This is a genomic window from Citrobacter sp. GW821-FHT02E08, assembly GCF_059421685.1.
In genome coordinates this window covers 57,672-115,342 of record NZ_JBWKVL010000015.1, presented here as the reverse complement: position 1 = coordinate 115,342, position 57,671 = coordinate 57,672, and the positions used below count along the sequence as shown (strand labels likewise).

Here is a 57,671-nt window from a genome sequence, read left to right as displayed (position 1 = left end):
CTGCTGCAATACCTTCCCTACCTGAGCCTGCGTGACACCCGGTTTCAGGCGGCAGGTAATGGTTTCCAGAATGCCCCGTGGGAAGTTACCCAGATGCGGCGTGAAGATCACGTCTGCCCCCAGATGCGTTGCGATTTCCGGCTGATGGCGGTGAGTAAACACGCCGTACGGTTGCAGGCTCACTTCGCAGAAGCTATTCGAGATTGCAGCCTTGCGCCCGGCTCCGCTCACGCCACTGGTGGCGTTGATCACCGGCCACTGGGAGAGTTCCAGCAGATCGGCATCAATCAGTGGTTTCAGCGAAAGCTGCGCTGCCGTGGGATAACACCCCGGTACGGCAATCAGGTTTGCCTCTTTCAGTTTATCGGCGTTCCACTCAGCCAGACCGTACACCGCCTGCTCCAGCAGTTCAGGGTGCTGATGCGTAAAACCATAATATGTCTCGTAGAAGGCGCCATCATTAACGCGGAACGCACCGGAGAGGTCGAACACCACACAGCCTGCCGCCAGAAATTGCGGCGCGAGATCGTGGCTCACCTCATGGGCAGTGGCGAGGAACACCACATCCACCCCTGCGCTAAACTCGCTAATATCAGACATCGGCTGCAACGCCAAATCGACAATGCCCTTTAACTGCGGATGTAAATCAGAGATTAATTTTCCTGCATCATTGCTTTGCGCTGAGACGGTCAAAGCGGTTATGGTCATATCAGGATGGCGATTTACATAGGTCACAAGCTCTGCGCCAGCGTAACCACTGGCACCCACAATCAGCGTATTCAACATCGGGGCTGTTCACCTTCTTACGTCTATGTGATCGGGAAGACGGGAATCTTCCTCACCGGGTTAAGGTTTTTCACCTCACCTTACACTTGGTGGGTTTTATTACGCTTAACGTTATTGTATTTTTATTCACAAATACTGCATGAATATTGATACTATCATGACCTAAGGTGTGTCAACAATGAAAAACGATTTACCGCCATTTATCGAGATTTACCGCGCTCTGATTGCCACACCATCGATTAGCGCAACCGAAGAAGCACTGGATCAAAGCAATGCGTCTTTAATCACTCTGCTGGCTGAATGGTTTAAGGATTTGGGCTTTCAGGTTGACGTTCAGCCCGTCCCCGGAACCCGTCATAAATTCAATATGCTCGCAAGTATTGGACAAGGTGCGGGTGGTCTGTTGCTGGCCGGGCATACCGACACAGTACCGTTTGATGATGGACGCTGGACGCGCGACCCTTTCACGCTGACCGAACACGACAATAAGCTCTACGGTCTGGGCACGGCTGACATGAAAGGTTTCTTCGCGTTTATTCTCGATGCCCTGCGCGACGTGGATGTGACAAAGCTGAAGAAACCGCTCTACATTCTGGCGACCGCCGATGAAGAAACCAGCATGGCGGGCGCGCGCTATTTTGCGGAGACCTCCTCTCTGCGCCCGGACTGCGCGATTATTGGCGAACCGACATCGCTGCAACCGATACGCGCCCACAAAGGCCATATTTCAAACGCGATACGTATTCTGGGTCAGTCGGGACACTCCAGCGATCCGGCGCGTGGCGTTAATGCGATTGAACTGATGCATGACGCTATTGGCCACATCATGCAACTGCGCGACGACCTGAAAGAACGTTATCACTACGAAGCGTTTACCGTCCCGTACCCGACGTTAAATCTGGGTCATATTCATGGCGGTGATGCGGCGAACCGCATTTGCGCCTGTTGCGAACTGCATATGGATATCCGCCCGCTGCCAGGCATGACGCTGAATGATCTTAACGGCCTGCTCAATGATGCTCTGGCGCCAGTGAGCGAACGCTGGCCGGGTCGCCTGACGGTGTCAGAATTGCACCCGCCCATCCCAGGCTATGAGTGTCCGCCCAACCATCAACTGGTTGAAGTGGTCGAAAAGCTGCTGGGGACGAAAACAGACGTGGTGAACTACTGCACCGAAGCGCCGTTTATCCAGACGCTATGCCCAACGCTGGTGCTTGGACCGGGTTCCATTAACCAGGCCCATCAGCCGGATGAATATCTGGAAACACGCTTCATTAAGCCAACTCGTGAATTAATCACTCAAGTGATACATCACTTCTGCTGGCACTAACGATCCCTCGCCTCGCCCATCCGAAGGGAATACGCGAGGCGATATTTTTACATTTTCATAAGCAATACTTATCTGATTCTTGCTGAATTAAATAACGTAAATTGCCGCCATTTATTCGTTTGCTGAACCGATTTCGCAGCAATTGACGTCACGTCTTTTACGTGGCTTTATAAAAGACGACAAAGAACAATGTCCGAAAGATTCCATATTGCAGCAAGGCCGCGCACCAGCACATCTCAGGGAACTGACATAAGCCAGTGACCCCGATGGGCGAGCGCAGCCAACACCGCTGCGGCGTGAAAGATACAGGGCAATCAAATTAAAGATGGGGTGTCTGGGGTCATATGAACGAACAATATTCCGCGTTGCGTAGTAATGTCAGTATGCTCGGCAAAGTGCTGGGAGAAACCATCAAAGATGCGTTGGGAGAGAGCATTCTTGATCGCGTAGAAACAATCCGTAAGCTGTCGAAATCTTCTCGCGCTGGCAATGAAGCCGACCGCCAGGAATTGCTCACTACGTTACAGAATCTGTCTAACGACGAGCTTTTGCCGGTTGCCCGTGCGTTCAGTCAATTTCTGAATCTGGCCAATACCGCTGAGCAATACCACAGTATTTCGCCGCATGGCGAAGCTGCCAGCAACCCGGAAGTGATCGCCCGCACCCTGCGTAAACTAAAAAACCAACCCGATCTCGACGATGCCACCATCAGAAAGGCCGTGGAGTCCTTGTCCCTGGAACTGGTGCTCACCGCCCACCCGACAGAGATCACTCGCCGCACGCTGATCCATAAAATGGGTGAAGTTAACACCTGCCTGAAGCAGCTTGATAACAAAGACATCGTCGATTACGAACGTCATCAACTGATGCGCCGTTTGCGTCAGTTGATCGCCCAGTCCTGGCATACCGATGAGATCCGCAAGCTACGCCCAAGCCCGGTGGATGAAGCCAAATGGGGCTTTGCCGTTGTAGAAAACAGTCTGTGGCAGGGGGTACCTAACTACCTGCGTGAGCTGAACGAACAGCTCGAAGAGAATCTGGGTTACACGCTGCCCGTTGATTTCGTTCCCGTCCGTTTTACCTCCTGGATGGGCGGTGACCGTGACGGCAACCCGAACGTAACGGCAGATATTACCCGCCATGTGATGCTGCTAAGCCGCTGGAAAGCCACCGACCTCTTCCTGAAAGACATTCAATTTTTAATTTCCGAACTGTCCATGGTCGATGCCACGCCGGAACTGTTAGCGATGGTCGGCGAAGAAGGTGCATCGGAGCCTTACCGCTATCTGATGAAAAACCTGCGCGCGCGCCTGATGGCAACTCAGGCCTGGCTGGAAGCACGTCTGAAAGGTGAGAAGCTGCCGAAACCGGCAGGTCTACTGACCCAAAACGAACAGCTATGGGAGCCTCTGTACGCCTGTTATCAGTCACTTCAGGCATGTGGCATGGGCATCATCGCCAACGGCGAACTGCTCGACACCCTTCGCCGCGTAAAATGCTTTGGCGTACCGCTGGTCCGCATTGATATCCGTCAGGAGAGCACCCGTCATACTGAAGCGCTGGGCGAACTGACCCGTTACCTCGGTCTTGGCGATTATGAAAACTGGTCAGAAGCCGACAAGCAGGCCTTCCTGATCCGCGAACTGAATTCCAAACGTCCGCTGCTGCCACGTAACTGGGAACCCAGCAATGAAACCCGCGAAGTGCTTGATACCTGTCAGGTCATCGCCGAAGCGCCTCTCGGTTCTATTGCCGCTTACGTCATATCGATGGCAAAAACACCGTCTGACGTACTGGCCGTTCATCTGCTGTTGAAAGAAGCCGGTATTGGCTTTGCCATGCCTGTCGCGCCACTGTTCGAAACGCTGGATGACCTGAACAATGCCGATAGCGTGATGACGCAGCTGTTGAATATCGACTGGTATCGCGGGCTTATCCAGGGCAAGCAGATGGTCATGATCGGCTACTCTGACTCCGCGAAAGATGCCGGTGTGATGGCCGCATCCTGGGCGCAGTATCAGGCGCAGGACGCTCTGATCAAAACCTGTGAAAAAGCAGGCATTGAACTGACACTGTTCCACGGGCGCGGTGGCTCCATTGGTCGCGGCGGTGCCCCGGCTCATGCCGCACTCCTCTCCCAACCGCCAGGCAGTCTGAAAGGCGGACTGCGCGTCACCGAACAAGGCGAGATGATCCGCTTCAAATACGGTCTGCCGGAAGTGACCATTAGCAGCCTGTCGTTGTACACCAGCGCGATTCTGGAGGCTAACCTGTTGCCGCCGCCAGAGCCGAAAGAAGACTGGCGTCATATTATGGATGAGCTGTCTGTCATCTCTTGCGATATGTATCGCGGCTACGTACGTGAAAACAAAGACTTTGTGCCGTATTTCCGCTCGGCAACGCCAGAACAGGAACTGGCTAAGTTGCCGCTTGGCTCGCGTCCGGCAAAACGTCGACCCACCGGGGGCGTTGAATCACTGCGCGCCATCCCGTGGATCTTTGCCTGGACGCAAAACCGCCTGATGCTCCCGGCCTGGTTAGGTGCTGGTACCGCACTGCAAAAAGTGGTCGAAGATGGCAAGCAGAGCGAACTGGAAACCATGTGTCGTGACTGGCCGTTCTTCTCCACACGTCTTGCGATGCTGGAAATGGTGTTCTCAAAAGCGGACCTGTGGCTGGCAGAATACTACGACCAGCGTCTGGTCAAAAAAGAGCTGTGGCCGCTGGGTGCAGAGTTGCGCCATCTGCAGGAGGAAGACATCAAGGTGGTGCTGGCGATCGCCAACGACGCCCATTTAATGGCTGATCTGCCGTGGATTGCCGAGTCTATCCAGTTAAGAAACGTCTACACTGACCCGCTGAACGTCCTGCAGGCAGAGTTGTTACACCGTTCGCGCCTGGCGGAAGAACAAGGCAAAGAACCTGATCCACGCGTTGAACAAGCGCTGATGGTCACCATCGCTGGCGTGGCTGCCGGCATGCGTAATACCGGTTAATTCCCCCCAGTAAACCGCCCTGTGACATAGTCCAGGGCGGGCATTTCAAACTGATGTTATAGTCTCCATAGATTCATTCTATTCTGTCTGCATTTCATTCACTGAGTGGATATTTATTATTCATCTTGATGGTTCAGATTTTCTTAAGGTTTGGGTGCTACGTTTGGCGCCACTATTAAAGACAGGCTTACTCTATGCAATCCTTAAATTTCCAGCCTAAGCCAGCATTCAGCTGGAAAGCTCTGGGCTGGGCACTTCTCTATTTCTGTTTTTTCTCAACGTTACTGCAAGCGATTATCTGCATTACCGGGTTCAGCGGCACAAACGGGCTACGTGACTCGTTGCTGTACAGTTCGCTCTGGCTGATCCCGATTTTGCTGTTTCCCAGCCGGACGCGTGTTATTGCCGCCGTGGTAGGTATCGTACTGTGGGCAGCATCACTGGCAACGCTCTGTTATTACGTCATTTACGGTCAGGAGTTTTCACAAAGCGTCCTGTTCGTGATGTTTGAAACCAATGCCAACGAAGCCAGCGAGTTTCTGGGTCAGTATTTCAGTCTGAAAATCATTGTCATTGCGATAGCCTATACCGCTGTAGCGGTGCTGCTGTGGACACGTCTTCGCCCCATTTATATTCCGGGACGCTGGCGTTGGTTCGTCTCCTTTGCTCTGCTGTACGGCCTTTTTCTGAACCCGTTCGTGGTCAAGTCAGCAGTTAACGGCGCACCGTATGAAAAGACGCTAAATGTCCTGTACTCGCGCATGGAACCTGCGGCCCCGTGGCAATTTGTTATTGGCTATTCTGAGTATCAGCGCCAGCTGACCGCGCTAAACAATCTGTTGAGCCAGAACCACGCGCTGCCGCCGCTGGAGAACTTTAAAGACAATTCCGGTGATGCTCCGCGCACACTTGTCCTGGTGATTGGCGAGTCCACCCAACGTGGTCGCATGAGTTTGTACGGCTACCCGCGTAAAACCACGCCGGAACTGGACGCCCTGCGCAACTCAGACCCTAAGTTGAGCGTCTTCACTAACGTAGTGACCTCACGGCCATACACGATTGAGATCCTGCAACAGGCACTGACTTTCGCCAATGAACAGGAGCCCGATCTGTATCTGTCGAAGCCGTCACTGATGAACATGATGAAACAGGCAGGTTATAAGACCTTCTGGATCACCAACCAACAGACAATGACCGCCCGTAACACCATGCTGACCGTGTTCTCAAAACAGACCGACAAGCAGTTCTATATGAACCAGCAACGCACTCAAAGTGCACGCGAATATGACACCAACGTGCTGACACCGTTTAAAGAAGTGTTAGCCGACCCGGCACCGAAGAAATTCATTATCGTTCACCTGCTGGGTACGCACATTAGGTACAAATTTCGTTACCCGGAAAACCAGGGCACGTTTGATGGTAAGACCGACCACGTCCCTGCCGGGCTGAGCGACGATGAGCTGGAGTCGTATAACGATTACGACAATGCCAATCTGTACAACGATCACGTGATTGCCAGTCTGATTAATGACTACAAAGCAACCGATCCGAACGGCTTCCTGCTCTACTTCTCTGATCACGGCGAAGAGGTGTACGACACGCCGCCGCATAAAACACAGGGGCGTAACGAAGAAAATCCAACGCGCCATATGTATACCGTCCCCTTCCTGTTGTGGACGTCGGAAAAATGGCAGGCTGCGCATCCGCGTGATCTCTCACAGGATGTCGACCGTAAGTACAGCAGCTCCGAGTTTATTCACACCTGGTCTGACTTAGCAGGATTAACCTACGATGGTTATGACCCAACGCGTTCCATCACCAGCCCGCAATTTAAAGAAGTGACGCGCTGGATTGGTAATCCCTACAAGAAAAACGCGCTGATAGATTACGACACCCTCCCGTATGGGGATCAGGTCGCAAATCAGTAACAGACGTCATCGTTCGATTGAAGGTCACTCTTTTTAGAGTGGCCTTTTTTTATGATGCCAGTTAATGTTGCCCTGTCAGCGCCAGGTAAGGGAACATCATGTATCACGACGTCAGCCACCTTCTTTCTCGTCTCATTAATGGTCCCACGGCGCTACGTCAGATTTATTTCGCTACGGCCAACGGTCCGATCCCTGAGCTTGCTTATCGGGTTGATTTTCCGCGCCTGGAGATTGTGCTGGACGGTGAGTTCGCCGATGCAGGGATCTCTGGAACTCCTGCTGCACTGACGCCAGGAGACGTTTTGTACGTCCCGGCTGGCGGCTGGAACTTTCCGCAATGGAGAGCGCCCGTCACCACGCTCAGTATTCTGTTTGGCAAGCAGCAGTTAGGTTTTAGCGTGGTTCACTGGGACGGAAAACACTACCAAAATCTGGCCACACAGAATGTGGCGCGCCGTGGCCCCCGCATTGGCTCTTTCTTGCTGCAAACGCTGAATGAAATGCAAATGCAGCCGCAGGAACAGCAGACCGCCAGACTGATCGTGGCCAGTCTGCTGAGCCATTGCCGCGACCTGCTCGGCAGTCAGATCCAAACCGCATCACGAAGCCACGCGCTGTTCGAAGCTATTCGCGATTATATTGATGAACACTACGCCACACCGCTCACCCGGGAATCAGTCGCCCAGGCCTTCTACATCTCGCCAAACTACCTCTCGCACCTGTTTCAAAAAACCGGCGCTATTGGCTTTAACGAATACCTGAACCACACACGGCTGGAGCATGCGAAGACACTGCTCAAAGGTTACGATCTTAAAGTCAAAGAAGTGGCCCACACCTGCGGGTTTGTCGACAGCAACTATTTCTGTCGTCTGTTTCGTAAAAATACGGAGCGTTCACCGTCAGAGTATCGTCGGCAATACCACAGCCAACTCACCGAGAAGGACGTTAATCCAGAATGATGTGGGTATGCTGCGGCTAATGCCTGGCTGATATCCACTTCCACTAAACGATTAACGAGTCTTTCTCAGGATCTGCACCAACTCCCCCCATGCCCATCATGTTGTTGTAGCAAACAACAGGTAATCCAACGTGACGAAGACAGTGGATAAAAATGTTATTTACTGGATTTTTGTAATATCAAAACAAGAATGACATCTGCAATATGGCGACTTGTGAAGCATATCGCATTTTGATACTTACATTACATTTGTCCAGTTTTTGGCAGATTTGTCACATAGCGTAGCCTGATACAACTCTTTTATCCTGTAACCAGAAAACGGTTATGGGGAGAGGCAATACCCAATCATTCCGCCACCCGCTGGTTAACGCAGCCTCTGCCGAGACGATTGCCAGCCCGCAGCAACACGAACTGGAACTGTAAAAGGACAAATGATGGAACTGTATCTGGATACCGCCAACGTGGCGGAAGTTAAACGTCTGGCGCGTCTCTTTCCGATCGCTGGGGTGACGACGAACCCCAGCATCGTGGCAGCCAGCAAAGAGTCTATCTGGGATGTGCTGCCCCGGCTGCAAAAAGCCATTGGTGAAGAAGGAACGCTGTTTGCCCAGACAATGAGCCGCGACGCGCAAGGCATGGTGGAAGAGGCCAAACGCCTGAGCGATGCGGTTCCAGGGATCGTGGTGAAAATCCCGGTCACGTCCGAAGGGTTAGCCGCTATAAAACAGCTGAAAAAAGAAGGCATCACGACGCTGGGTACCGCCGTGTACAGCGCAGCGCAAGGGCTACTTGCCGCGCTGGCTGGCGCGAAATATATCGCACCCTATGTGAACCGCATTGATGCTCAAGGTGGCGATGGTATTCGTACGGTACAGGAACTGCAAACCTTGCTGGAACTTCACGCGCCAGAAAGCATGGTGCTCGCCGCCAGCTTCAAAACCCCGCGCCAGGCGCTGGATTGCATGCTGGTAGGATGCGAAGCAATCACCCTGCCATTAGATGTAGCGCAACAAATGCTGAATACCCCTGCGGTAGAGTCGGCTATAGAGAAGTTTGAGCAGGACTGGAAAAACGCATTTGGTCATATCAACCTGTGAGGGAAATAGAGTATGGATCGCATTATTCAATCACCTGGTAAATACATCCAGGGTGCTGATGTCATCACCCGTCTTGGCGACTACCTCAAACCGATGGCGGAACGCTGGCTGGTTGTCGGCGACAAATTTGTCTTAGGTTTTGCCCAGGCAGCCCTGGAAAAAAGCTTTAAAGATGCCGGACTGGTACTGGAAATTGCGTCATTTGGCGGCGAATGTTCGCAAAATGAAATTGATCGCCTGCGTGGCGTGGCGGAAAAAGCGCAGTGCGGCGCGGTGCTGGGTATCGGCGGCGGTAAAACGCTGGACACCGCAAAAGCGCTGGCCCACTTTATGGGAATTCCGGTAGCCATTGCGCCAACCATTGCCTCAACCGACGCACCGTGCAGCGCGCTCTCCGTTATCTACACTGACGCGGGTGAGTTCGACCGTTACCTGTTGTTGCCGCAAAACCCGCATATGGTCATTGTTGATACCAAAATCGTTGCCGGCGCGCCTGCGCGACTGTTAGCTGCAGGTATCGGTGATGCGCTGGCGACCTGGTTTGAAGCCCGTGCCTGTTCACGTAGCGGCGCAACCACCATGGCAGGCGGTAAATGCACGCAGGCGGCGCTAGCGCTGGCCGAACTGTGCTACAACACACTGATCGAAGAAGGTGAAAAAGCCATGCTGGCCGCTGAGCAGCATGTGGTGACACCGGCTCTGGAACGCGTCATTGAAGCCAACACCTACCTGAGCGGCGTGGGCTTTGAAAGCGGCGGTCTGGCGGCAGCACATGCCATACACAACGGCCTGACGGCGATTCCGGACGCGCATCACTACTATCACGGTGAAAAAGTCGCTTTCGGGACGCTGACACAACTGGTTCTGGAAAATGCGCCGGTCGAAGAGATCGAAACCGTTGCCGCGCTGTGCCATTCCGTCGGTTTGCCTATCACCCTGGCGCAACTGGATATTAAACAGGATATTCCGGCAAAAATGCGCACGGTTGCAGAAGCCTCTTGCGCAGAAGGCGAAACGATTCACAACATGCCTGGCGGCGCGACACCGGATGAAGTCTATGCCGCCCTGCTGGTTGCCGACCAGTATGGTCAGCGTTTCCTGCAAGAATGGGAATAAAATCCGACTGAGGTTCCCGGCATTGTCCTGACACCGTTAGTTTAAGACCGAGATATCCGGGGCGACCACCGGGTTTGGCGTCCCTCCGGGAACCAAATCCCGGTGTTTCCCCTCATTCATTGGCTTAAGTGAACGGTGTCAGGCATTGTCCGGGCATTTTTTTAGGTTCTTTTTACTGCAAATTACCAGGAAGAGATGGCCGTCACGACGATGACGTAACCTTTTGTACCTGCGCCTCACGCTTTTTATAGCTGACGATAGCCAGCGCCAGAACGATCAGCACAATGCCGCCGCCTTCCACGACGCCGGGATTCTCACCGAGCAGCCACCAGGAAAACAGAACGCCGCAAACCGGAACCGCCAGGGTACTTAAGCTGGCAATACTGGCAGGCAGATTCCTCAGAACAAACAGCCACAAACTCCAGGCCAGCGCCGTCGCCAGAATCGCGCTATAGCCCAGCGCCCAGAATACGATGGACTGCCAGTCAACTTCAGGCTGCGGAACCCACCAGGCCACCAAGCTCATGATCAGCGCCGCATACAGCATCTGCCATGCGGTCAACGCGAGTAAATCGATACGAGGATGGCGGGCATACATCCGCTTGGCGACAATAGCGCTCGCTCCCCAGCTTATCCCGGAAAGGATCGCCAGCAACGCGCTCTTCAGCGAAGAATAATCCAGTTGCCACGGCTGCATCACCAGCAGTAAACCAATTGCCGCAATCATAATCGCCGCGTATTGCAAACGCCGTAATCGTTCGCCCAGAAACAGCGCCGCCAGAATCACCACCCAAAACGGCATGGTATACGTCAGAATAGCCACCTTCCCCGCACCGCCGCTCATCAGCGCCCATTGCGCCAGTCCTATCATGCCGCAGGTCTGTAATAGCGCAATCGCCAGCGTGTATTTGAATGGCGTCGGGCGCAGCCCACGGCCGCGTAAGAGCAGTACGATAAATAAGATTAAGGCTCCGAAGATACAGCGCAGTGAAGTGAAGTCGAACGCGCCAATATAGCTCGTGACTTGCTTCATAAAGATCCAGCTATAGCTCCAGATAAGGGTGAGGGTAATAAGACCACTGATTGCCAGTGAGTGACTCTTTCCTGAGGCTGACATGATAAATCCAGTAAATTGGTGTTCCCGGCAAATACTATACGCTGACAAATACACTTCAGCGACGACAATCACGCCGCCGCTGAAGTGTTATCCGGTTACTTCACTACCAGTGATTACAGCAGATCGAAACGGTCCAGGTTCATCACTTTCACCCATGCCGCGACAAAGTCTTTCACAAACTTCTCGTGGGCATCACTGCACGCGTAAACCTCCGCCAACGCACGCAGCACGGCATTTGAACCAAACACCAGGTCAGCGCGAGTCGCCGTGTATTTCACTTCACCGTTTTGACGATCGCGGCCTTCAAACAGCTCCGCAGACTCATCGGTCGCTTTCCATTCGTTGCGCATATCCAGCAAATTAACAAAGAAATCATTGCTGAGTACGCCTGGACGCTCGGTGAAAACGCCATGCTGGCTACCATCAAAGTTGGCACCCAGAACACGCATCCCCCCCACCAGCACCGTCAGCTCCGGCGCAGTGAGCGTCAGCTGCTGCGCTTTATCAATCAGCAGAGATTCCGTTGTCGCCTCGCCTGGCTCGCCGCGATAGTTGCGGAAACCATCTGCAACAGGCTTAAGCAGTTCAAACATTTCAACGTCGGTTTGATCCTGGCGCGCATCGACACGGCCCGGTGTAAACGGCACGCTAATGCTCACGCCCGCCGCGCTTGCCGCCTGCTCTACACCCACCACGCCAGCCAGAACGATAATATCGGCCAGTGAGGCTTTACCGGAAGATTTCTGAATGCCTTCCAGTACGGGCAGGACGCGGGCGGCAGTCGCGTTAACATCCCAGTATCTCTGTGGATCCAATGCCAGCCGCGCACCGTTGGCGCCACCGCGTTTATCACCACCACGGAAGGTCGATGCCGATGCCCATGCCACCGACACCAGCTCGCTGACGGAAAGCCCGGAACCTGCAATCGCAGACTTCAGGTTAATAATGTCTTCCTGAGTCGGATTGAATACCGGCTGTGGCAGCGGATCTTGCCAGATCAAATCCTCTTTCGGCACTTCCGGTCCAATGTAACGCGCTTTTGGCCCCATATCTCTGTGGGTCAGTTTGTACCAGGCACGTGCGAAAGCTTCGTTAAACGCCTGAGGATCGTTCAGGAAACGACGGGAAATTTTCTCGAATTCCGGATCGAAACGCAGCGTCAGGTCCGTCACCAGCATGGTAGGTTTGCGTTTCTTCGACGGATCAAACGGATCCGGAATAATTTCAGGCGCGTCGACCGCTTCAAACTGGATCGCGCCCGCCGGGCTGCGCGTCTGCACCCATTCGTATTTGAACAGGTTTTCAAAGAAATAATTGCTCCACTGGGTTGGCGTCTGTGACCAGACCACTTCCAGACCGGAGGTAATGGAATCCGCCCCGACACCCGTGCCATGGCTGCTCTTCCAGCCTAAACCTTGTTGCTCAATAGGTGCTGCTTCCGGGTCCGCGCCCACATGCGATGCTGAGGCTGCGCCGTGAGTTTTACCCAGCGTATGTCCGCCCGCAATGAGCGCCACGGTTTCTTCGTCGTCCATCCCCATGTTGCCGAAGGTGGCGCGAATAGCGGATGCCGCAGAGAGAGGTTCCCCGCTGGCGTTAGGCCCTTCCGGGTTAACGTAGATCAGCCCCATTTCGGTGGCGGCTAACGGACGTTTTGCCAACGCTTCCGGGTCGCGATGGGTCAGCCAGGCTTTCTCATCACCCCAGTTGACGTCGAGATCCGGTTCCCACACATCTTCACGACCGGCACCAAAGCCAAAGGTACGGAAGCCTGAGTTTTCCAGCGCGACGTTACCCGCCAAAATAAACAGGTCGGCCCATGAGATTTTCTGGCCATATTTCTGTTTGATAGGCCACAGCAGGCGGCGTGCTTTGTCCAGGCTGACGTTATCCGGCCAGGAGTTTAAAGGCGCAAAACGCTGCTGTCCGCGCCCGGCACCGCCGCGACCATCCACAGAACGGTAAGTCCCGGCACCGTGCCATGCCATACGGATAAAGAGACCGGCATAAGTGCCCCAATCCGCAGGCCACCACGGTTGAGAGTCGGACAGGAGCGCTTTGAGATCCCCTTTCAGGGCGGAGTAGTCGAGTTTGCTAAATTCTTTACGGTAGTCGAAGTCTTCACCCAGCGGGTTCGAACGGTTGGAGTGTTGATTAAGGAGGTCAACGCGAAGTTGCTTTGGCCACCAATCGCGGTTATTCATACCAGCGCCTGCGCTCTGGTCCGGGTTTGCTTGATGGAAAGGACACTTCCCGGCGGACACGTTATTCTGGCTATCGTCGGACATGCTCATCTATATGCTCCCTTTACAGTGTTCTAACTACGATATACACCACCAGAGATAAGATATAGTTGAAATAATCCACAGATTCGATAGCTGATACCTTTTATATTTTTAGTTACAGGGATGTAGATCAATGTGATCAAAAAAAAGCCCTCCGAAGAGGGCGAGGCATTTTATAAACCAGGCCTTACACCCAGCGTGTGGCAAATGGCATAACTCATCTCTGCACGGTTCAGCGTGTAGAAGTGAAAATCTTTTACCCCTTCGCGACTTAGAATCTTCACCATGTCCATCGCGATATTAGCGCCGACCAGTTTGCGGGTTTCCGCGTCATCGTCCAGGCCTTCAAACATTTGTGACATCCAGGCCGGAATACGCACGTTGGTCATGTCAGCAAATTTCTTCGCTTGCTTAAAGTTGGAAACCGGCAGGATGCCCGGAATGATTTCAACATCGATGCCCGCGGAGACACTGCGATCGCGAAAACGCAGATAACTTTCCACATCAAAGAAAAACTGAGTGATAGCACGGCTGGCGCCGGCATCCACTTTACGCTTCAGATTAAGCAGATCGGCCTGGGCGCTTTTTGCTTCAGGATGCACTTCCGGGTAGGCGGCAACGGAGATATCAAAGTCCGCGACCTCTTTTAGCAATCCCACCAAATCAGCCGCATACATCTCCGGCTTACCGCTGCCCGGCGGCAGATCGCCACGCAGCGCAACGATATGGCGAATACCGTTATTCCAGTAATCCTGCGCAATCGTGCGCAGTTCATCGCGTGTCGCATCGATACAGGTCAGGTGCGGCGCCGCTTCCAGACCGGTACGATCCTTAATCCCTTTAATAATGCTGTGTGTACGGTCGCGCTCACCCGAGTTGGCACCGTAAGTCACAGAGACAAATTTTGGCTTCAGGCTACTCAGGCGATCGATGGAGTTCCACAAGGTCTGCTCCATTTCACTGGTGCGCGGCGGGAAGAATTCGAACGAAACGTTAATCTGACCCTGGACTTCTGCCAGGCTCTGATTCAGGGCTTCCCGCTGGTTGGCGTGAAAAAAGCTCATACCTTACCTCATCAATCTTTTGTCATTATATGTTGTGTTGTGAACATCTATCCATTTAGACGTCTAGATGTAAAAATGACGGAAAAGCGGCGTGGCGTCAACTGAAAAATCACCATTAACGGTGAGGAATCCTCAGTGAAGATGAAAATAATTCAAGTTAGTCCGAACAGACAAGGGATTGCAACATCTCTGTTTTAAGCCACTCCAGTCGTGCAGCGTTTTCAGGCAACATTACCAACCCGGCCGTGATACGCAATTCGTTGTCGTTCAACGCGCAGAAAACGACTCCCTGACGCTGAATAGCCGCAAACGAGGCCGGGAGCAGACTCAGACCGTCGCCATGAGCAATGCGCGCGAGCAGTACGTCATGCTCCAGTGGCTCTTCAAGGCAGGAAGGAACGTAATCGACGCGATGAAAAACATCCCGGGTATAGTCGAAGAATGCGGGGTTACGTTCACGTTTAAACCAGAAAAGTGGTCGGTGATTAAGCGCCGCTAAAGAGAGGGGTTCCCTGCCCGCTTCTGGCCAGGCTGCAGGGATGGCAGCAATCAGCGGCTCATGCCAGTTGAGCGGTGTGACGTCCAGACCTGCTGCCTCAAGCGGCAGCGCCACCAGCGCGGCATCCAGCTTCCCGCGCCGTACCTGACGCACCAGTTCAGGTGAACCATGACGCACAATATTCAGTGTCTCAACACGCGTATTAAGCGGCGTTTCCAGAGACGCGAAAACCCCTTGCTCAAATGCCGTTGTTAATCCCAGCCGCAGCGACGGTACGCCAGATTGTGTGAGCTGATGCAGAGCAGCGTACGTTTTTTCTTGCTGCGCCAGCAGCGGACGAATGATCTCCAGCACCCGCTTTCCCTCCTCCGTCAGCGTAAGACCTTTGGTATGACGGACAAACAACGTCACCCCCAGGCGGTCTTCGAGCTGGCGTATATGGCGGCTGAGCGGCGGCTGCGACATAAACAGTCGCTGTGCGGCGCGGCTCATATTGTTCTCTTCCGCCACCACAGCAAAGTAGCGCAGTTGGCGAATATCCAGAGAGTACAGCGGCGGCGTTGTCATACCGAAAAGGTATCACGGAAACGGTATTATCCAAATCATTCTGCGCGCCCTATCCTCACGTCACCTACTGAACAAACGAGGAAGATGTGATGCATTCAGAACGCTTTATAACGGGTCAGGACATGCTGCAACAGGTGGATGGCAAGGGTGGCGATGCCGTCGTCAAAAGTTTGCAAGATATCGCGCCGGACTTCGCCCGCTACCTGATCGAATTTCCTTTCGGCGATATCTATTCCCGTCCGGGGCTGGATTTACGCAGTCGGGAAATTGCAACCGTCGCCGCATTGACCGCGCTGGGTAACGCCACGCCACAGTTGAAGGTGCATCTCGCCGCTGCACTGCACGTCGGGTTAACGCAAGAGGAGATCATTGAAGTGATAATGCAGATGGCGGTTTACGCCGGTTTTCCGGCCGCGTTGAACGGTCTGTTCGCCGCAAAAGAGGTGTTTGCGAAGCAATAAATACGCCGGATGGCGCTGCGCTTATCCGGCCTACGAGTGGTACTTAACGTAGGCCGGAGGGCGACACAGGACTACAGCAGTTGCGCCAGACGGTTGATGTCTGACTGAATGGCCCCGGCAGTCACATCACGACCGGCACCCGGCCCACGAATGACCAGCGGGTTATCGCGATACCAGCGGCTTTCGATGGCGAAGACATTATCGCACGGCAACAACGCTGCCAGCGGGTGTTCCGCACGCACCGCTTCCACGCCGACGCGCGCTTTGCCGTTGGCATCGAAACGCGCCACATAGCGCAGCACCAGCCCCATTTCGTGGGCGGCTTCCAGACGCTGCACCATCTGCTCATTCAGTTCATCGCCATTCTCAAAGAAATGGTCAATTGACCCCTCTTCGCAATGCGCAGGCACCAGCGACTCTACACGCACCTGATCCGGCTCGATGTCGTAACCCGCTTCACGCGCCAGAATCACCAGTTTGCGCATCACATCCTTACCGGAAAGGTCAACGCGCGGATCCGGCTCTGTCAGCCCCTGCTGCCACGCCTGATCCACCAAATCGGTAAAGGGAACCGTGCCGTCAAACTGCAGGAACAGCCACGATAGCGTGCCGGAGAAGATCCCGCTGATCGACAGAATGGTATCGCCACTGTCGATCAGGTCGCGCACCGTGTGGTTGATCGGCAAACCCGCACCCACGGTGGCGTTGTACAACCAGTGACGCCCGGTTTTTTCAAACGCGTCATGGATCTGGCGATACTTATCGCTGGTACTCGCCCCAGCCAGTTTATTGGCGCTGATGACGTGGAAACCGTGGCTGGCAAAATCAAGATACTGATCGGCTAGTTGCTCACTGGCAGTCACATCCAGCACCACCAGATCGTCATACGGGTGCGCACGCATCCACAGGAACAGCGACTCTTCATCCTGCTCAATGGCTTCGTCGTTAAAGAACGCCAGCGCGCGGCTGGCATCCAGCCCTTCATAGTTCAGCAGGCTACGGCGGCTGTCCACCACGCCTGCCAGCACAAATTCAAAACCGGTACGCGCCGAGAGCGTGCTTTGCTCGCGAGCAAACAGCTCCAGCCAGCGTGAGCCGATGTTGCCTTTGCCAAACAGCATCAGACCGATCCGTTTTTCCGCCCGGAAAATCGACTGGTGCAAGCCCTGAATCAGGCTTTCGGTCGGCCCGGTGCGAAGGACCGCCACCAGGCTAATGCCCTCTTCCGACTGCCAGGTAAACTCAACCGGTTGACCTTTCAGCTGCTGCCAGAAACGGTGGCAGTGCAGCGGGTTACGGGTGACGCCAGCGCCGACCATAGCCACCAGCGCCAGCCCCTGACGCAAACGCAGCTCGCCCGGTAAACCTGCTTCATCGAGAATTTTCAGCGCGCTGTCGGCCACTTCGGAGGTGTAGCAAAACTGCAGCAACTGGCGGTCATTATGGACGCCAACGGCCAGCGGACGCACCTGCGCCCGTTTCAGAATCTGATCGATATCTTTGTATGCCAGCTTAAAATCCTGGCTTGCAGGTACCTGAAACTCAATCAGGCAGACATCATCATGGCTGGTCACAATCCGCGCGCCTGTACCAGAAGCCAGCACGCGTTCGATACGGGTGGAACCCTGATCCGGCGTGTAGCTACAGCGCAATTGCAGATCGATATCGCTTCCGGAGACCGGCTGCAACGTACGGGCATGCAGAACCGGCGCCGCCAGACGCGCCAGCTCGCTGGCTTCATCCAGACGCAGCAGCGGCAGCAGGCAGGCATCTTTCACTTTACGCGGATCGGCGCTGTACACCCCGGCCACATCGCTCCAGATAGTGACGCGGGAGGCTCCGGCCAGTGCGCCAATTTGCGTAGCGGAATAGTCAGAACCGTTACGGCCCAGCAGTACCGTTTCGCCCGCATTACAGCGGCTGATAAATCCGGTCACCACCAGGCGTTTTCCCGGATGCTGCGCCAGCAGTTGCTGCAATAATGGGTAAGAGAGCCCCTCGTCTACCTGCGGCTGTGCGGCGCGCTCGGCACGTAAGAACTCACGCGCGTCCAGCCATGCAGACGCCAGTCCCTGTTGGTTAAGCACCGCCGACATCAGACGCGCCGACCATACTTCACCGTGCCCGACCACTTCCGCATAAACAGCATCGGTCACGCCGCTGTCGAGCAAACCCGCCAGCCGTTCCAGGTCATTGACGAAGGCGCTGAGCAGGTCGTCTGCGACCTCTGCCGGTAATAATCCACTGATAAGATCGCTCTGATAGCGACGCAACGTCTGCTGAACCTGATGCGCAGAGAGTCTGTCGGTCTGGCTTAATTTCAGCCAGCTAATCAACTGGTTGGTGGTACTGCCTGCGGCGGAAACGACCATCATATCGTCAGGCTGTGAGTACTCTGCCATGATGCCTGCGACACGCAGATAACATTTCACGTCTGCCAGACTACTGCCACCAAATTTATGCAGTTGACGACCCGTCGTCCCTGCCTGCGCAATCACACTCATGTTTACCCCTTGTTTGCAGCCCGGAAGCCATTTTCCAGGTCGGCAATTAAATCTTCGCCATCTTCAATACCCGTGGAGATACGCAGCAACGTCTCGGAGATCCCGGCGGCGGCACGCGCTTCCGGCGCCATGCCCGCATGCGTCATCGTCGCGGCATGAGAGATCAGACTCTCAACGCCCCCTAAGGATTCCGCCAGCGTAAACAAAGACAGCCCGCTCAGGAAGCGGCGCAACGTCTGCTCATCGCCATCCAGTTCAAAACTCAACATGGCGCCAAAGCCTTTTTGCTGGCGCGCAGCAATCTCGTGCCCCTGATTCTCCGGCAAAGACGGATGATACAGTTTTTTCACCAGCGGCTGAGTTTGCAGATAATCAACAACGGCCTGCGCATTGCGTTGAGCCACTTCCATACGCGGCGACAACGTACGCAACCCACGCAACAACAGGTAGCTATCAAACGCGCCGCCAGTTACGCCGATATTATTCGCCCACCACGCCAGTTCAGTCACGGTATCCGGATCTTTGGCAATCACCACGCCTGCCACCACATCCGAGTGACCATTCAGATATTTAGTGCATGAATGCAACACCAGATCGGCACCCAATGCCAGCGGATTTTGCAACGCCGGGCTTAAAAACGTGTTGTCCACGACGCTTACCGCCCCAGCCTCACGCGCCAGCGTGCAGATTTTCGCAATATCCACCACGCGTAACAATGGATTACTTGGGCTTTCCACTAACACCAGTTTGGGTTTTTCTGCCAGCGCGGCCAGCAGAGCCTGCTCATCACCTTGATCCACAAACAGCACACGATAGCAGCCACGTTTTGCCAGGCTGTCGAATAAACGGTAACTGCCGCCGTAACAGTCATGCGGCGCTACCAGCAGATCGCCAGGCTTCAGGAACACCGTCGTCACCAGGTGAATCGCCGACATACCGGTATTGGTGAGCACCGCGCCTGCGCCACCTTCAAGCTCTGCCAGCGCGCGCTGGACCACATCGCGCGTGGGATTGCCACGTCGGGAGTAATCGTGTGCACGAGGTTCATTAAAACCGGTAAAGTTATAGGTGCTGGAAAGGTGAATCGGCGGGACAACGCAACCGTACTGCTCGTCGTCGTTTAACCCGCTACGCACTGCGATGGTGGCCTGTTTACGCGTCATGTTGAGAAGTTCCTGGGCTGAGTCAGTGAAAGTCAGACCTCAGAGTAAACATAGTTATAATAGACGTCAATACATCTGGACATCTAAACTTCTTTGCGTATAGATTGAGCAAACGGAAAATAGCCGTTAAAATTATACGCATTAGCGCACATCCGCGACGGCTAACTTCGTGTAAGGGCCGCGCCACTACGGTAAACTACGCGCAATTATGGCCTGGATTCAGTTTCCGGCCTCATATTAATGACGAAGAGGATTAAGTATCTCATGGCTGAATGGAGCGGCGAATATATCAGCCCATACGCTGAGCACGGTAAGAAGAGTGAGCAAGTCAAAAAAATTACGGTTTCCATTCCTCTGAAGGTGTTAAAAATCCTCACCGATGAACGTACGCGTCGTCAGGTGAATAACCTGCGTCACGCCACCAACAGCGAACTGCTGTGTGAAGCGTTCCTGCACGCGTTCACCGGACAACCCTTGCCGAATGACGACGATCTGCGTAAAGAACGTAGTGATGAAATCCCGGAAGCGGCAAAAGAAATTATGCGTGAACTGGGGATCGACCCGGAGACGTGGGAATACTAAAGCAGTAAAGAGCGGCGTGGGGTTACCCTGCCGCTTTTTTTAAAGGTGTAACAAGGACGTTTACCGATGAAACAACAAAGGCAGAGGTTTCCCCCCTGCCTTTCAGACTCATAACCCCATCACTTTCATAGGATACTCACGGGTTATTTGCTAATCCCATTGAATTTATTCAGAGTTTCCTCCATTTTGAGCGTTTCTTTTCGGCCCAGTGGATAGAAATAAATCAAAATCAGTGCTGCCAGAAACAGGCATAAGGCCGGTATGAGATTCGCCATCGTGTAAATGTTTTCCTGCACGGCGCTGGTTTGTACAGCCCCGCCCGTTGACGAGGATTGATAACCGATGATAGCCAGCATAAAACCGCCAATGGCCCCTGCGCATGCCTGACCCACTTTGCGGGCAAAGAAGTTCACACCATAAACGGTGCCATCCTCACGTTCGCCAGTGACATACTGATGATAATCGCACACGTCAGTCATAAACGCCCAAATCATCAGGTTGAATAACCCGGCCCCCAGCGTCGCAAGGAACAGGAAGACCAGATAGGCTTTCGCATCCGTAATGTGGATGAAGTACATAATCAGATACATCACCACCGAAAATAACAGCGCGCCGACGCTGGCTTCTTTTTTACCAAACCGCTTCGTGAGCCAGGACGCCGACGGCGCCAGCAGAATCAGGGAACCAAAGGTAAACAGGAGTGCGACAGACATTGCGGCTTTATTGTGGAAATAGTCATTAAACAGATAGGTCATATTGGTGCCGGAGAGTCCCTGATTAATAACAATAAGCAGATCCACAATGACTAAAACGATCAGTGCTTTATTACGTAATAATCCCTTCAGCAAAACAGAAACGGGCATGCTCTCTTTCTTTTCCACGCGCACGCGTTCTGTCGTTAAGTGACAGGTCAGTGTTAAAAAGATAAAAGCCAGTATTGAGCAGCCAATCGCAATCCAGAAGAAATGTTGCCCGGAAATAACCTGACTTCCGTCAACCAGGGTTGTATACATCAGAATGGGAATAAAAAAGCCGGTTGCCCCGCCACCAATCGCCGAACCAATGCTGCGGTAGGTCGAAAGCGAAACACGATCGTCCGGATTCGAGCTAATCGCTGCTGACATGGCACCATAAGGAATGTTAACGGTCGATAACAACGAACCATAAATAAAATAAGAACAGCAGATATAAATAATTTTCGCCGTTTCAGAAAATTCATGAACAAACGGCAGAAAAAGAACGACCGAAATGATACAGAAAGGGTATCTCATGCGACGAACCCAGGGATTAAAACGCCCGTAAGCTGTCAGTTTAGATGTATCGCATAAGCGCCCTACGGCGACATCAACAAACGCATCAAAGAGTTTTGTCACAAAATAGAGTGACCCGACAATGACGCCGGAAACACCGAGCACGTTAGTGTAATAAATCATTAAAAAACTATTCACTAACCCAAGAATAAAACAGTTCCCCAGGTCACCACATAAATAACCAATTTTATCTCTGAATCCGAAAGGCCTAATGGCAATGCTTGTACTTCCTATAACATGTTCATCACTAGACATTATGTCAACTCCTTAGACACGTTATTCACGCGAAGTATGCGTACGTCCTGATACTCAGGGTAATAATAAGACGCGCTACCACTAACTCTATTTTCTATACTCGCCATACTTCTGGTTGCATGTGCATTGGTTGCACTCGCTCGCCCTAATCGCTTATTATCGGAATTCACGCCCTTGCTGCGTTATTCGGCTTGTAGTCTCACGCCTGCATGATCAGGGAAAACGTTGTTCAAGACGCTGATGCGTGTTGAAATGCAATTCGAATGATGTTTTGTATATATAAATGGGATTAACAATTAGAAGTTATAACCAAGACCAACACGATAACGTGTCTGGCGATCGTCCGTCGTTGTCGTGTTATAACCTGAGGAGACGTTACCAATTTCAACAAACGGGACCCAGGAACCTATCTTATAAGCAACACGGAAGTTATATTCATAATCTTCTTTTTTGTTATTATACAAATCTTCACTATCAGCAATTTTATAAATGCCGTTTAGTTCAAACATCCAGTCATTGATGTTATAACCGAGCCAGGCTTCTGGACGATAAACCATGCGGTCATCTTTACCGTCAGCGTTTCTACGCGCATATTCCTGACGGTAGCGGAACGCCGTCCACCAGTTGTCATTGATATTATATTGCACGCGAAGGTAAGGCTTATATATCGCGATATTATCACCCGTTTCGACTGCGATACCTGGCTGCCAGATAAGATCATGCCAGGTGAATTGATAGCTTGCAGTATACTCGTTACCGTTGCTTTCCATATTATTCCACGCATCATTAGATTGCGCATCATCGGAACGTGAAATGGCTTCTACTGCCACACCAAAACCAGTAGCAAAACGGTGAGACATATAAACACGATCATAGTTACGTCCATCGTCATAATATTCATGACGATAATCAACATAACCTGCGTGTGCGGCCGCAGAGAATAATGGAATAAGTAGTAACGCGGACTTTAATTTCATGACCATCCCTTTTTATACAAAATTAAGAAATCAATCCACATGCTTCTCCGAAAAGGAGCAGACAAAAAGGATTTATGAATAATTTTAAATTTCTAAATGATTGTATTTAAGCAGGAGAGATAAAACCTTTTAAATTTTGCCAACAAAAAAAATAAATGGCAAAAACGAAAAGATAAAAACGATGAAGGTCACTAATAGAAATAATTTACCTATAAAATAGAAACACTGTTTTATTTTATAGGTAAAGATTATTCATTCAACAAAGAAATGGTTTTTTCAATTTTAAATCTGCAGACACAAAAAAAGCGCCGTAAGGCGCTTTTTTCTGAGGAGCAAAACTTATTTGCTGCCCGGGATGCTGAAACGCTTGTTGAAGCGGTCAACACGGCCACCGGTTGCAACATCACGCTGCTTGCCAGTGTAGAACGGGTGGCACTGGCCACATACGTCCAGGTTCAGATCGTGACCAACGGTGGAGCGGATCTGGATGGAGTTACCGCAAGAGCAGTTTGCAGTAATCATTTCGTATTTCGGGTGAATATCTTTTTTCATGGGAAACCTCAGTTAAGGCCGCGTCGCTCTTCCAGCCCTAACGCCAGACACCACGCGATGTTGATAGTATAGTTTTGACGCAATCAATTTGCATCAAAGGCGGCGAATCATACAGAAATTAGCCAGCGTATGCAAACTGATCCGCGCTCCCTTACCACAATGTGTATACTAACCCGCCAGATTTCAAGTCAGGATGATGACATGCCCGTTGCGCACGTTGCCTTACCCGTTCCGCTTCCCCGTACTTTTGACTATCTCTTGCCGCAGGGCATGAGCGCTAAAGCCGGGTGTCGTGTGCGCGTGCCGTTTGGTAAACAGCAAGAACGCGTTGGGATTGTTGTCTCCGTCAGCGATCAAAGCGAATTACCGCTGAATGAGCTAAAAGCGGTGGTCGAGGTGCTGGACGTCGAACCGGTTTTTTCAACCTCAGTCTGGCGTTTACTGCTGTGGGCTGCGGATTATTACCATCATCCTGTCGGTGATGTGCTATTTCATGCCCTGCCTATTTTGTTGCGCCAGGGCAGACCTGCCTGCAACGCCCCGATGTGGTACTGGTTTGCCACGGAAGAGGGACAGGCTGTCGACCTCAACAGCCTGAAACGCTCGCCAAAACAACAGCAGGCGCTGGCCGCGCTACGCCAGGGTAAAATCTGGCGCGATCGGGTGGCGGATCTCGACTTTACTGATGCGGCACTGCAGGCGCTGCGTAAAAAAGGGTTGAGCGATCTGGCGAGCGAGACGCCAGCCTTTACCGACTGGCGCACGCACTATGCCGTCTCGGGTGAACGCCTGCGGCTGAACACAGAGCAAGCAACAGCGGTGGGCGCGATTCACAGCACGTCAGACAGTTTCTCGGCCTGGCTGCTGGCTGGTGTCACGGGTTCTGGCAAAACGGAAGTGTATCTTAGCGTGCTGGAAAACGTGCTTGCTCAGGGAAAACAAGCGCTGGTGATGGTGCCGGAGATCGGCCTGACCCCACAAACGATTGCCCGTTTTCGCGAGCGCTTTAATGCGCCTGTCGAGGTGTTGCACTCCGGCCTGAATGACAGCGAACGTCTCTCGGCATGGCTGAAGGCCAAAAATGGTGAAGCGGCGATTGTTATCGGCACCCGCTCATCGCTGTTCACGCCGTTTAAAAATCTCGGCGTCATCGTCATTGATGAAGAACACGACAGCTCCTACAAGCAACAAGAAGGCTGGCGCTATCATGCCCGCGACCTTGCTGTTTATCGCGCCCACAGCGAGCAGATCCCCATCATTCTCGGCTCCGCCACACCGGCGCTGGAAACGCTATGCAATGTGCGGCAGAAAAAGTACCGCATGCTGCGCCTGACGCGTCGTGCTGGCAATGCCCGTCCTGCCATGCAGCATGTGCTCGACCTGAAAGGCCAGAAGGTGCAAGCCGGACTGGCTCCCGCGTTAATCACGCGTATGCGTCAGCATCTGCAGGCCGATAATCAGGTTATTCTGTTCCTTAACCGTCGGGGATTTGCCCCTGCGCTGTTGTGTCACGACTGCGGCTGGACGGCAGAATGTCCGCGCTGCGACCACTATTACACGTTGCATCAGGCACAACACCATTTACGCTGTCACCACTGCGACAGCCAGCGCCCGGTGCCGCGCCAGTGTCCTTCCTGCGGCTCTACGCACATGGTGCCGGTCGGGTTAGGCACTGAGCAACTTGAACACGCATTGGCCCCCTTCTTTCCGGGGGTGCCGATTTCCCGTATCGATCGCGATACCACCAGCCGTAAAGGGGCGCTGGAGCAGCATCTGGCGGAAGTACATCGCGGCGGCGCACGCATTTTGATCGGCACGCAAATGCTGGCCAAAGGTCACCATTTCCCGGACGTCACCCTGGTGGCGCTACTGGACGTTGACGGCGCGCTGTTCTCAGCGGACTTCCGCTCTGCAGAGCGCTTTGCCCAGCTCTATACCCAGGTTTCCGGGCGTGCCGGACGCGCCGGTAAACAGGGTGAAGTCGTGCTGCAAACACATCATCCGGAGCACCCACTGCTGCAAACGCTGCTGCACAAAGGTTATGACGCATTTGCAGAGCAAGCGCTGGCCGAACGGCAAACGCTCCAGCTTCCTCCCTGGACCAGCCATGTCATTGTACGGGCGGAAGATCATAACAATCAGCAGGCACCGCTATTCCTGCAGCAGTTGCGCAACCTCATTCAGGCCAGCCCGCTGTCGGATGACAAGCTCTGGATTTTGGGGCCGGTTCCCGCCCTGGCACCCAAACGCGGCGGTCGCTATCGCTGGCAAATTTTGCTCCAGCATCCGTCCCGGATACGGCTGCAACATATCGTCAGCGGCACGATGGCGCTGATCAATACACTGCCCGATTCACGCAAGGTCAAATGGGTGCTGGATGTCGATCCGATTGAGGGATAACCCCCTCATGATGCGAGGTGGATCGAAATATTCAGGACTCATCACACTTTTTATGAAAATTCTGTAACCGCTTCCATTAACTATCTGATAAAAATGATCCTGACATTAGTTTTCCAGGGATAGGTCTGCGCCTGCATGCCCCAGGCGAGGAGAGAGAGTGAAACCGAAGAATCAGGTTGCTGCCGCTACAATGAAAGATGTTGCTCTAAAGGCGAAAGTCTCAACGGCAACCGTGTCCCGCGCGTTAATGAACCCAGATAAAGTCTCCCAGTCGACCCGTAGCCGGGTGGAACAGGCAGCTATGGAGGTGGGCTATTTACCGCAATCGATGGGGCGAAACGTTAAACGCAATGAATCACGCACAATCCTGGTGATAGTCCCGGATATCTGCGATCCATTTTTCAGTGAAATTATCCGTGGCATCGAAGTGACCGCGGCAAAGCAAGGCTATCTGGTGTTGATCGGCGATTGCGCCCACCAGAATCAGCAAGAGAAAACGTTTATCAATCTGATCATCACCAAGCAGATTGACGGTATGCTGCTGCTCGGTTCACGTCTTCCCTTTGACGCCAGTATCGAAGAACAGCGCAATCTGCCGCCCATGGTGATGGCGAACGAATTTGCACCCGAACTGGAGTTGCCGACCGTTCACATCGATAACCTGACTGCCGCCTTTGATGCCGTGAATTATCTGCATGAACAAGGGCATCAGCGTATTGGCTGTATCGCCGGCCCCGAAGAGATGCCGCTTTGCCACTACCGTTTACAAGGCTATGTTCAGGCATTGCGTCGTAGCGGTATTACGGTTGATCCGCATTATATCGCTCGCGGCGATTTCACCTATGAAGCAGGTGCGAACGCGCTTCAACAACTGCTCGAACTGCCGCAACCGCCTACGGCCGTGTTCTGCCATAGCGATGTTATGGCGCTCGGGGCACTTTCCTGGGCCAAACGCCGTGGTTTGAGAATTCCCGACGATCTGTCCATTATTGGTTTCGATAACATCGCGCTGGCTGAATTTTGTGATCCACCCCTGACTACCGTTGCACAGCCACGCTTTGAAATTGGACGAGAAGCTATGCTGTTATTGCTCGATCAACTGCAAGGACAGAATGTCAGCAGTGGTTCACGTTTACTGGACTGCGAGCTTATTATTCGGGGTTCAACGCGCGCTTTAACTTAAAGTAAACGCTTTAAGACTCCCCTGTCTGGTCAAAGGCCCGTCGCTTAAGTAACATGGCGGGCTGACGAACGAATAAATACAGCGAAACGATAGTGGCACAACGAGATTATGTACGTCGCGGCCAACCGGCACCTTCGCGGCGCAAAAAGAGCACCTCACGGAAAAAGCAACGCAACATACCTGCGGTCTCACCAGCAATGGTCGCAATTGCAGCCGCCGTCCTTGTGGCCTTTATCGGTGGTCTGTACTTCATTACTCATCACAAGAAAGAAGAGTCCGAAACACTGCAGGGCCAGAAGGTCACCGGTAATGGATTGCCGCCAAAACCGGAAGAGCGCTGGCGCTACATCAAAGAGCTGGAAAGTCGCCAGCCTGGCGTACGTGCGCCTACTGAACCCTCTGCGGGCGGCGAAGTCATGAACCCGGACCAGCTCACCAATGAACAACGCCAGTTACTGGCACAGATGCAGGCGGATATGCGCCAGCAGCCGACACAGCTGAACGAAGTGCCGTGGAACGAGCAGACGCCTGAGCAGCGTCAGCAAACGTTGCAGCGCCAGCGTCTGGCCCAGCAACAAGTGCAACAACAACAGTGGACCAATACCCAGCCGGTTCAACAGCCGCGTACGCAACCTCGTGTGACTGAGCAGCCTTATCAGCAGCCGCAGCAGCAAACACGCACAGCGCAGACCGCCCCTGTACAGCAGCCTCGTCAGACGCAGCAACCTAAACAGACTGCGGCCGCGCAGCCTTATCAGGATCTGTTGCAAACACCGGCGCACACCACCGCTTCACAGCCAAAAACGCAACAGGCCGCGCCAATTGCGCGTGCAACGGAAGCGCCGAAGCCAACAACAGAGAAGAAAGATGAGCGCCGCTGGATGGTGCAGTGCGGCTCGTTTAAAGGCGCAGAGCAGGCAGAAACCGTACGTGCGCAGCTGGCCTTTGAAGGTTTTGATTCCCGAATTACCACCAATAACGGCTGGAATCGCGTGGTTATCGGCCCGGTGAAAGGCAAAGAAAATGCCGACGGTACCATCAACCGCCTGAAGATGGCGGGTCACACAAACTGCATTCGACTCGCTACTGGGGGTTGAAACCCCCAAAATCCCCCCCATCTATACTTGCATTACGCCCCGTAGACTGTGCGGGGCCAGTATTCTGCATTTGTAACCAAGGGGTCTGCTCGTGACAACAATAGTAAGCGTACGCCGTAATGGCCATGTAGTCATCGCCGGTGATGGTCAGGCCACACTGGGTAATACCGTAATGAAAGGCAACGTGAAAAAAGTTCGCCGCCTGTACAACGACAAAGTCATTGCGGGCTTTGCCGGCGGCACTGCGGATGCCTTCACACTGTTTGAATTGTTTGAGCGCAAATTAGAAATGCATCAGGGTCACCTGGTCAAAGCCGCCGTGGAGCTGGCGAAAGACTGGCGTACCGATCGCATGTTGCGCAAACTCGAAGCGCTGCTGGCAGTAGCAGATGAAAATGCCTCTCTCATCATCACCGGTAACGGTGACGTCGTGCAGCCCGAAAACGATCTGATTGCCATCGGCTCAGGCGGCCCGTACGCTCAGGCGGCAGCACGCGCTCTGCTGGAAAACACCGAGCTCGGCGCGCGTGAAATCGCTGAAAAGGCGTTGGATATTGCAGGTGATATCTGCATCTATACCAACCATTTCCATACCATCGAAGAATTACCGTCTAAAGCGTAAGGATCTCCCATGTCTGAAATGACCCCACGCGAAATCGTCAGCGAACTGAACAAGCATATTATTGGCCAGGACGCTGCGAAACGCTCCGTTGCTATCGCCTTACGTAATCGCTGGCGCCGCATGCAGCTCAACGAAGAGCTGCGCCATGAAGTGACCCCGAAAAATATTCTGATGATCGGCCCGACCGGTGTCGGTAAAACCGAAATCGCCCGTCGCCTGGCGAAACTGGCCAACGCGCCATTCATCAAAGTTGAAGCCACCAAGTTCACCGAAGTGGGCTATGTCGGCAAAGAAGTTGATTCTATCATCCGCGATCTGACGGATTCAGCCATCAAAATGGTTCGCGTCCAGTCTATCGAGAAAAACCGCTTCCGCGCGGAAGAGATGGCGGAAGAGCGTATTCTTGATGTGCTGATCCCACCGGCGAAAAACAACTGGGGCCAGGCTGAACAACCGTCTGAGCCGTCTGCTGCACGCCAGGCATTCCGCAAAAAACTGCGTGAAGGTCAGCTCGATGATAAAGAAATCGAGATCGATCTCGCCGCAGCACCGATGGGCGTTGAAATTATGGCGCCTCCGGGAATGGAAGAAATGACCAGCCAGTTGCAGTCTATGTTCCAGAACCTGGGCGGCCAGAAACAAAAACCGCGCAAACTGAAAATCAAAGATGCAATGAAGCTGTTGATTGAAGAAGAAGCGGCGAAACTGGTCAATCCGGAAGAGCTGAAACAGGACGCAATCGACGCGGTCGAGCAGCACGGTATCGTGTTTATCGACGAAATCGACAAAATCTGTAAGCGCGGCGAATCCTCCGGCCCGGATGTCTCCCGCGAAGGCGTACAGCGCGACCTGCTGCCGCTGGTTGAAGGCTGCACCGTCTCCACCAAACACGGTATGGTCAAAACTGACCACATTCTGTTTATCGCTTCCGGCGCATTCCAGGTGGCAAAACCGTCTGACCTGATCCCTGAGTTACAGGGGCGTCTGCCGATTCGCGTTGAGCTGCAGGCGCTGACCACCAGCGACTTTGAGCGTATCTTGACCGAGCCTAACGCTTCTATTACCGTCCAGTACAAAGCGTTGATGGCGACCGAAGATGTGAACATTGAGTTCACCGAAGACGGTATCAAACGTATCGCTCAGGCAGCATGGCAGGTGAACGAAACCACCGAGAACATCGGTGCCCGTCGTTTGCACACTGTGCTGGAACGTCTGGTGGAAGATATCTCTTATGAAGCCAGCGATCTGAACGGTCAAAGCATAACAATTGATGCGGATTATGTGAGCAAACATCTGGATGCGCTGGTCGCAGATGAAGATCTGAGCCGTTTTATCCTATAATCGCGTTCAATGCATTTTCATCATTGTTGATGGGGCTGAAAAGCCCCATTTTTATTGGCGCTAAATATGACTGAACAACAACAAATTAGCCGCTCACAAGCCTGGCTGGAAAGTTTACGACCCAAGACCCTACCGCTCGCCTTCGCGGCGATCATCGTCGGTACGGCCCTGGCATGGTGGAAAGGATTCTTCGACCCGCTGGTCGCTGTGTTGGCATTGATTACTGCAGGGCTGCTGCAGATCCTGTCAAACCTCGCGAACGACTATGGCGACGCCGTCAAAGGCAGCGACAAACCTGACCGCATCGGCCCACTGCGTGGAATGCAAAAAGGGGTTATCACTCAGCAGGAGATGAAGCGGGCGTTGATCGTCACCGTCGCGCTCATTTGCCTGTCCGGTCTCGCGCTGGTCTTCGTGGCATGCAACACACTGACAGATTTTGTCGGTTTCCTGGTGCTGGGCGGCCTGTCGATTATCGCGGCCATTACCTACACCGTGGGTAACCGCCCGTATGGTTACATCGGTCTGGGCGATATTTCCGTACTGGTGTTCTTTGGCTGGCTGAGCGTCATGGGTAGCTGGTATTTGCAGGCACACACGCTGATTCCTGAACTGATTCTACCGGCAACCGCCTGTGGTCTGCTGGCAACAGCGGTGCTCAACATCAATAACCTGCGTGACATCAACAGTGACAAAGAAAACGGTAAAAACACGCTGGTTGTGCGTTTAGGCGCGGTCAACGCCCGTCGCTATCACGCCTGCCTGCTGATGGGGACTCTGGTCTGCCTGGCGCTGTTTAACCTGCTCTCTTTGCAAAGCCTGTGGGGATGGTTGTTTATTCTGGCGGCGCCGCTACTGATCAAACAGGCGCGGTATGTGATGCGCGAAATGGAACCGACTGCGATGCGCCCAATGCTGGAACGAACGGTCAAAGCCGCGCTATTAACTAACCTACTGTTTGTGGTTGGCATTTTCTTAAGTCAGTGGCCAGTTTAACTGACAAATATCAATTAACAATTGATGATTTTGCCAACAGTACACATAGCGCGATATACTAAAAATTCTCGCAGCAACTGAACGTTGATCCTATGAAATACGATACTTCCGAGCTTTGTGACATCTACCAGGAAGATGTCAACGTCGTGGAACCGCTGTTCTCTAACTTTGGAGGACGGTCGTCGTTTGGCGGACAAATCATTACGGTAAAATGTTTCGAGGACAACGGGTTGCTGTATGATCTGCTCGAACAAAATGGCCGTGGACGCATCCTGCTGGTCGATGGCGGTGGTTCTGTCCGTCGTGCGCTGGTCGACGCCGAACTGGCGCGTCTGGCTGTACAGAATGAATGGGAAGGTCTGGTCATCTACGGCGCAGTGCGTCAGGTAGACGATCTGGAAGAGCTGGACATTGGTATTCAGGCGATTGCCGCCATTCCGGTGGGTGCGGCAGGTGAAGGCATCGGGGAAAGCGATGTACGCGTCAATTTTGGCGGCGTGACGTTCTTTTCCGGCGACCATCTGTATGCCGACAATACCGGGATAATCCTTTCCGAAGACCCCCTAGATATCGAGTAATCAAAAAAGGCACCGAAAGGTGCCTTTTTTATTTGTCATCATTCTTTTCATAATGAATGATGAGTAGTTTAATCTCGCCCTTCTCTTCTTCCTCAGAAACGCTCATCATATCGTGTCGTTCCGGATAATTATCAATAAAAGCATTAAGTCTATCCTTTAAATTCTGAACATCTTGTTTCTTCACACCCTCGAACACGAGAGTACTTATTTGCAGACCGCTTCCTTCATCTACCAGACTAGTAAAGTACCAATTATCAGTTATTTTCGGTGCTTGTTTAAGTGGTTTTGGCGTCATCAAATAATATTTGATGATATTAGTCTGAGTATACTTTTCATCAATAAATGGCCTGGTGATTATAAGTAAATACAATAGCGTAAATGTAGCCATCATAAATAATATGATGAAACCCCTATGTTTTTTCATATGTGTATCTCACGGATGATTGAAGGATCCGATATCGGGGCAATCAAACACATAAACGCGGGTAGTTTTCCTGAATAAGGTTGATACTTAATATTTTTATCCGTAGGGTCTGGAAACAACAAAGGAAGTACAGTTTTGTTTTTAAATTGCCCTACCGGACCATAGTAATCCCATATACGATAAGCTATTTCTTTCGAACATATATGAAGGAAAGGGGTATAATCTGCGTAATTTACCGCCTGGCAAAAACCAAAAAGATTTGAAACCAAATCTTCTGCACTATAACTACTGTCTGTTATAAAAACGTACGGCCAAAAATTCTGTAAAGACTCAAATTGCACAGAAGTACTCAAAAAAATGGATAAAGCTACTCCTTTTAATAATTTCTCATCAAGCCCTCTTCGCACCAGAAACTTCCTGTAAATTCCCGTAGTGGTTCTCAATCCAGCAATATTTTTTGACATGCTTTGAAAGTAACTGACCTCAAAATACTCATTATCACCACTGTGATAAGATGTCATTTGTGACCATAACATTTCAGCACCACGTGGATTTGCATGCCCCAGGTCAATCCAACCTAAATTATCAGTATAAATAAGACCATGTGTAATATCTCGAGTAATAAACCTGTCTGAATCGTCAATAATATCGCTTCTAGCCGTCATCTCGCATTCCTTGTGAGTAACTGTACGAAACGATTCTAATCTCGCTAAATAAAAAAGCACCCATGATGGGTGCTTTTTAAAAGAAATTCGGAATTAGACTTCTTCCATACGGCCGAGGAGAGCCTGCAGACGATCCTGCCAGCCGCTCTGCTGTTCTTTCAGACTGTGGTTCTCGCGCTCCAGTTCTTCACGCTGGTGCTGTGCAGACTGAACATCCTGTACCAGGCTGTTGTTCTTTTCTTTCAGCTCTTCAATTTCCATCTGTAGCAGCGTGATGGTATCAATCGCCTGCTGTACTTTTGCTTCCAGTTTCTCAAACACTTCTAATGACATGGTCATACCTCTCCTGAATTGCAAGGCGACGCTTTAATGTAAACGCGCACAACATATAGTGCCGATTGTATGAAGCCCCGTCGCCGCTGTCCAGCGGCATACCGCGCAGATCGCGGTTTGCAACACTTTTCATCTTTGTCCTGGTGACATCAATTCAATATCGCTAAAGTGTTAACATATTGGTTAATGAAATGATTCAGCTCACACTCTTGCTTTGTCTCAAAATGCGCTTCATAGCGCGATAACGCTCATTTTGTTGACGCAGTACACACATTTCAATTTCGATATTTCTCGCTTTTGCTCGTTAACGCTAAATTAACAGCGTGCCTACAGGGCATCGCGGATGTCAGTGACCTCCTCGCATACAATAAACATTAAACTCTCTTCAGGATCCGATCATGAGTCAAACATCAACCTTAAAAGGCCAGTGCATTGCTGAATTCCTCGGTACCGGGTTGTTGATTTTCTTCGGTGTGGGGTGTGTCGCTGCACTCAAAGTAGCCGGGGCTACTTTTGGTCAGTGGGAAATCAGTGTCATCTGGGGTCTGGGCGTAGCGATGGCTATCTACCTGACGGCAGGTGTTTCTGGCGCGCACCTGAATCCAGCAGTGACCATCGCACTGTGGCTGTTTGCGTGTTTTGACAAGCGCAAAGTTGTACCTTTCATCATTTCTCAATTTGCCGGTGCTTTCTGCGCTGCGGCGTTAGTTTACGGGCTTTACTACAACCTTTTTGCCGACTTTGAACAAACGAATCATATCGTGCGTGGCAGCGTCGAAAGTCTCAATCTGGCAGGGACGTTCTCTACTTATCCAAACCCACATATCAATTTTGTGCAGGCCTTCGCGGTCGAAATGGTGATTACCGCTATTCTGATGGGGGTCATTCTGGCACTGACTGATGATGGTAACGGTGTGCCTCGCGGCCCACTGGCACCACTGCTCATCGGCTTACTGATCGCCGTTATCGGTGCATCAATGGGTCCATTGACGGGATTTGCGATGAACCCGGCACGTGACATCGGCCCGAAAGCTTTCGCCTGGCTCGCTGGCTGGGGCAATATTGCCTTTACCGGTGGCAAAGACATTCCTTACTTCCTGGTGCCGCTGTTCGGCCCTATTGTGGGCGCCATTTTAGGGGCATTCGCTTATCGCAAACTGATTGGCCACCATTTACCTTGCGATACCTGTGTCGTGGAAGAGAAAGACGCCACGACGACTTCACAACAAAAAGCTTCGCTGTAATGTGACTACGGGAAAAAAATGATGACTGAGAAAAAATATATTGTTGCGCTCGACCAGGGCACTACCAGTTCTCGCGCGGTCGTAATGGACCACGATGCAAATATCATAAGTGTTTCGCAACGCGAATTTGAGCAAATCTATCCAAAAGCAGGCTGGGTAGAACATGACCCAATGGAAATCTGGGCCACTCAAAGCTCTACGCTGGTAGAAGTGCTGGCGAAAGCAGACATCAATTCCGATCAGATTGCGGCCATTGGTATTACTAACCAGCGTGAAACCACCATCGTCTGGGAACGTGAAACCGGTAAACCAATCTACAACGCGATTGTCTGGCAGTGTCGTCGTACCGCCGACATTTGCGAGCGCCTGAAGCGCGATGGTATGGAAGAGTATGTTCGCAACAATACCGGTCTGGTGATTGACCCGTACTTCTCTGGCACCAAAGTGAAGTGGATCCTCGATCACGTAGAAGGCTCACGTGAGCGAGCTCGTCGCGGCGAACTGCTGTTTGGCACCGTGGATACCTGGCTCATCTGGAAAATGACTCAGGGACGCGTTCACGTCACGGATTACACCAACGCCTCACGTACCATGCTGTTCAACATCCACACGCTGGACTGGGATGACAAAATGCTGGACGCGCTGGACATTCCGCGCGCCATGCTGCCGGAAGTTCGTCGTTCTTCTGAAGTGTACGGTCAGACCAACATTGGCGGTAAAGGCGGCACACGTATTCCAATCGCGGGTATTGCAGGTGACCAGCAGGCCGCGCTGTTCGGCCAGCTGTGCGTAAAAGAAGGGATGGCGAAAAACACCTACGGTACCGGCTGCTTTATGCTGATGAATACCGGAGAGAAAGCCGTTAAATCCGAAAACGGTCTGCTGACGACCATTGCCTGCGGCCCGACAGGCGAAGTGAACTATGCGCTGGAAGGTGCCGTGTTCATGGCCGGCGCGTCTATTCAGTGGCTGCGCGACGAGATGAAACTCATCAGCGACGCGTTCGACTCCGAATACTTTGCGACCAAAGTGAAAGATACCAACGGCGTGTATGTCGTACCGGCCTTTACCGGTCTGGGCGCCCCTTACTGGGATCCGTATGCACGTGGCGCTATCTTTGGCCTGACCCGTGGCGTGAACTCTAACCACATCATCCGTGCCACCCTGGAATCCATTGCCTATCAGACGCGTGACGTGCTGGAAGCAATGCAGGCTGACTCCGGTATTCGTCTGCACGCCCTGCGCGTGGACGGCGGCGCTGTTGCCAACAACTTCCTGATGCAGTTCCAGTCAGACATTCTCGGCACTCGCGTTGAGCGCCCGGAAGTACGCGAAGTCACCGCGTTGGGCGCCGCCTATCTGGCCGGTCTGGCAGTGGGTTTCTGGCAGAATCTGGATGAGCTGCAGGAAAAAGCGGTCATCGAACGTGAATTCCGCCCAGGTATCGAAACCACCGAGCGTAATTACCGTTACAGCGGCTGGAAGAAAGCGGTCAAACGCGCCCTGGCGTGGGAAGATCACGAAGAATAATGTTGTAATACCGGATGGCGGCTTCGCCATCCGGTAAAACCTTCGCGTGAAGGCGACTCTGCACACGCACACACATCAATAATCCCATCCCCTCCCCTGTGCTACACTTCGCGCAATTTCTTTCTGCTACGGGTTTGCTATGAGACGAGAACTTGCCATCGAATTTTCCCGCGTGACCGAAGCGGCTGCGCTGGCTGGCTACAAATGGTTGGGGCGCGGCGATAAAAATACCGCTGACGGCGCGGCTGTTAACGCCATGCGCATTATGCTCAATCAGGTCAATATTGACGGGACGATTGTCATCGGCGAAGGCGAGATCGATGAAGCGCCAATGCTGTTTATCGGCGAAAAAGTCGGTACTGGACACGGCGACGCGGTAGACATTGCTGTCGATCCTATCGAAGGCACCCGCATGACGGCGATGGGTCAGGCTAACGCGCTGGCGGTTCTGGCTGTCGGCGACAAGGGCTGCTTCCTGAACGCGCCAGATATGTACATGGAAAAACTGATCGTGGGTCCGGGCGCAAAAGGGTCTATCGATATCAACCTGCCGCTGGCGGAAAACCTGAATAATGTGGCAAAGGCACTCAACAAACCGCTGAGCGAACTGACCGTCACCATTCTGGCGAAACCACGCCATGATGACGTAATCGCAGAGATGCAGACGCTGGGCGTGCGCGTATTTGCGATTCCTGACGGTGACGTTGCCGCCTCTATTCTTACCTGCATGCCAGACAGCGAAGTCGACGTGCTGTACGGGATTGGCGGCGCGCCGGAAGGTGTTGTGTCCGCCGCCGTGATCCGCGCACTGGATGGCGATATGCAGGGCCGCCTGCTGGCGCGTCATGATGTCAAAGGCGATAGCGAAGACAATCGTCGCATTGGCGAGCAAGAACTGGCGCGCTGCGAGGCGATGGGCATTGAAGCGGGTAAAGCGCTGCGTCTGGACGAAATGGCGCGCAGCGACAACGTCATTTTCTCCGCGACCGGGATCACCAAAGGTGACCTGCTGGAAGGGATCAGCCGTAAAGGCAACATCGCGACCACCGAAACGCTGCTGATCCGCGGGAAGTCACGCACCATTCGCCGCATCCAGTCAATTCATTACCTCGATCGCAAAGACCCGGACGTACAGGCGCACATCCTTTAAAATCTGACACAAATTCCTTCACATTGCGTCGCGACGGCAAGCGAGCAATATCCCAGGCGCATAGATAACGATGTGACAGGGTTGCGCGAATGCTGCCAACAAAGAGGCAGCGTGAAGGATGACGTGTAATTTGATCAATAGAGCCTTCCGGCCCATATGGGCTGGAAATCTTTCGCCCAACGAACGAAGATAGGGCTATTGGATCGGAACAGGAGAAGACCATGGCAGAGTGGGTAACAGGCAAAGTGACTAAAGTGCAGTACTGGACTGAGGCGCTGTTGAGTCTGACCGTTCACGCCCCGGTTCATCCCTTCACGGCGGGTCAATTTACCAAGCTCGGACTGGAGATTGACGGCGAGCGCGTCCAGCGCGCCTATTCTTATGTCAACGCCCCCGAGAATCCCGATCTGGAGTTTTACCTGGTCACCGTTCCCGACGGAAAACTGAGTCCACGTCTGGCGGCGCTGAAACCCGGCGATGAAGTCCAGGTCGTCAGTGAAGCTGCCGGTTTTTTTGTGCTGGATGAGGTTCCCGAGTGCGACACGCTGTGGATGCTGGCGACGGGAACGGCAATTGGCCCTTACCTGTCAATTCTGCAACAGGGTAAAGACGTCGATCGTTTTAAAAATCTGGTGCTGGTGCATGCCGCACGTTACGCCGCTGACTTAAGCTATTTGCCGCTCATGCTGGAGTTACAAGCACGCTACGAGGGTAAATTACGAATTCAAACGGTGGTAAGCCGGGAAACTATCGCGGGTTCGCTAACCGGGCGTATACCGGCGCTGATTGAAAGCGGTGAGCTGGAAAAAGCGGTTGGCTTGCAGATGAATAAAGAGACCAGCCACATTATGCTTTGCGGCAATCCACAGATGGTTCGCGACACGCAGCAATTGCTGAAAGAGACCCGGCAAATGACCAAACACCTGCGCCGCCGACCGGGCCATATGACCGCCGAACACTACTGGTAATATTTTTGCCGGATGACCTGGCTCCATTTCCACCATTCGGCAACGCGATAAATCACGCTTTGTACTTCACGTCCTGCGTATCTTTACCAAATTTATTCTCACCCTGGGTGCCAACAAATGCGCCCAGGTCTACCAGCATCATGACCAGAATCACTGTTGGGACAAAACGTCCGACGACCCACTGCCACATGCCCGGCAGCATCACCCAGTTGCCCGCCAATAGCATCCACGCCAGAATCATCAGTAACGCCCACAGGCCTGAACGTCCTCTGTCATGCAGCCGTTTTACCATTACCGCCGCCGTCGGCCAGAGCATACATACCAGAGCAAACGCCGCCGTTTTAATCTCAAGCCATTGTTTACTGGCCAGAGTGAACAGAACCAGCATACCGACAAACCAGAGGCCTACCCAAATCCAGAAATCACGGCGCCCAATACGCCCTTTAAATGAGAATAACCACTGCTGTATGGTCATGTAAGTTCCTTTATTATTGCCCTGCCCCACAGTTTACCCTTTTGACAAGCCAGACAGTTATCGTTTTAATCGTGAGCAGCCATAACGAAAGGTAAGATTGATGAAGCCAGGATCTACGCTGTTATTACTATTGTTTTCTGTGATTTCCGTAAGCACAACGGTGCAGGCAGCAGAACCCTCGACGACGACGGCGCCGTATCTGCTGGCCGGTGCCCCGACGTTCGATCTCTCGATCAGCCAGTTTCGCGAAAACTTTAACAGCCAAAACCCTAAGCTTTCACTGAACGAATTTCGCGCTATCGACAGCAGTCGGGACAAAGCCAATCTGACGCGCGCCGCCAGCAAGATCAACGAAAACCTGTACGCCTCTACGGCGCTGGAGCGCGGCACGTTAAAAATCAAAAGCATGCAGATAACCTGGCTCCCCATTCAAGGGCCAGAGCAAAAGGCGGCAAGGACGAAAGCGCTGGAGTATATGGCGGCCGTCATTCGTAGCGTCGCGCCGTTACTGACGAAGGAACAAAGCCAGAAAAAACTGCAGCGGTTGCTTATTGCAGGCAAGAATAAGCGCTACTACGCTGAAACCGAAGGCGCAATTCGCTATGTTGTCGCAGATAACGGCGAAAAGGGACTGACCTTCGCTGTTGAACCGATTAAGCTGGCACTATCTGAAGGTCTGGAAGGGGCGAATAAATGACAAAAAGCAAAGCCTTTCCAGCGACGAATCTCTATACTGTTTCACAGACCATGCTGCCCTGAAGGGTGGCCATATTCCTTAATTCGCTGATAAAGCGTGGAGAATTGAAATGCGACATCCTTTAGTGATGGGTAACTGGAAACTGAACGGCAGCCGCCACATGGTAAACGAGCTGGTTGCTAACCTGCGCAAAGAGCTGGCTGGCGTTGCTGGCTGTGGCGTTGCTATCGCTCCGCCGGAAATGTACATCGACCTGGCGAAACACGCTGCGGCCGGTAGCCACATCATTCTGGGCGCGCAGAACGTTGACCTGAACCTGTCTGGCGCGTTTACCGGTGAAACTTCAGCAGAAATGCTGAAAGATATCGGTGCTCAGTACATCATCATCGGTCACTCAGAGCGTCGTACTTATCACAAAGAGTCTGATGAACTGATCGCTAAGAAATTCGCAGTTCTGAAAGAGCAGGGCCTGACCCCGGTTCTGTGCATCGGTGAAACCGAAGCAGAAAACGAAGCGGGCAAAACAGAAGAAGTGTGTGCACGTCAGATCGACGCAGTACTGAAAACTCAGGGCGCAAGCGCATTCGAAGGCGTGGTTATCGCTTACGAACCTGTATGGGCGATCGGTACGGGCAAATCTGCCACTCCGGCACAGGCTCAGGCGGTTCACAAATTCATCCGTGACCACATTGCTAAAGCTGACGCAGCAATCGCACAGCAGGTTATCATCCAGTACGGCGGTTCTGTAAACGCATCCAACGCAGCAGAACTGTTCGCTCAGCCGGACATCGACGGCGCGCTGGTTGGCGGTGCTTCACTGAAAGCTGATGCTTTCGCCGTGATCGTCAAAGCAGCAGAAGCAGCTAAACAGGCGTAATCGCTGTTGTGGCGGTAGATGAATCATCTACCGCCACATTGTTATTTACCAGTATCCCAGCCAGTGCCACCAGACCGCACCGACGATCCCCCAGACAGTCAGGTTTACCACGCTCATCACCAATCCCGTTTTCCACCATTCCGCAAGTGTGACGTATCCGGAGCCAAATATGATTGGCGCGGTGCCCGTACCATAATGCGTTAACGACATCATCAGCGATGAAGAAAAAGCGAGCATTAAGCCCAGCAATGCCGGCGGCGCGCCCAGTGCTAATCCTGCTGCGAAGAACGCCGCAAACATCGCCGTAATATGCGCGGTCGTACTGGCAAAAAAGTAGTGAGAGTAAACATAGAGCAGAACCAGTAACAGTGTAGCGACACCCCAGTGCACGCCGAGCTGATCGATTGTATTCCCCACGCTCACGGCTAACCAACTCACCAGACCCAGCTTGCTGAGAAATTCAGCCATCATGACCAGTGCCGCAAACCACACGACGGTATCCCAGGCGCCGCGACATTTAAGAATGTCATCCCAGCTCAATACCCCGGAGATCAGCAATATGGAGAGCCCAATTAAGGCGGCGCTGGTCGGGTTAACTGTCCAGCCACTCCCCATAATGAGCGCCGGGATCCCCGCCCACAAACACAGCAGCAGCGCAAAAACGGCGAGCGTAATTTTCTCGGCAAGCGCCAACGGACCAAGTGATTCCAGCTTTTGTCGCGCGAACTGCGGCGCATCAGGCGTGCGGGTAATGGCAGGGGGATAAAGCCACCAGATGACGAGCGGCATCAGCACCAGTGACACCACCGCAGGGAGCAGCGCGGCTATCGCCCACATCCCCCAGGTCATGTTCAAAACCCCATCAGTACCTTTGGTTAAAAAGCTCACTATCAGTGGGTTAGGCGCAGTCGCAGTAATAAACATCGCCGAGCTGATGGGGTTAATATTGTAGTTCACCAGCGCCAGATAACGGCCCGTCGACCCATTTTCGCTATTCCCCGGTTGCGACCCCAGGCTTTCCGCGATAGCACGCATGACCGGATGGATGATACCGCCACCGCGCGCGGTGTTACTGGGGGTCACTGGCGCAATCAATGTTTCAGCCAGCGTCAATGCCCAGGCGATACCCAGCGTTCGTTTACCAAACAACGCGATAAATCCATAGCCAATACGCGCCCCCAGCCCCGTTTTCAACAAACTTTGCGAGAGCATAATCGACAAACCAATCAACCAGATCAATTGGTTAGAAAAGCCGCTCAGGGCATCATTCAGTGCCGCAGAGGGTTTACCTGGATTAGTAACGCCCGTCATTGCCACCAGCATAATCGCAATGATTGCGATAGCGCCAATAGGCAGGGCTTTACCGATAATAGCCGCGATAGTACCTATAAATAATGCCAGTAAATGCCAGGCTTCAGGCGTCACACCGGAAGGGTTGGGGACAGCAAACCACAACATCAGGGTAATGAAAACCGAAAGAAATGCAGGCCAGAGACGAATGGGGGTTAACCGGTCCATGTATTAATCCTTGAATTTCTTCTGAACGAGTGTGTTCACGGCTATTAACCGATATTTATGCTGATAAAACAATCAGCTACATCACAAAACAGAAGGGGTGACCATTCAAAATATATCGGGTCTGTGACGCCGCGCAGCTACAATTTTCCCAGCACGCTAAACCACAGATAATCCAGCGGCAGCAACACCATCCAGGTGACCAGCGCCAGTGCCAGACACAGCAACATCCCTGCTCTGGCCGGTACTTTCCCTAACGCCATCGCCACGACAATCGGCGATGCCTGATACGGCAGTAGCGGTGTGGAATAGCCCAGTACCTGAATCATAATGACCGAAAGCAGCGGGAACCCGGTCGCATCAGAAAAACTCTCTGCCAGCGTGGTGTACAACGCCGGAACGCCATTGGCGGTCATGATAAAGTTGAGGACGGTGGTGATCCCGGTCAGCGTGACAAAGTTGGTGAAAGGATTTTCTGCGTTCAGAGGCATAATCTGCAACAGCGCCTCTCCGACCGCGCTACCAATCCCGGTATGCGTCACGGTAATCGCCAGCCCCAGAATACCCGCCACATAGATGCACGTGCGGATATTCACGCCACTGGAAAACTCCTCGCCATTGATAAAGCCTACGCGCGGCAGCAGGGTAATCACGGCCGCCGCCAGCCCGGTCCACGCCGGACCAATACCATGCCAGGTTTCACTGACCCACATCACCAGCACCACCGCCAGCATCCAGGATAATCGCTTTTCATCGCGACTCATGGGCGCAGGCGATGAGGTATCGTCCGGCACATGGGGCTTCCCCGGAAACAGCCAGCAAATCAGGAGGACAAGCGCTGCCCCTTTGAGCCAGCCGAGAACGGGGGTGTGCAGCAACAAATACGGCAAATAATTCAAATGGATGCCATACGAACCTTCCGTTGCGCCGCTCATGACAAGGTTAGGCACGTTAGCAGGGAGGATTGTGGCGGAAAGCTGGAAGGTGCCAAAACCCACCGCCAGCGCCAGACCGTACCAGGCGCGTGAATTGTCAGCAATTCCGGCGCGTTTCGCCATTGCCGCAACAATCGGCATCAGCAATGCGATACGCCCCATGTTGGAAGGCATGACAAACGCCAGTGCATAACTGAGTAACACCACACTCGCCACCATCAACGGCCAGGAGTCGGTTAGCCTTGCCGACAATGCCCTCGCCGCCCGGTCCGCCAGCCCCGTTTTACGGATCGCAATTCCCAGCACAAATCCGCTAAATACCAGCCAGAATGCCGAAGAGGCAAAGCCGCCGAAGATAACGTCCGGCGGCGCAATCTTTGCCACCATCGCAACGGTAAAAAACAACAACGCCGTAATAAATTCCGGCAGCAGGGACGTCGCCCAGAGCAGAATGGTGAGACCGACAAGCAGTGAAGGGATGAACAGAGGGTGCGAAAACCAGAGCGACATGCCTGTCTCCTGTTGTTTTTTTCAACAAGGATACGGGGACAGGCTGATAGAGTAAACGCCAGATATGGTGGGTTACTTCAGAATATCACATTGATGATCCTGAATTTCCTCGGCAGACGCCAGGTTGAACGCCAACAGATTGCGTTGTGTTGCCAGCAATACAAAAGTGTCATCGCTCTGGCGCACCATTGCCAGTGCGTAGCTACCCATATGATCGCGCGCTTCTGGCACCTCTTCCGCCAGCATCATAAAGGGACTGCGCTGCGCCAGTTCGTTCTCGGTGACCCGACGGGCCAGATACTCGTGTCCGCGTAATCCACCCGCGAGCGGCAACCAGCGAGTGCCGATTTTTGCCATATTGTCATCAAGTTGCGCTCTAACGTCCTTGCGCAAACAGGAGATATGGATGTGGAAATGGTTTTGCGTCCGCCCGGTGCGTGAGTTGATTGCCAATGACACGGCGCTGTCAGGGATCTCCTGTCCGTACTTTTGGCTCATAAAACTACGCGCCTGCCAGGCCAGCCAGAAGAAATTGGGCGTGAACGGCTCCGTCAATAAGGGACTCTCCGTGCCGTTAATGCGGTAAGTTGGCATTAACAGATATTGCAGAGGGCCATTTCTGTCTTTAAACACCACATAACCTGCCTCCGGCGTCACTTCTGTACAGGGCGCCGGATTGTGATGCTGACGCTGATTAGGTACGCACTGCTTCAGGACTTTCTCCCGTAGCGCATCCGGATTTCCTGCAAATTTCCAGTAGCCGATACCCGCTGCGGCGGCGATGACGACAATCGCCAGTGAAAGATAACCTGCTTTTTTCATTGTGCGTTTCCTGTATCTCATTGAAGTGCAAGAGTAACGCAAAATGATGACAATTAAAAAAGCCCGATGGCATAGCGCCAGCGGGCCTGAAAATCGCAGAAATGGTTAGCGTTTGCTGATTTGGTCGAAGGTTCCACCGTTTGCAAAGTGCTCTTTTTGCGCTTTTGTCCAGCCGCCGAACGCCTCATCAATGGTGAAGAGTTTCAATTTCGGAAAAGCGCCTTCATATTTCTTCGCAACATCAGGATTGCGCGGACGATAGTAGTTTTTCGCTGCAATCTCCTGGCCTTCCGGCGAATAGAGGTACTTCAGATAGGCTTGCGCCACCTCGGTAGTGCCTTTTTTCTCAGCCACTTTATCGACGACCGAAACGGTCGGTTCCGCCAGGATTGACTCGCTCGGGGTCACAATCTCGAATTTGTCTTTACCGAGTTCATGGGTTGCCAACAACGCTTCGTTCTCCCAGGCGATCAGGACATCACCGATCCCGCGTTCTACGAAGGTGTTGGTTGAACCACGAGCACCGGAATCGAGGACTTCCACATTCTTAAACAGCGCCTTCACGAAGTCCTGGGCTTTCGCCTGGTCGTTGTTGTTGTGGTGCAGGGCGTAACCCCACGCCGCCAGATAATTCCAGCGTGCGCCGCCTGAGCTTTTCGGGTTCGGCGTGATGACGGATACGCCAGGTTTTACCAGATCGTTCCAGTCATGAATTTGCTTTGGATTCCCTTTACGCACCAGGAAGACGATGGTGGAGGTGTAAGGCGCAGAGTTATCCGGCAGACGTTTGATCCAATTTTTATCAATGCGACCACGTTCCGCAATGGCGTCTACATCGTAGGCCAGCGCCAGGGTTACCACATCCGCCTCAATGCCGTTAATCACGGAGGTCGCTTGCTTACCGGAACCACCATGTGACTGGCGGGTCACCACGTTATCACCCGTTTGCTGTTTCCAGTGCGCGCTAAACGCTTTGTTGTACTGCTCGTACAACTCACGCGTTGGATCATACGAAACGTTAAGTAATTGAATATCCTTCGCCAGAACGCTGGTGGATGCCAGCAACAACGTTAATCCCACGCCCCATTTGTTCATCGCCCAACTCTCTTATGCTGTGTTGTGATGATCAGAGCGTGCCAGAAAGGAATTCAAACATTAAAGAATAAAAAAAGATTTGCTATAACTATGGGGAATATAAATAAACGTAAAAAAGGCGGGATTCACTCCGCCTTTATACCTGATGGCGCTACGCTTATCAGGCCTACATGCTGCATTTGTAGGCCGGATAAGGCGCAAGCCGCCATCCGGCAATTGCGATCAGTACAGTTTCTTCGCGCAGTCCAGCCAGTCACCTTTGAATGGGCGCTTCATGTTTTCGATAGCGTCGATGATGTCGTGGTGAACCAGTTGTTCGTTCTGGATACCGACGCAACGACCGCCGAAACCTTCCTGCAGTAATTCAATGGCATACGCCCCCATGCGGGACGCCAGAATACGGTCGTAAGGCACCGGAGAACCACCACGCTGAATGTGTCCCAGTACGGTTGCACGGGTTTCACGTTTGGTCTCTTTCTCGATGAAATGCGCCAGTTCGTCAACGTCACACATGTGTTCAGTGATAGCGACGATGGCGTGTTTTTTACCTTTCGCAATACCGGCTTTGATTTCAGCGACCAGATCTTCGCGGCTGAATTCCACTTCCGGCACCACCACAAACTCACAACCACCGGCAATCGCTGCCGCCAGGGTCAGGTCGCCACAGTAACGTCCCATCACTTCAACGATAGAGATACGTTGGTGAGAGGAGGAGGTATCACGCAGACGGTCAATCGCTTCAACCACCGTCCCCAGCGCCGTAAAGTAACCGATGGTGTAGTCGGTGCCTTTGATGTCGTTGTCGATAGTGCCTGGCAGACCAATGCATGGGAAGCCCATTTCAGTCAGGCGTTTTGCACCCATATACGAACCGTCACCGCCGATCACCACCAGCGCGTCAATGCCCCGTTTTTTCAGGTTTTCGATAGCCACGGCACGCACATTTTCATCACGGAATTCCGGGAAACGCGCGGAACCGAGGAAGGTGCCGCCACGGTTGATCATGTCGGACACGCTGTAACGGTCAAGCTGAACCATACGGTCTTCATACAGACCCAGGTAGCCGTCATAAATACCCATTACTTCCAGCCCTTCCGTCAACGCTGCGCGCACAACGCCACGGATTGCTGCGTTCATGCCCGGCGCATCACCGCCGCTTGTCAACACACCGATTTTCTTAATCATGACTACCTCTGAACTTTGGAATGCAAAATGAAATCTGTTGCCGGAAGCCGATTCTGCATATCGACACGATCCAACGCATATGCAGATAGTATAGCAATCACTTCCTGCTGAATTGATTCAGGTCAGGCCAAAAGGCGGTAATTTATACACAAAATGCTGGCCTGGTTCACTTTTTTTACAACGAATTACGAAAGCTCAAACCTTTTACCTTCCCTGGGTACGACGGAACACGGGTCCTGATGGATAATGACATCAGAGCCCGGAAAACGCCGTAAAATCGCCTGCTCCACCTGTTCAGCCACCAAATGGGCCTGAACGAGAGGCAGATGATCTTCCATTTCCAAATGAATCTGAATAAAGCGAGTCGGCCCTGACTGCCGTGTGCGAAGATCGTGAGCGCCGCTGACACCCGGCCATGATGTCACGATACCAATAATTTCCTGACGTTCGTCGTCGGGCAATGCGCGGTCCAACAACGATTGCACCGCCTCATATCCCATTCGCAACGCGCTATATAGAATATAGATGCCGATTCCCAACGCAAACAAGGCGTCTGCACGATGCCAGCCATACCAGGCGAGGCCAAGCGCCACAAGAATCGCTCCGTTCATCATAACATCAGACTGATAATGAAGCATATCTGCCCGCACAGCCTGACTTTGCGTCCTGCGCACGACCCAGCGCTGAAACGTGACCAAAATAAGCGTGCAGACCAGTGCGATAACCGTCACCACGACGCCAACGCCCGGATCCTTCATCGGCGTGGGTTGGATGAGGTGTTGAATGCCGGTCAAAAATAAAAACAGCGCAGAACCCGAAATAAACATACTTTGCGCCAGCGCCGCCAGCGATTCGGCTTTGCCGTGCCCGAAAGTATGTTCATCGTCTGCGGGTTGCAGCGAATAACGCACCACCAGAAGATTCGTTAGCGACGCGGCAATATCCACCAGCGAGTCCACCAGCGCCGCCAGAATACTTACCGACCCGGTGTACCACCACGCAAAAATCTTGATTAAAAGTAGCAACGACGCCATCACTGTTGCAGCGATTGCCGCCCGGCTTACCAGCCGTCCATAGGTTTGATTCATAAACACTCCTGCCAGGACATGCCGGTAGTATAACGGATGACGTAAAACAGTCAGACAATAACCGGATGACAAATTGAGGGCAAAAAAAACCCCCACATCATGTGGGGGAAGACAGGGATGGTGTCTATGGCAAGGAAAACAGGGTTTGTTACTGGGAACGTGAGCTGCTACTACTCAATAAATTCAACGATGAGCCTTTTTGCCATTGCGCCACGTCGCGCAGCTGCTCCATTCGTTGCTGATGTTTCTCATTTAAAACCGCTTGCTGCTCCGGCGTTAACAGGCGATACATCTGGTTGCGAACCCTGGCCATTTCGACCTGGCGGGCAACCTGTTCTTGTGCCATTTTTTCTGCCTGAGCGCGCACAGCGCTTTCATCAAATTTTTCTGCGGTGACAAGGCGATGCATTGTCTCCACTTCGCTAACATTAACAGGAGGCTGTTCGTGTCTTGCCTGCTGCATCAGATCTCTCATCTGTTGACGCTGATGTTCGGTTAAACTTATGCCGTCAAACATATGGCTCTGCGTACTGCGCTGCGTCGATCCTTCGCCCTGGTGCCAGTTATCGCCTGTAACGACTTCAGCAGCGTGGCTTAAAGAACTGAGTGCCAGCGTTGAGGCCATGACGGCAGCGGTAACTTTGCGCATCACTTGCTCCCAAAATCTTTTCTGTCGCGATTCAACGAGAGACAGTTTACGATTCGGGCTGCAAACATGCGTCAGGGGGTGTAAAACAACGTAAAGTCATGGATTAGCGACTCCTGATGACGTAATTTCTGCCTCGGAGGTATTTAAATAATGAATAAAATCCTGTTAGTTGATGATGACCGAGAGCTGACTTCCCTGTTAAAGGAGTTGCTCGAAATGGAAGGCTTCGATGTGCTGGTTGCCCATGACGGGGAGCAGGCGCTTGAACTTCTGGACGACAGCATTGATTTACTTTTGCTCGATGTCATGATGCCGAAGAAAAACGGTATCGATACATTGAAAGCGCTTCGCCAGACACACCAAACCCCCGTAATCATGCTGACCGCGCGTGGCAGCGAACTGGATCGCGTACTTGGTCTTGAGCTGGGCGCGGACGACTATTTACCCAAACCGTTTAATGACCGCGAACTGGTCGCGCGCATCCGCGCTATCCTGCGCCGCTCTCACTGGAGCGAACAACAGCAAAGCAGCGATAACGGCTCGCCAACGCTGGAAGTGGATGCCTTAAGTCTCAATCCAGGTCGCCAGGAAGCCAGCTTTGATGGCCAAACTCTGGAGTTAACCGGCACCGAATTCACCCTGCTCTATTTGCTGGCTCAGCATCTCGGCCAGGTGGTTTCGCGTGAACATTTAAGCCAGGAAGTGCTGGGCAAACGCCTGACGCCGTTTGACCGTGCGATTGATATGCATATCTCGAACCTGCGCCGTAAGCTGCCGGAACGTAAAGACGGACATCCGTGGTTTAAAACCTTACGTGGCCGCGGCTATCTGATGGTCTCCGCTTCATGATAGGGAGCCTTACCGCGCGCATCTTTGCTATCTTCTGGTTGACGCTGGCACTGGTGTTGATGTTGGTTCTGATGTTACCCAAGCTCGACTCACGCCAGATGACCGAGCTACTGGACAGCGAACAGCGCCAGGGGTTGATGATTGAGCAACACGTTGAAGCTGAACTCGCGAACGATCCACCCAACGACCTGATGTGGTGGCGTCGCTTGTTCCGGGCGATTGACAAGTGGGCGCCGCCTGGACAGCGGTTATTGCTTGTTACCACAGAAGGACGCGTGATCGGCGCAGAACGCAACGAAATGCAGATCATTCGTAACTTTATTGGTCAGGCGGATAACGCCGATCATCCCCAGAAGAAAAAGTATGGCCGCGTTGAGATGGTGGGACCGTTCTCCGTCAGAGATGGAGAAGATAACTACCAACTCTATCTGATCCGCCCGGCCAGCAGTTCGCAATCCGATTTTATTAATCTGCTGTTTGACCGCCCTCTGCTCTTGCTGATTGTGACGATGCTGGTCAGCACCCCGCTGCTTCTCTGGCTGGCCTGGAGCCTGGCAAAACCAGCGCGTAAGCTCAAAAACGCGGCGGATGAAGTGGCGCAGGGTAACTTACGACAACATCCGGAACTGGAAGCAGGCCCGCAGGAATTTCACGCGGCTGGCGCCAGCTTTAACCAAATGGTGACTGCGCTCGAGCGAATGATGACCACGCAACAGCGTCTGCTGTCGGACATCTCTCACGAGCTGAGAACCCCGCTGACACGTCTGCAACTCGGCACCGCCCTGCTGCGCCGCCGTAGTGGCGAGAGTAAAGAGCTGGAGCGTATTGAAACCGAAGCGCACCGACTCGACAGCATGATCAACGACCTGTTAGTGATGTCGCGTAATCAGCAGAAAAATGCGCTGGTCAGTGAAACGATGAAAGCCAATCATCTGTGGGGCGATGTGCTGGATAACGCCGCCTTCGAAGCCGAGCAGATGGGCAAATCGTTGACGGTGAATTTCCCGCCGGGACCATGGCCGCTCTATGGCAACCCGAATGCGCTGGAAAGCGCGCTGGAGAATATTGTCCGTAACGCCCTGCGCTATTCACACACGAAGATTGAAGTCGGCTTCGCGGTGGACAAAGACGGGATCACGATTACCGTGGACGACGATGGTCCGGGCGTCAGCCCTGAAGACAGGGAACAGATTTTCCGACCCTTCTACCGTACCGACGAGGCGCGCGATCGCGAATCCGGCGGGACCGGCCTGGGTCTGGCGATCGTTGAAACCGCCATTCAGCAACATCGTGGCTGGGTCAAAGCGGAAGACAGCCCACTGGGTGGTTTACGCCTGGTAATCTGGCTACCGCTGTATAAACGCGCTTAATTGTGGCGCCGGGCATCATCCCGGCGCGCAATTTTTTATTTTCCCCACAAACGACGCGAATTGTCTTCGATCTTGCCGCTTAAGCGCCGCTTCTGCATCGTTCTGGTCCAGCTTTTTGATAACCCTGCCGCCGACAACAAACGGTGATACTGCGCATCATCAAACGGCATATGCCAGGCAATAGCAATTGCCTCCTGTACCGTGACGTCACTGACGCGCGACACCAGAACCAGCGGCGCATCCGCCGAGACTTTCCCGGCAGAGATAACGCTGTACAACCAGCCCGTTTTACCAGCGTTTTGCATCTGGCTCGCCATGTCGCTGATGCCGAAATGATAGTTGAGTTTGAAGCAGGGCGAACGCGGTTGCGTTACCTGAATCAGCGTCTCTCCCCACTGGAAGATATCGCCAATATAGACATTCTGTTCAGTCAGACCGTCGGTTGAGAGGTTTTCACCAAACGCGGGCGCGACAAACCTATCCGCCTGTTCCGGGAATTCCCTGGCCCAGTGCAGATAATGCTCTCGCGGGTAATGGCACAGTGCGCGATCGGGCCCACCGTGGATTTTCGCCTCCGCCTGCTCATCGCCCTCCAGACCCAGTTCCGTCAGCATCAGTTCGCCATCCACCTGAATCTTCGCAATCGCGCTGGGGCGGCTTCCCGTATAGTCCAGAACCTTGCCTGTAAACACCTCGACTGGATATCGCATCTGTTCCCTCTCCCCGATAAATAATCCTCATTAGAGCATATTTATTTTACCTCAGCCGCTCAAAATGAGAGCCGGATTCACATGATGAATGGCCAGACATGCTATCAATTAGGATGATTTTAAAACGCCATTTCATAACAAGGAGTCAACAACGTGACAGTACAATCGCAATTTGCTGGTGTCTGGTGTCCCTCCATTACGCCGATGGATAATGATGGAAACGTCGATCTCTCCGGTCTGAAGCATCATCTCAAGCGTCTTACCGACGCCAAAATCGATGTTATTTTGCTGATGGGCAGCATCGGTGAATTTGCCTCTTTTAGCCTTGAAGAACGGCTGATGCTGATCCGGGAAGCGAGATCAATGAGCTCGCTGAAGATGGTCGCCAACGTCTCCTCCACCTGTATGAGCGACGTTTTACAGATGGCGCAGGAAGCCGACAAAGCGGGTTACGATGCGGTGATGGTATTACCGCCGTACTATTACGGACAAACAACAAAGCAGCTCCTGAGCTATTTCCGCAAACTTGGTGGCGCATTACGCGGAAAATGGTTTGCCTACAATTTCCCGGCACGGACCGGCTGTGATTTAACCCCCGACCTGGTCGCCACTCTCGCTGCCGAGTTCCCCAATTTTGCTGGTATTAAGGATACCGTCGATTGCCAGTCCCACACCCGCAGCATGATCCAGACCACCCGTGCCGTGCGTGATGACTTTGCCGTCCTCTCCGGCTATGACGAGTATTACATCCCTAACCTGATGGCGGGCGGCGCAGGGATCATTTCCGGCTTAAACAACGTGATGCCTGAGCTTTTTGTCGACGCGCGCGAGGCGTTTAAACAGGGCAATTTGCAAAAGTTGCGTGAAATTCAAGACAAGATCGGTACCTATATGTCCATTTACGCCATTGGTGAGGATTTTGTCACCACGATTAAAACCGTGGTATCGCGTAAATTTGGTTATTGCACCGGGGTTTCGCGAAATGCAGGCGGTGAGCTGAGTGAGAAGGACTGCCGAACGATTGACGAGGTGTTTTTGACAAAAGGTTGAGTCATGCAGCCTGATGGCGTTACCGCCATCAGGCAACAATCAGACTTATTTTTTCGCGGCGAAACGCGCTGCTGCTTCGTCCCAGTTCACCACGTTCCAGAACTCTTTAATGTAGTCCGGACGGCGGTTCTGGAATTTCAGGTAGTAAGCGTGTTCCCACACGTCCAGACCGACGATCGGGAAGCCAGACGCGCCAGAAACAGCTTCACCCATCAGCGGGGAATCCTGGTTCGCGGTAGACACGACGGCCAGTTTGTCGCCTTTCAGCACCAGCCACGCCCAGCCAGAACCAAAGCGAGTGGCAGCCGCTTTCTCAAACTCGGCTTTGAAATTATCAACGGAACCGAAGTCACGTTCGATAGCGGCTTTCAGATCGCCCTGCAGGGTAGTGCCGGTTTTCAGGCCTTTCCAGAACAGGCTGTGGTTAGCGTGACCGCCTGCGTTGTTACGCAGTACGGTTTTCTTGTCCGCTGGCAGTTGATCCAGTTTCGCGATCAGCTCTTCGGCAGACAGGCCAGCGAATTCTGGCAGGCTTTCCAGCGCCGCATTGGCATTGTTGACGTAGGCTTGATGGTGTTTGGTATGGTGAATTTCCATCGTCTGCTTATCGAAGTGCGGTTCCAGTGCATCGTAAGCGTACGGCAGGGATGGCAGGGTATAACTCATAATCATCTCCATTATTATCGAGCGGCTGGGTGTTAATGCCGCGTAAGCAGTTGGTTCATTATAGTTAATTAAATGATATTGAAAATGATTATCAATGCCGTACTTTTCGTAAGGATATAAACCCTCCCCCACTTACCAAAGATGTGAACTAAATCACCCGCTTAACGCGCCTATTGCCAAAAAGAACAAAAAAGCGGCAACGGGAAGAAGGTTAAGAATCTGCGCAATTTTTACACTCATCACGTCGAAGGGGTAACGCGACAATAAAAACGATGAGGATGACGTCATGAGTAACGCGATTACGATGGGTATTTTTTGGCATTTGATAGGTGCGGCCAGTGCAGCCTGTTTCTATGCCCCGTTTAAGCAAGTAAAACAGTGGTCATGGGAAACGATGTGGTCGGTTGGCGGGATTGTCTCCTGGATTATCCTGCCGTGGACCATAAGCGCCCTGCTGCTGCCCGATTTTTGGGCCTACTACAGCTCTTTTAACCTTTCTACTTTATTACCTGTTTTCCTGTTTGGCGCCATGTGGGGTATTGGCAATATTAACTACGGCCTGACCATGCGCTACCTCGGTATGTCGATGGGGATTGGTATCGCGATTGGCATTACGCTGATTGTCGGTACGCTGATGACGCCCATTCTCAACGGTAATTTCGATGTCCTGATCAACACGGAAGGCGGACGCATGACGCTGCTTGGCGTGTTGGTGGCGCTTATCGGTGTGGGGATTGTGACCCGTGCCGGGCAGTTGAAAGAGCGTAAAATGGGCATCAAAGCCGAAGAGTTCAACCTGAAAAAAGGTCTGTTGCTGGCAGTAATGTGCGGGATCTTCTCTGCCGGCATGTCCTTTGCGATGAATGCCGCCAAACCGATGCATGAAGCCGCTGCCGCCCTTGGCGTAGACCCGCTGTATGTCGCTCTGCCCAGCTATGTCGTGATCATGGGTGGCGGCGCACTGGTCAACCTGGGTTTCTGTTTTATTCGTCTGGCAAAAGTGAAGAATCTGTCGATAACCGCCGACTTCTCGCTGGCAAAATCCCTGATCATCACCAACGTGCTGCTGTCAGCGTTGGGCGGTCTGATGTGGTATTTGCAGTTCTTCTTCTACGCCTGGGGCCACGCACGCATTCCGGCGCAGTATGACTACATCAGTTGGATGCTGCACATGAGTTTCTACGTCCTGTGCGGCGGTATTGTCGGGCTGGTGTTGAAAGAGTGGAAAAACGCCGGTCGACGTCCTGTGAGTGTGCTGAGCCTGGGCTGCGTGGTGATTATCATCGCCGCCAATATTGTCGGAATGGGAATGGCGAGTTAGTCGTTGTGATGACTGAGATGACGCCACTGGCTTGGCGTCATCCCAGTTTCCCGCGTGAACACCACTGAAAAATAGTTACTGTCCTCAAACCCACATTGCATCGAAATCTCACCGATCATCAGGCGGCTATGCTGGAGCAAATATTGCGCGTGGCAGACGCGGATCTGGCGCAAATATTGGTTGATGGTCATACCGGTTTGTGCGCGAAACTGCTGGCGCAACACGCGTTCACTGCAGGTTTCCCTGGCGCAAAATTCATCCAGCGCAAACGGGTGCTCCAGGCTGCCCGCCAGCGCGGTGATCAGTTTATCCAACAGCGTTTCGCTTGAGGTAGCAGGAAGATTATCCGTGGCATAGCGATGGCGCTGCAGGATCATCACCAGTTGCCCAAACAGCAGTTCCGCCATACCGTTAGCCAACGGGCAGCTCTGCTGGCTTTCATGCTCAAGCTGGCTGATAACCTGCCGCGCCTGAGTCATACCGGCGCTGGTCAGACGCCAGTGTGGCTGCCATTGGGTTCCGTTAAATCCAGGTATCGCCTCTTCCCACCGCAGATTTAGCTTCAGCCGCTCCGGGCAGTAGATGATGTTCTGTAATACCAGATCATTAACAGACGTATAGGAGTGTTTATCTTCGGCACGAATGTAGAACAGGTCGCCGCGTGTAATGCGATAGGGACGTTCATTGAGCACATGCAAACCGTTGCCACGCCAGACCAGCACCAGTTCACAAAAATCATGGGTATGTTCCGCAAAGACATTTTGCGGATAGCGATCGGCGACAGCAACCGCCTGCGCGTCGCTTGCAAAAAAGTCGGCTTTATGAAGAACGAGCTGATTTGCCACCACATCACCTCTACCAATAACAACACTCTATTATGCGTCAAGCGGCGGCAAAAAATATTGATATACCCGTCATACTTCAGCATCTGCGTTATTGCAGCAATGCGTCGCGCCCCTGGCGGATATCACGCGGCGACCAGTCAAATTCGCGGCGAAAAAGCGTCGAAAAGTGGTTACTGTCGCCAAATCCGCAGCGATAGGCGATATCGGTAACACTGTCATCGCTATGGCGTAGCAAATGACGCGCTTTAATTAAACGCAGCCGGTTCAAATAGCGCTGCGGCGTCAGCCCGGTTTGTTGTTTCAACTGACGGTGCAAGGTGCGTAATGAGAGCGAAAACCGATCGGCCACGGCTTCCCAGCAGACCTCTTCGGCAAAGTGATCTTCCAGCCAGGCCATCAGGTGATTCAGCCGCGCATCATTATCCGTCGCCCCTTCCATCAGACTGCTTTTGCGCAGCAATACCAGCAGCTGCATAAACACGATTTCGCGATTGGCGACCGCTGGCGTGTCCATCTCTCCATCGGGTTGTTCCAGTTGAGCAACCAACTGGCGCACCTGCTGTAACACCCCCTGGTTTACCCGCCAGTGGGACGGATACAGCCCATCTTGCTCCTGCGGTAAAAGCTGATTCAGCCCTGCCAGAAACTGGAACGCATCCGGCGAACGATAGAGCACGTTAGTCAGACACAGATTGTCAGTATGTTCATACATGTGTCGGTCATGATCGCGAACAAAACAGACGGTGCCGCCGCTGATGGTGTACGGCTGTCCGTTGAATACATGAATGCCCGTGCCATGTTCAACGATCACGATTTCATGAAAATCATGATGGTGCTCAGGAAAAGCAGACTGCGGAAGCCGGGGTTCGATGGCGATAGGGACCTTACCTGACGGAAAAAAATCCACGCTGTGCAATAGGGTCATGATGGCTTCCTGACATGAAGTGGAACATGACTGAAATAGTAATTAAGGGGTCGCCACCTCACCTTAAAGTTTTGACACGAAAGCGCGCATATCCGGTCATTTTTTCAAGACAGGGCAGGAAAGTTCGCTAAATGCGGACGCCGTCACATCAGGTAAAAACAGGCTCATTACTGGAAACTGTGAACGTCATCACGTTCATCTTTGCTTTCTTGCCAGCGGCTAATTTTGGCTGTCAGTAGCAAGAAGGTACCTTTTCCCCGGGGTTCTTAGACTCATAGCCATCACTCCTGGAAGGACCTCATTATGACTTTTCGCCATTGTGTCGCTGTCGATCTCGGCGCATCCAGTGGACGCGTTATGCTGGCGCGTTACGACAGTGAACGCCGTTCCCTGACGTTGCGTGAAATCCACCGTTTCGTGAATTGCCTGCAAAAAACAGACGGCTTCGACGCCTGGGATATCGACAGTCTGGAAGGAGCCATTCGTCTTGGACTGGAGAAAGTCTGCGATGAAGGCATCCGCATTGACAGTATCGGGATTGATACCTGGGGCGTGGACTATGTTCTGCTGGATAAACACGGTCAGCGCGTCGGCCTGCCCGTCTCCTACCGTGACAGCCGCACCACAGGCGTGATGCAACAGGCGCAGGCGCAACTCGGGAAAGCGGAAATCTATCGCCGCAGCGGTATTCAGTTTTTGCCGTTTAACACGCTGTATCAATTACGCGCGCTGGTTGAACAACAACCGGAACTGATCCCCCAGGTGGCGCACGCTCTGCTAATTCCTGATTACTTCGCCTATTGCCTGACCGGCAAAATGAACTGGGAATATACCAACGCCACCACTACGCAGCTCGTCAATATTCATACCGACGGCTGGGATGACACGCTGCTGGCGTGGACCGGCGCGAATCACGCCTGGTTCGGCACGCCAACGCATCCGGGCAATGTCATCGGTCACTGGATTTGCCCGCAGGGTAATCAGATCCCGGTCGTTGCCGTCGCCAGCCACGATACCGCCAGCGCGGTGATTGCCTCTCCGCTGGCAGAAAAAAACAGCGCCTACCTCTCTTCCGGTACCTGGTCGCTGATGGGCTTCGAGAGCAGAACGCCTTATACCAATGACGCCGCGCTAAGCGCCAATATTACCAACGAGGGCGGTGCGGAAGGACGCTACCGCGTGCTGAAAAATATCATGGGACTGTGGCTGCTGCAGCGCGTCCTGAAAGAACGCCAGATTACCGATCTGCCTGCGCTGATCGAGCAGACCCAGGCGCTGCCCGCTTGCCGTTTCGTGATTAATCCTAATGACGATCGCTTTATCAACCCTGCCGATATGGGCGCGGAAATTCAGGCTGCCTGCCGTGAAACCGGCCAGCCGGTGCCCACGCAAGACGCCGAGCTGGCGCGCTGCATTTTCGACAGCCTGGCGTTGCTGTACGCCCGCGTCCTGCAGGAACTGGCCGACCTTCGTGGTGAAGCCTTCACCAGCCTGCATATCGTCGGCGGCGGTTGCCAGAACGCATTACTGAACCAACTGTGCGCCGACGCCTGCGGTATCCGTGTGATGGCCGGTCCCGTAGAGGCGTCCACGCTCGGCAACATCGGTATCCAGCTCATGACGCTGGACGAACTGACCAACGTTGATGATTTCCGTCAGGTGGTGAGCGCCAACTACGACCTGACCACCTTTATTCCTCATCCTGATAGCGAAATTGCCCGCCATGTTGCGCAGTTTCAATCCACACGACAGACAAAGGAGCTTTGCGCATGACCACTCAACTTGAACAAGCCTGGGACCTGGCGAAACAGCGTTTTGCTGCGGTAGGTATCGATGTCGAAGAGACCCTGCGTCAGCTCGATCGTCTGCCGGTCTCTATGCACTGCTGGCAGGGCGATGACGTCGCCGGTTTTGAAAATCCGGAAGGCAACCTGACCGGCGGTATTCAGGCGACGGGTAACTACCCGGGCAAAGCGCGTAACGCGACCGAATTACGTGCCGATCTGGAG

Annotated in this window: 52 protein-coding genes (2 of these 52 cut by a window edge); 27 read left to right on the top strand and 25 right to left on the bottom strand. The window is 52.9% G+C overall.

The window, feature by feature from the left end; translation table 11 throughout:
* A protein-coding gene (gene argC / locus AC07UY_RS17885; protein ID WP_494660752.1) for an N-acetyl-gamma-glutamyl-phosphate reductase crosses the window boundary here: on the bottom strand, positions 1-786 show its 5' portion. The gene continues 219 nt to the left of window position 1, outside the view; 786 of the gene's 1,005 nt are visible here — the first part of the coding sequence; the start codon lies at positions 784-786; its stop codon lies beyond the left edge, outside the window.
* Positions 787-964: 178 nt separating this feature from the next.
* Between argC and argE the strand changes: the two genes are divergently transcribed.
* The 6 genes from argE to gldA all read left to right on the top strand — a co-directional run bounded on the left by argE (position 965) and on the right by gldA (position 10,211).
* Positions 965-2,116 carry an acetylornithine deacetylase gene (argE, locus tag AC07UY_RS17880; protein WP_203359360.1) on the top strand — a complete coding sequence of 384 codons (1,152 nt, stop codon included), beginning with the start codon at positions 965-967 and terminating at the stop codon, positions 2,114-2,116.
* 344 nt (positions 2,117-2,460) lie between these two features.
* Positions 2,461-5,112 carry a phosphoenolpyruvate carboxylase gene (gene ppc / locus AC07UY_RS17875; RefSeq protein WP_494660754.1) on the top strand — a complete coding sequence of 884 codons (2,652 nt, stop codon included), beginning with the start codon at positions 2,461-2,463 and terminating at the stop codon, positions 5,110-5,112.
* Between the two features lie 194 nt (positions 5,113-5,306).
* Positions 5,307-7,040 (top strand): phosphoethanolamine transferase CptA, encoded by a 1,734-nt coding sequence (locus AC07UY_RS17870; RefSeq protein ID WP_494660755.1) that lies wholly within the window; start codon positions 5,307-5,309, stop codon positions 7,038-7,040.
* A 98-nt stretch (positions 7,041-7,138) separates the two neighbouring features.
* Entirely contained in the window at positions 7,139-7,999 is an 861-nt protein-coding gene (locus tag AC07UY_RS17865) for a helix-turn-helix transcriptional regulator (RefSeq protein ID WP_494660756.1), read from the top strand.
* Positions 8,000-8,432: 433 nt separating this feature from the next.
* Positions 8,433-9,095: a fructose-6-phosphate aldolase gene (fsa, locus tag AC07UY_RS17860; RefSeq protein ID WP_203361344.1), complete on the top strand. Its 663-nt coding sequence runs from the start codon at positions 8,433-8,435 to the stop codon at positions 9,093-9,095.
* A gap of 12 nt (positions 9,096-9,107) precedes the next feature.
* Positions 9,108-10,211: a bifunctional L-1,2-propanediol dehydrogenase/glycerol dehydrogenase gene (gldA, locus tag AC07UY_RS17855; protein WP_494660757.1), complete on the top strand. Its 1,104-nt coding sequence runs from the start codon at positions 9,108-9,110 to the stop codon at positions 10,209-10,211.
* 202 nt (positions 10,212-10,413) lie between these two features.
* Here the strand turns inward: gldA and AC07UY_RS17850 are convergent, their stop codons facing one another.
* The 4 genes from AC07UY_RS17850 to AC07UY_RS17835 form a co-directional block, all read right to left on the bottom strand.
* Positions 10,414-11,328 carry a DMT family transporter gene (locus AC07UY_RS17850; protein WP_494701652.1) on the bottom strand — a complete coding sequence of 305 codons (915 nt, stop codon included), beginning with the start codon at positions 11,326-11,328 and terminating at the stop codon, positions 10,414-10,416.
* Positions 11,329-11,441: 113 nt separating this feature from the next.
* The gene (gene katG / locus AC07UY_RS17845; protein ID WP_203359366.1) at positions 11,442-13,622 is read right to left on the bottom strand and encodes a catalase/peroxidase HPI; all 2,181 of its coding nucleotides are present in this window, start codon (positions 13,620-13,622) and stop codon (positions 11,442-11,444) included.
* Positions 13,623-13,786: 164 nt separating this feature from the next.
* Positions 13,787-14,677, bottom strand: coding sequence for a methylenetetrahydrofolate reductase (metF, locus tag AC07UY_RS17840; RefSeq protein ID WP_494660760.1), 891 nt, complete (start codon positions 14,675-14,677; stop codon positions 13,787-13,789).
* A gap of 157 nt (positions 14,678-14,834) precedes the next feature.
* Entirely contained in the window at positions 14,835-15,743 is a 909-nt protein-coding gene (locus tag AC07UY_RS17835; RefSeq protein WP_494660761.1) for a LysR family transcriptional regulator, read from the bottom strand.
* A gap of 89 nt (positions 15,744-15,832) precedes the next feature.
* On the opposite strand from AC07UY_RS17835, the gene AC07UY_RS17830 reads away from it, so the two are divergent.
* Entirely contained in the window at positions 15,833-16,204 is a 372-nt protein-coding gene (locus AC07UY_RS17830; RefSeq protein ID WP_494660762.1) for a carboxymuconolactone decarboxylase family protein, read from the top strand.
* Between the two features lie 71 nt (positions 16,205-16,275).
* Here the strand turns inward: AC07UY_RS17830 and metL are convergent, their stop codons facing one another.
* Both metL and metB read right to left on the bottom strand, forming a co-directional pair.
* Entirely contained in the window at positions 16,276-18,708 is a 2,433-nt protein-coding gene (gene metL, locus AC07UY_RS17825; protein ID WP_494660763.1) for a bifunctional aspartate kinase/homoserine dehydrogenase II, read from the bottom strand.
* 2 nt (positions 18,709-18,710) lie between these two features.
* Positions 18,711-19,871 carry a cystathionine gamma-synthase gene (gene metB / locus AC07UY_RS17820; RefSeq protein ID WP_192613863.1) on the bottom strand — a complete coding sequence of 387 codons (1,161 nt, stop codon included), beginning with the start codon at positions 19,869-19,871 and terminating at the stop codon, positions 18,711-18,713.
* Between the two features lie 264 nt (positions 19,872-20,135).
* On the opposite strand from metB, the gene metJ reads away from it, so the two are divergent.
* Complete coding sequence (metJ, locus tag AC07UY_RS17815; protein ID WP_162380293.1) at positions 20,136-20,453, top strand: met regulon transcriptional regulator MetJ; 318 nt, start codon at positions 20,136-20,138, stop codon at positions 20,451-20,453.
* Between the two features lie 143 nt (positions 20,454-20,596).
* Here metJ and AC07UY_RS17810 read toward each other — a convergent pair whose 3' ends face one another.
* The 3 genes from AC07UY_RS17810 to rpmE form a co-directional block, all read right to left on the bottom strand.
* The gene (locus AC07UY_RS17810; protein WP_494701653.1) at positions 20,597-22,018 is read right to left on the bottom strand and encodes an MFS transporter; all 1,422 of its coding nucleotides are present in this window, start codon (positions 22,016-22,018) and stop codon (positions 20,597-20,599) included.
* Positions 22,019-22,314: 296 nt separating this feature from the next.
* Complete coding sequence (locus AC07UY_RS17805; RefSeq protein ID WP_494660764.1) at positions 22,315-22,995, bottom strand: oligogalacturonate-specific porin KdgM family protein; 681 nt, start codon at positions 22,993-22,995, stop codon at positions 22,315-22,317.
* 339 nt (positions 22,996-23,334) lie between these two features.
* Positions 23,335-23,547: a 50S ribosomal protein L31 gene (gene rpmE / locus AC07UY_RS17800; protein WP_103177500.1), complete on the bottom strand. Its 213-nt coding sequence runs from the start codon at positions 23,545-23,547 to the stop codon at positions 23,335-23,337.
* A gap of 201 nt (positions 23,548-23,748) precedes the next feature.
* Here rpmE and priA point away from each other — a divergent pair, with 201 nt between their 5' ends.
* The 7 genes from priA (at position 23,749) to rraA (ending at position 31,764) form a co-directional block, all read left to right on the top strand.
* Positions 23,749-25,947, top strand: coding sequence for a primosomal protein N' (gene priA / locus AC07UY_RS17795; protein WP_494701654.1), 2,199 nt, complete (start codon positions 23,749-23,751; stop codon positions 25,945-25,947).
* A gap of 157 nt (positions 25,948-26,104) precedes the next feature.
* Positions 26,105-27,130, top strand: a complete 1,026-nt coding sequence (cytR, locus tag AC07UY_RS17790; RefSeq protein WP_203359374.1) for a DNA-binding transcriptional regulator CytR — start codon at positions 26,105-26,107, stop codon at positions 27,128-27,130.
* Between the two features lie 92 nt (positions 27,131-27,222).
* Positions 27,223-28,227, top strand: a complete 1,005-nt coding sequence (gene ftsN / locus AC07UY_RS17785) for a cell division protein FtsN (RefSeq protein WP_494701655.1) — start codon at positions 27,223-27,225, stop codon at positions 28,225-28,227.
* Positions 28,228-28,318: 91 nt separating this feature from the next.
* Positions 28,319-28,849, top strand: coding sequence for an ATP-dependent protease subunit HslV (gene hslV / locus AC07UY_RS17780; protein ID WP_007369227.1), 531 nt, complete (start codon positions 28,319-28,321; stop codon positions 28,847-28,849).
* Positions 28,850-28,858: 9 nt separating this feature from the next.
* Positions 28,859-30,190, top strand: a complete 1,332-nt coding sequence (gene hslU, locus AC07UY_RS17775) for an ATP-dependent protease ATPase subunit HslU (protein ID WP_494701656.1) — start codon at positions 28,859-28,861, stop codon at positions 30,188-30,190.
* Positions 30,191-30,256: 66 nt separating this feature from the next.
* Positions 30,257-31,186, top strand: a complete 930-nt coding sequence (gene menA, locus AC07UY_RS17770; protein ID WP_203359376.1) for a 1,4-dihydroxy-2-naphthoate polyprenyltransferase — start codon at positions 30,257-30,259, stop codon at positions 31,184-31,186.
* A gap of 92 nt (positions 31,187-31,278) precedes the next feature.
* Positions 31,279-31,764, top strand: a complete 486-nt coding sequence (gene rraA / locus AC07UY_RS17765; protein WP_103779966.1) for a ribonuclease E activity regulator RraA — start codon at positions 31,279-31,281, stop codon at positions 31,762-31,764.
* A gap of 28 nt (positions 31,765-31,792) precedes the next feature.
* Here rraA and AC07UY_RS17760 read toward each other — a convergent pair whose 3' ends face one another.
* The 3 genes from AC07UY_RS17760 to zapB form a co-directional block, all read right to left on the bottom strand.
* On the bottom strand, positions 31,793-32,188 hold the full coding sequence (locus AC07UY_RS17760; RefSeq protein ID WP_494660767.1) for a hypothetical protein: 396 nt from the start codon (positions 32,186-32,188) through the stop codon (positions 31,793-31,795).
* Positions 32,185-32,853, bottom strand: coding sequence for a hypothetical protein (locus AC07UY_RS17755; protein ID WP_494660768.1), 669 nt, complete (start codon positions 32,851-32,853; stop codon positions 32,185-32,187). Before AC07UY_RS17755 ends, AC07UY_RS17760 begins: the two co-directional genes overlap by 4 nt.
* Before the next feature lie 93 nt (positions 32,854-32,946).
* On the bottom strand, positions 32,947-33,192 hold the full coding sequence (gene zapB / locus AC07UY_RS17750) for a septal ring assembly protein ZapB (RefSeq protein WP_162379680.1): 246 nt from the start codon (positions 33,190-33,192) through the stop codon (positions 32,947-32,949).
* Positions 33,193-33,584: 392 nt separating this feature from the next.
* On the opposite strand from zapB, the gene AC07UY_RS17745 reads away from it, so the two are divergent.
* The 4 genes from AC07UY_RS17745 to fpr all read left to right on the top strand — a co-directional run bounded on the left by AC07UY_RS17745 (position 33,585) and on the right by fpr (position 38,078).
* Positions 33,585-34,430 (top strand): MIP/aquaporin family protein, encoded by an 846-nt coding sequence (locus AC07UY_RS17745; protein ID WP_203359378.1) that lies wholly within the window; start codon positions 33,585-33,587, stop codon positions 34,428-34,430.
* A 21-nt stretch (positions 34,431-34,451) separates the two neighbouring features.
* Positions 34,452-35,960, top strand: a complete 1,509-nt coding sequence (gene glpK / locus AC07UY_RS17740) for a glycerol kinase GlpK (RefSeq protein ID WP_203361346.1) — start codon at positions 34,452-34,454, stop codon at positions 35,958-35,960.
* Positions 35,961-36,099: 139 nt separating this feature from the next.
* Positions 36,100-37,110 carry a class II fructose-bisphosphatase gene (glpX, locus tag AC07UY_RS17735; RefSeq protein ID WP_494701657.1) on the top strand — a complete coding sequence of 337 codons (1,011 nt, stop codon included), beginning with the start codon at positions 36,100-36,102 and terminating at the stop codon, positions 37,108-37,110.
* 221 nt (positions 37,111-37,331) lie between these two features.
* Positions 37,332-38,078 (top strand): ferredoxin--NADP(+) reductase, encoded by a 747-nt coding sequence (gene fpr, locus AC07UY_RS17730; RefSeq protein WP_494660770.1) that lies wholly within the window; start codon positions 37,332-37,334, stop codon positions 38,076-38,078.
* Between the two features lie 52 nt (positions 38,079-38,130).
* Here fpr and AC07UY_RS17725 read toward each other — a convergent pair whose 3' ends face one another.
* Positions 38,131-38,553, bottom strand: a complete 423-nt coding sequence (locus AC07UY_RS17725; protein WP_192613876.1) for a DUF805 domain-containing protein — start codon at positions 38,551-38,553, stop codon at positions 38,131-38,133.
* Positions 38,554-38,653: 100 nt separating this feature from the next.
* On the opposite strand from AC07UY_RS17725, the gene AC07UY_RS17720 reads away from it, so the two are divergent.
* Together AC07UY_RS17720 and tpiA are read left to right on the top strand one after the other, a co-directional pair.
* On the top strand, positions 38,654-39,250 hold the full coding sequence (locus AC07UY_RS17720; RefSeq protein WP_494701658.1) for a YiiQ family protein: 597 nt from the start codon (positions 38,654-38,656) through the stop codon (positions 39,248-39,250).
* A gap of 109 nt (positions 39,251-39,359) precedes the next feature.
* A complete protein-coding gene (gene tpiA, locus AC07UY_RS17715; RefSeq protein ID WP_192613878.1) occupies positions 39,360-40,127 on the top strand; it encodes a triose-phosphate isomerase in 768 nt (255 codons plus the stop codon).
* A 45-nt stretch (positions 40,128-40,172) separates the two neighbouring features.
* On the opposite strand, the gene AC07UY_RS17710 is transcribed toward tpiA, so the two are convergent.
* From AC07UY_RS17710 to cpxP, 7 genes are all read right to left on the bottom strand, one after another.
* Positions 40,173-41,645 carry a DASS family sodium-coupled anion symporter gene (locus AC07UY_RS17710; protein WP_276293248.1) on the bottom strand — a complete coding sequence of 491 codons (1,473 nt, stop codon included), beginning with the start codon at positions 41,643-41,645 and terminating at the stop codon, positions 40,173-40,175.
* Positions 41,646-41,782: 137 nt separating this feature from the next.
* Entirely contained in the window at positions 41,783-43,087 is a 1,305-nt protein-coding gene (locus AC07UY_RS17705; RefSeq protein WP_203359384.1) for an SLC13 family permease, read from the bottom strand.
* 72 nt (positions 43,088-43,159) lie between these two features.
* Positions 43,160-43,909 carry a CDP-diacylglycerol diphosphatase gene (locus AC07UY_RS17700; protein WP_494660773.1) on the bottom strand — a complete coding sequence of 250 codons (750 nt, stop codon included), beginning with the start codon at positions 43,907-43,909 and terminating at the stop codon, positions 43,160-43,162.
* A 105-nt stretch (positions 43,910-44,014) separates the two neighbouring features.
* The gene (sbp, locus tag AC07UY_RS17695; RefSeq protein ID WP_494660774.1) at positions 44,015-45,004 is read right to left on the bottom strand and encodes a sulfate/thiosulfate ABC transporter substrate-binding protein Sbp; all 990 of its coding nucleotides are present in this window, start codon (positions 45,002-45,004) and stop codon (positions 44,015-44,017) included.
* Positions 45,005-45,226: 222 nt separating this feature from the next.
* The gene (gene pfkA, locus AC07UY_RS17690) at positions 45,227-46,189 is read right to left on the bottom strand and encodes a 6-phosphofructokinase (RefSeq protein ID WP_162379691.1); all 963 of its coding nucleotides are present in this window, start codon (positions 46,187-46,189) and stop codon (positions 45,227-45,229) included.
* Positions 46,190-46,374: 185 nt separating this feature from the next.
* On the bottom strand, positions 46,375-47,277 hold the full coding sequence (gene fieF / locus AC07UY_RS17685; RefSeq protein ID WP_494660775.1) for a CDF family cation-efflux transporter FieF: 903 nt from the start codon (positions 47,275-47,277) through the stop codon (positions 46,375-46,377).
* Between the two features lie 148 nt (positions 47,278-47,425).
* Positions 47,426-47,926, bottom strand: a complete 501-nt coding sequence (cpxP, locus tag AC07UY_RS17680; protein ID WP_494660776.1) for a cell-envelope stress modulator CpxP — start codon at positions 47,924-47,926, stop codon at positions 47,426-47,428.
* A gap of 150 nt (positions 47,927-48,076) precedes the next feature.
* Between cpxP and cpxR the strand changes: the two genes are divergently transcribed.
* Both cpxR and cpxA read left to right on the top strand, forming a co-directional pair.
* Entirely contained in the window at positions 48,077-48,775 is a 699-nt protein-coding gene (gene cpxR / locus AC07UY_RS17675) for an envelope stress response regulator transcription factor CpxR (protein ID WP_038635960.1), read from the top strand.
* On the top strand, positions 48,772-50,145 hold the full coding sequence (cpxA, locus tag AC07UY_RS17670; RefSeq protein ID WP_203359388.1) for an envelope stress sensor histidine kinase CpxA: 1,374 nt from the start codon (positions 48,772-48,774) through the stop codon (positions 50,143-50,145). Before cpxR ends, cpxA begins: the two co-directional genes overlap by 4 nt.
* Positions 50,146-50,180: 35 nt before the next feature.
* Here the strand turns inward: cpxA and yiiM are convergent, their stop codons facing one another.
* Positions 50,181-50,855: a 6-hydroxyaminopurine reductase gene (gene yiiM / locus AC07UY_RS17665; RefSeq protein ID WP_494660777.1), complete on the bottom strand. Its 675-nt coding sequence runs from the start codon at positions 50,853-50,855 to the stop codon at positions 50,181-50,183.
* A 153-nt stretch (positions 50,856-51,008) separates the two neighbouring features.
* On the opposite strand from yiiM, the gene AC07UY_RS17660 reads away from it, so the two are divergent.
* The gene (locus tag AC07UY_RS17660; RefSeq protein WP_494701659.1) at positions 51,009-51,905 is read left to right on the top strand and encodes a dihydrodipicolinate synthase family protein; all 897 of its coding nucleotides are present in this window, start codon (positions 51,009-51,011) and stop codon (positions 51,903-51,905) included.
* 45 nt (positions 51,906-51,950) lie between these two features.
* Here the strand turns inward: AC07UY_RS17660 and sodA are convergent, their stop codons facing one another.
* On the bottom strand, positions 51,951-52,571 hold the full coding sequence (gene sodA, locus AC07UY_RS17655; RefSeq protein ID WP_203359391.1) for a superoxide dismutase [Mn]: 621 nt from the start codon (positions 52,569-52,571) through the stop codon (positions 51,951-51,953).
* 286 nt (positions 52,572-52,857) lie between these two features.
* Between sodA and rhaT the strand changes: the two genes are divergently transcribed.
* Positions 52,858-53,892 (top strand): L-rhamnose/proton symporter RhaT, encoded by a 1,035-nt coding sequence (gene rhaT / locus AC07UY_RS17650; protein ID WP_494660779.1) that lies wholly within the window; start codon positions 52,858-52,860, stop codon positions 53,890-53,892.
* Here the strand turns inward: rhaT and rhaR are convergent.
* Together rhaR and rhaS are read right to left on the bottom strand one after the other, a co-directional pair.
* Positions 53,889-54,737, bottom strand: coding sequence for an HTH-type transcriptional activator RhaR (gene rhaR, locus AC07UY_RS17645; RefSeq protein WP_203359392.1), 849 nt, complete (start codon positions 54,735-54,737; stop codon positions 53,889-53,891). The two genes, rhaT and rhaR, sit on opposite strands and share 4 nt — an antisense overlap.
* An 88-nt stretch (positions 54,738-54,825) precedes the next feature.
* Positions 54,826-55,662, bottom strand: coding sequence for an HTH-type transcriptional activator RhaS (gene rhaS / locus AC07UY_RS17640; RefSeq protein ID WP_192613892.1), 837 nt, complete (start codon positions 55,660-55,662; stop codon positions 54,826-54,828).
* Between the two features lie 303 nt (positions 55,663-55,965).
* Between rhaS and rhaB the strand changes: the two genes are divergently transcribed.
* Both rhaB and rhaA read left to right on the top strand, forming a co-directional pair.
* Complete coding sequence (rhaB, locus tag AC07UY_RS17635) at positions 55,966-57,435, top strand: rhamnulokinase (RefSeq protein ID WP_494701660.1); 1,470 nt, start codon at positions 55,966-55,968, stop codon at positions 57,433-57,435.
* A protein-coding gene (gene rhaA / locus AC07UY_RS17630) for an L-rhamnose isomerase (RefSeq protein WP_203359394.1) crosses the window boundary here: on the top strand, positions 57,432-57,671 show its 5' end (the start). The gene runs 1,020 nt beyond the window's last position; the window shows 240 of its 1,260 coding nt (coding positions 1-240); the start codon lies at positions 57,432-57,434; its stop codon lies beyond the right edge, outside the window. The genes rhaB and rhaA overlap by 4 nt, the downstream gene beginning before the upstream one ends.

What these genes read in the sequence shown, in the direction of transcription:
- argE (WP_203359360.1), top strand. Translation starts at nt 965, where the DNA reads ATGAAAAACGATTTACCGCCATTTATCGAGATTTACCGCGCTCTGATT.
- ppc (WP_494660754.1), top strand. Translation starts at nt 2,461, where the DNA reads ATGAACGAACAATATTCCGCGTTGCGTAGTAATGTCAGTATGCTCGGC.
- AC07UY_RS17870 (WP_494660755.1), top strand. Translation starts at nt 5,307, where the DNA reads ATGCAATCCTTAAATTTCCAGCCTAAGCCAGCATTCAGCTGGAAAGCT.
- AC07UY_RS17865 (WP_494660756.1), top strand. Translation starts at nt 7,139, where the DNA reads ATGTATCACGACGTCAGCCACCTTCTTTCTCGTCTCATTAATGGTCCC.
- fsa (WP_203361344.1), top strand. Translation starts at nt 8,433, where the DNA reads ATGGAACTGTATCTGGATACCGCCAACGTGGCGGAAGTTAAACGTCTG.
- gldA (WP_494660757.1), top strand. Translation starts at nt 9,108, where the DNA reads ATGGATCGCATTATTCAATCACCTGGTAAATACATCCAGGGTGCTGAT.
- AC07UY_RS17850 (WP_494701652.1), bottom strand. Translation starts at nt 11,328, where the DNA reads ATGTCAGCCTCAGGAAAGAGTCACTCACTGGCAATCAGTGGTCTTATT.
- katG (WP_203359366.1), bottom strand. Translation starts at nt 13,622, where the DNA reads ATGAGCATGTCCGACGATAGCCAGAATAACGTGTCCGCCGGGAAGTGT.
- metF (WP_494660760.1), bottom strand. Translation starts at nt 14,677, where the DNA reads ATGAGCTTTTTTCACGCCAACCAGCGGGAAGCCCTGAATCAGAGCCTG.
- AC07UY_RS17835 (WP_494660761.1), bottom strand. Translation starts at nt 15,743, where the DNA reads ATGACAACGCCGCCGCTGTACTCTCTGGATATTCGCCAACTGCGCTAC.
- AC07UY_RS17830 (WP_494660762.1), top strand. Translation starts at nt 15,833, where the DNA reads ATGCATTCAGAACGCTTTATAACGGGTCAGGACATGCTGCAACAGGTG.
- metL (WP_494660763.1), bottom strand. Translation starts at nt 18,708, where the DNA reads ATGAGTGTGATTGCGCAGGCAGGGACGACGGGTCGTCAACTGCATAAA.
- metB (WP_192613863.1), bottom strand. Translation starts at nt 19,871, where the DNA reads ATGACGCGTAAACAGGCCACCATCGCAGTGCGTAGCGGGTTAAACGAC.
- metJ (WP_162380293.1), top strand. Translation starts at nt 20,136, where the DNA reads ATGGCTGAATGGAGCGGCGAATATATCAGCCCATACGCTGAGCACGGT.
- AC07UY_RS17810 (WP_494701653.1), bottom strand. Translation starts at nt 22,018, where the DNA reads ATGTCTAGTGATGAACATGTTATAGGAAGTACAAGCATTGCCATTAGG.
- AC07UY_RS17805 (WP_494660764.1), bottom strand. Translation starts at nt 22,995, where the DNA reads ATGAAATTAAAGTCCGCGTTACTACTTATTCCATTATTCTCTGCGGCC.
- rpmE (WP_103177500.1), bottom strand. Translation starts at nt 23,547, where the DNA reads ATGAAAAAAGATATTCACCCGAAATACGAAATGATTACTGCAAACTGC.
- priA (WP_494701654.1), top strand. Translation starts at nt 23,749, where the DNA reads ATGCCCGTTGCGCACGTTGCCTTACCCGTTCCGCTTCCCCGTACTTTT.
- hslU (WP_494701656.1), top strand. Translation starts at nt 28,859, where the DNA reads ATGTCTGAAATGACCCCACGCGAAATCGTCAGCGAACTGAACAAGCAT.
- menA (WP_203359376.1), top strand. Translation starts at nt 30,257, where the DNA reads ATGACTGAACAACAACAAATTAGCCGCTCACAAGCCTGGCTGGAAAGT.
- rraA (WP_103779966.1), top strand. Translation starts at nt 31,279, where the DNA reads ATGAAATACGATACTTCCGAGCTTTGTGACATCTACCAGGAAGATGTC.
- AC07UY_RS17760 (WP_494660767.1), bottom strand. Translation starts at nt 32,188, where the DNA reads ATGAAAAAACATAGGGGTTTCATCATATTATTTATGATGGCTACATTT.
- AC07UY_RS17755 (WP_494660768.1), bottom strand. Translation starts at nt 32,853, where the DNA reads ATGACGGCTAGAAGCGATATTATTGACGATTCAGACAGGTTTATTACT.
- zapB (WP_162379680.1), bottom strand. Translation starts at nt 33,192, where the DNA reads ATGACCATGTCATTAGAAGTGTTTGAGAAACTGGAAGCAAAAGTACAG.
- AC07UY_RS17745 (WP_203359378.1), top strand. Translation starts at nt 33,585, where the DNA reads ATGAGTCAAACATCAACCTTAAAAGGCCAGTGCATTGCTGAATTCCTC.
- glpK (WP_203361346.1), top strand. Translation starts at nt 34,452, where the DNA reads ATGACTGAGAAAAAATATATTGTTGCGCTCGACCAGGGCACTACCAGT.
- glpX (WP_494701657.1), top strand. Translation starts at nt 36,100, where the DNA reads ATGAGACGAGAACTTGCCATCGAATTTTCCCGCGTGACCGAAGCGGCT.
- fpr (WP_494660770.1), top strand. Translation starts at nt 37,332, where the DNA reads ATGGCAGAGTGGGTAACAGGCAAAGTGACTAAAGTGCAGTACTGGACT.
- AC07UY_RS17725 (WP_192613876.1), bottom strand. Translation starts at nt 38,553, where the DNA reads ATGACCATACAGCAGTGGTTATTCTCATTTAAAGGGCGTATTGGGCGC.
- AC07UY_RS17720 (WP_494701658.1), top strand. Translation starts at nt 38,654, where the DNA reads ATGAAGCCAGGATCTACGCTGTTATTACTATTGTTTTCTGTGATTTCC.
- tpiA (WP_192613878.1), top strand. Translation starts at nt 39,360, where the DNA reads ATGCGACATCCTTTAGTGATGGGTAACTGGAAACTGAACGGCAGCCGC.
- AC07UY_RS17710 (WP_276293248.1), bottom strand. Translation starts at nt 41,645, where the DNA reads ATGGACCGGTTAACCCCCATTCGTCTCTGGCCTGCATTTCTTTCGGTT.
- AC07UY_RS17705 (WP_203359384.1), bottom strand. Translation starts at nt 43,087, where the DNA reads ATGTCGCTCTGGTTTTCGCACCCTCTGTTCATCCCTTCACTGCTTGTC.
- AC07UY_RS17700 (WP_494660773.1), bottom strand. Translation starts at nt 43,909, where the DNA reads ATGAAAAAAGCAGGTTATCTTTCACTGGCGATTGTCGTCATCGCCGCC.
- sbp (WP_494660774.1), bottom strand. Translation starts at nt 45,004, where the DNA reads ATGAACAAATGGGGCGTGGGATTAACGTTGTTGCTGGCATCCACCAGC.
- pfkA (WP_162379691.1), bottom strand. Translation starts at nt 46,189, where the DNA reads ATGATTAAGAAAATCGGTGTGTTGACAAGCGGCGGTGATGCGCCGGGC.
- fieF (WP_494660775.1), bottom strand. Translation starts at nt 47,277, where the DNA reads ATGAATCAAACCTATGGACGGCTGGTAAGCCGGGCGGCAATCGCTGCA.
- cpxP (WP_494660776.1), bottom strand. Translation starts at nt 47,926, where the DNA reads ATGCGCAAAGTTACCGCTGCCGTCATGGCCTCAACGCTGGCACTCAGT.
- cpxR (WP_038635960.1), top strand. Translation starts at nt 48,077, where the DNA reads ATGAATAAAATCCTGTTAGTTGATGATGACCGAGAGCTGACTTCCCTG.
- cpxA (WP_203359388.1), top strand. Translation starts at nt 48,772, where the DNA reads ATGATAGGGAGCCTTACCGCGCGCATCTTTGCTATCTTCTGGTTGACG.
- yiiM (WP_494660777.1), bottom strand. Translation starts at nt 50,855, where the DNA reads ATGCGATATCCAGTCGAGGTGTTTACAGGCAAGGTTCTGGACTATACG.
- sodA (WP_203359391.1), bottom strand. Translation starts at nt 52,571, where the DNA reads ATGAGTTATACCCTGCCATCCCTGCCGTACGCTTACGATGCACTGGAA.
- rhaT (WP_494660779.1), top strand. Translation starts at nt 52,858, where the DNA reads ATGAGTAACGCGATTACGATGGGTATTTTTTGGCATTTGATAGGTGCG.
- rhaS (WP_192613892.1), bottom strand. Translation starts at nt 55,662, where the DNA reads ATGACCCTATTGCACAGCGTGGATTTTTTTCCGTCAGGTAAGGTCCCT.
- rhaB (WP_494701660.1), top strand. Translation starts at nt 55,966, where the DNA reads ATGACTTTTCGCCATTGTGTCGCTGTCGATCTCGGCGCATCCAGTGGA.